Source organism: Klebsiella sp. CN_Kp091 (genome assembly GCF_040065095.1).
Taxonomy (GTDB): Bacteria; Pseudomonadota; Gammaproteobacteria; order Enterobacterales; family Enterobacteriaceae; genus Klebsiella; species Klebsiella aerogenes.
This window is the reverse complement of the sequence record NZ_JBEAIO010000003.1, coordinates 57552-113122: the sequence shown is the minus strand read 5'-3', so window position 1 is coordinate 113122 and position 55571 is coordinate 57552. Positions and strand designations below refer to the sequence as shown.

The window sequence follows — 55571 nt, the reverse complement described above, 5'->3', positions numbered from 1 at the left end:
TGTGTTGGGGATCGCCATCCGTAAGACCGGACTGGCGGATAGAGCGGCGCAGGCGCTATCGGCGCGGCTCACCGACTCCTGGCCGCGGATGGTCGGCAGCGTCGTATTACTGAGTTATGCGTTGGCGTTCGTGATGCCGTCAAACATGGGGCGCATCGCGCTGTTGATGCCGATCGTGGCGGCGATGGCCCGGCGCGCGGGGATCGCCGACGGCACGCGCGGCTGGTACGGCCTGGCGCTGGCGGTGGGCTTTGGCACCTTCCAGCTTTCTGCGACCATTTTGCCCGCTAACGTGCCGAATCTGGTGATGAGCGGGGCGGCGGAAGGCTCTTACGGGATCCATCTGAATTACGTTCCCTATTTACTGCTGCATACGCCGGTGCTTGGCTGGCTGAAAGGGGCGGTGCTGGTGGCGTTGATCTGCTGGCTGTTTCCCGGCAAGCCGCATCCGCCGCGCGAGCTGGCGCCGCAGGCACCAATGAGCCGCGATGAAAAGCGTCTGGCGTGGCTACTGGCGGTGGTACTGACGTTATGGGTGACAGAGAGCTGGCACGGCGTCGGCCCGGCGTGGACCGGCCTGGCGGCAGCGGTGGTCACGCTGCTGCCGCGAGTGGGATTTATCAGCGGCGAGGAGTTTGCCAGCGGGGTGAATATGCGCACCTGCATTTATGTTGCCGGCATTTTGGGACTGGCGATTACCGTGACCCAAACCGGGATTGGCGGCGCGGTGGGTAACGCGCTGCTGCAGGTGATGCCGCTGGATAAAGATAATCCGTTCACCAGCTTCCTGGCGCTGACCGGAATTACCAGCGCGCTGAACTTTATTATGACCGCTAACGGCGTCCCGGCGCTGTATACGACTTTTGCGCAGAGCTTTGCCGACGCGACCGGCTTTCCGCTGCTGAGCGTGATTATGATTCAGGTGCTGGGTTATTCCACGCCGCTGCTGCCGTACCAAGCGTCGCCGATCGTGGTGGCGATGGGATTAGGTAAAGTCCCGGCGAGAGCGGGGATGTTGCTATGTCTGGCGCTGGCGGCGGTGAGCTATTTGATTTTGCTGCCGTTGGATTACGCGTGGTATCAGCTATTGGGGAAATTGTAGCGATAATATAAAACCCGGCTCGCGCTGCGCTAAGCCGGGTTATTACTCGTGCGAATTTGTCAGCAACCCCGGCGGCGTTTCACCACCGGGAAAGCGAATTACGCTTTTTTCGCCGCTTCTGCAGCTTTAACGATCACCGCGAAAGCGTCTGCTTTCAGGGATGCGCCGCCAACCAGCGCGCCGTCGATGTCCGGCTGGGTGAACAGCTCTGCGGCGTTGCCGGCGTTAACGGAACCGCCGTACTGGATGATGACCTGCTCAGCGATTTTAGCGTCAGCTTTAGCAATGTGGTCACGGATAAATTTGTGCACCGCCTGAGCCTGCGCTGGGGTAGCGGATTTACCGGTACCGATGGCCCATACGGGTTCGTAAGCGATAACCACGCCTTCAAAAGCGGCTGCGCCCTGAGTTTTCAGCACGGCGTCGATCTGACGCGCGCAAACTTCTTCAGTTTTGCCCGCTTCGTTTTCAGCTTCGGTTTCACCGATGCACAGAACCGGCGTCAGACCCTGCTCTTTCAGTACAGCGAATTTCTTCGCGATCAGCTCGTCGGATTCTTTGTGGTAGGTACGGCGTTCGGAGTGGCCGATAATGATGTACTGCGCGCCGATATCTTTCAGCATTTCAGCGGAGGTTTCACCGGTGAATGCGCCGGACAGGTTCACGTCAACGTTCTGCGCGCCCAGGTGGATGTGGCTGCCTTCTGCCGCACGCTTAGCCAGGTCGAGATACATTTCCGGCGGCGCGATTGCCACTGCACAGCCGCTTACGCCGGCCAGTTCAGTACGCAGGTTAGCAACCAGTTCGTTTACCATGTGGCGGCTGCCGTTCAGTTTCCAGTTACCCATCACTAAAGGATGTCGCATTTTAATTCTCCACGCTACTAAGCGAATTAAGGAATATAGCCGCCCCAGAGGGCAGCATGGTCTGTGAAACAGTATAGAGACTCGTCACTGGAAAGGCTTTGCTTTTTGTCATTTATTGTTGTCTTCCAGCGTTTCAGATAGCGCCAGCTTAATCGGTTCAATGGCGAAAGTTAGCCCCTTTTCCCCGTGATCTGCCACCACATAGCGCACCGCGCCTTCGGTTTCGGTGTAGTAGCGTTTGCCTTTGCCGGCGGTCAGCAGTTTTTGCAACTTTTGCTGGCTCTGCAGTGGGCTTAGGGTCGGCACAAAGGCGCGAAGAATGGCGCTCATATACTCCTGCGCTTTCGCTTTCGCCGCCTTTTGTTCCGGCCCCTGAATCGGCAGCCAGGTTATCTGCATTGATTTAATCTTTAGCGTGCCGCGCTCCAGCGCGGTAGAGGCATACAGATTCTCGTTAATCTTGGTGGCGGCGCGGGTCAGGTTAGCTTTATCGCGGCTGGAGGCGATAGAACGAAACTCGTTTAGCGGCAGTTTCGGATTATCGGCATTAAATTTCTCGCGGAACTCGCTGATGCTGACATCAAAAATCGGCGCGCTGGGTAGCAAATAGGGGGCGGTGGCGGCGGATTCCGTTTCTGCGGACAACGCCATCGGGCCGACAGATAACGCTGTCAGCCCAATTAAACTTAAGATTGCCCACTTCTTCATGCCCATCTTTCCTTTTTTTGCCTGCCGACGATTAAAACGGGAACCGTCACGCTTGTCAAAAAGTGACGCCTTCAGGGTAAACTACGCGAATGATGATGATAAGGAATAAAACATGACCCTACAGCAGTGGTTATTCTCAATTAAAGGCCGTATTGGCCGCCGGGATTTCTGGATTTGGATCGTTATCTGGGTGTTGACCATGAGCGCGCTGTTTACCCTCGCGGGCAGCAATTTGCTGAGTTTACAGACCGCGGCGTTTATTCTCGTCTGCCTGCTCTGGCCGACGGCGGCAGTCGTGGTGAAGCGTCTGCACGATCGCGGGAGATCCGGCCTCTGGGCGCTGCTGATGATTCTGGCGTGGATGCTGCTGGCGGGCAACTGGGCGATGTTGCCGCAGGTCTGGCAGTGGGGCGTTGGGCGCTTTGTACCGACGCTGATTATCGTCATGATGTTGATCGACCTGGGCGCGTTCGTCGGCACCCAGGGCGAAAATAAGTTTGGCAAAGAGACGCAGGATGTCCGCTGGAAAGCGGACGCCTGATTACCAGTAGTGCTCTGCCGTCATATGGCCCGGTCGGCGACGCAGATGTTTGGTCATCTGCCGGGTCTCTTTCAGCAACTGCTGGGTATCACGCACCATCTGCGGGTTACCGCACAGCATCACGTGGCTGGTATCGGCGGTCATCGGCAGGCCGACCGCCTCTTCCAGCGCGCCGGTTTCAATCAGGAACGGCACCCGGCCCGTCAGCGAACCTTCCGCTGTCTCTCGGCTGACCACGGTCTGGATACGCAATTTGCCGGCGTAGCGCTGCTCCAGCTCGCGCATTTGCGGTAAATAGCTGAGGTCGGCGGCATAGCGCGCCGCATGCACCAGCACCAGATTCTTGAAGCGATCCAGGTCTTTCCCTTCTTCCAGAATCGACAGATAGGGGCCGATCGCCGTACCGGTGGCGAGCATCCACAACGTGTCGCAGTCCGGCACCTCTTCCAGCACGAAGAAACCGGCGGCTTCGCTGACAATCTGAACGTCGTCGCCGGGTTTCAGCGCGGCCAGTCGCGGGCTGAGTTTACCCTCCGGAACGGTGACCAGGTAGAACTCGAGATCGGGATTGCTGGGGGCGTTGACATAGGAGTAGGCGCGCTGCACGCGCTCGCCGTCAACATCCAGGCCCAGTTTAGCAAACTGCCCTGCGGTGAACGGCTCAACGGGCGCGTGAATGGTGAGGCTAAACAGTGCATCGGTCCAGTTTTGCACTTTTACAACTTTACCTGTAACCCAGTTTGCCATTGCGTCTCTCCTTTCAATCTCGTCAGTCTATCTTCACCGCGACGGGAGAAGATTTCCAGCCCGAAAAGGCTGGAAAGCTCGATTGATCAAATGTTTTACAGGATGTGTTGCTGGACGTCCGGGTCTTTTCGGTCGAGGTAATGAATCGACTGAATACGGCGGATAGTCCGCGATTTACCGCGGATTAGCAGCGTTTCGGTGGTCGCCATGTTGCCCTTGCGGGTGATGCCGTCCAGCAGATCGCCTTTGGTAATCCCGGTGGCGGAGAAGATGACGTTATCACTGCGCGCCATCTCATCAAGACGCAGTACTTTACCCGCTTCGATACCCATGGTTTTGCAGCGCGCCAGTTCGTTTTCACCGATACGGCGGTTCTCTTCGCTATCGCCCTTCACGTGGTGACGAGCCAGCAGGCGGCCCTGCATATCGCCGTCCAGCGCGCGGATCACTGCCGCCGAAACCACACCTTCCGGCGCGCCTCCGATGCCGTACAGCACGTCGACTTCGCTATCCGGCATGCAGGTAAGGATAGAGGCCGCCACGTCGCCATCGGGGATCGCGAACACGCGCACGCCCAACTGCTGCAGTTGCGCAATGACCGCGTCGTGGCGGGGTTTTGCCAGCACGGTGACGGTCAGCTCGTCGAGCGGTTTATTCAACGCGCGGGCGATGTTGCGCAGGTTCTCTTCCAGCGGCAGATTGAGATCGATGGCGCCTTTAGCGCCGGGGCCGACAATCAGCTTTTCCATATACATATCCGGCGCGTTGAGGAAGCAGCCTTTATCGCCAACCGCCATCACCGCCAGCGCGTTGGCCTGGCCCATGGCCGTCATGCGGGTACCTTCAATCGGATCGACGGCGATATCTACCGCGTCGCCTTTGCCGGTACCCACTTTTTCGCCGATATAGAGCATCGGCGCTTCATCGATTTCGCCCTCGCCGATGACGATGGTGCCGTCGATATTGACGAGGTTGAGCATAATGCGCATGGCGTTAACCGCTGCGCCGTCGGCGGTATTTTTATCGCCGCGGCCCAGCCATTTATAACCCGCCAGCGCGGCGGCTTCGGTGACACGCGAAAATTCGATGGCCAGTTCTCGTTTCATAATCCACTCGTTGTGTAGAAAAGTTGCCCGTAGCGCGGCAAGAAGGACGCGCTACGCGTTGGAATAGCGTTCGGTTTCCGGCATCCAGCGCTCAATCAGCGCCTGTGCCTGCAGCGGATAGCGTTCGTGAATATGGCGAGCAATGCGCTGAACCTCGGGGATCATGGCCTGATCGCGCAGCAAGTCCGCTACTTTAAATTCGGCGTTGCCGGTCTGGCGGGTGCCGAGAAGCTCGCCGGGGCCGCGGATTTCAAGGTCTTTCTGGGCGATGACGAAACCGTCGTTGCTGTCGCGCAGCACCTGCAGGCGCTTCTGCGCCGTTTTGGAGAGCGGCGATTTATAGAGTAGCACGCAGTGGGAGGCGACGGCGCCGCGCCCGACGCGCCCGCGTAGCTGGTGCAGCTGCGCCAGACCCAGACGCTCCGGGTTTTCGATAATCATCAGGCTTGAGTTAGGGACGTCAACGCCGACTTCAATCACCGTGGTGGCGACCAGCAGGTGCATCTCGCCCTGCTTGAAGGCCTGCATCACTGCCTGCTTTTCCGCTGGTTTCATCCGCCCGTGGACGAGGCCGATATTAAGTTCCGGCAGCGCCAGTTTGAGCTCTTCCCAGGTGGCTTCCGCCGCCTGGGCTTCCAGCAGATCGGACTCTTCAATCAGCGTACAGACCCAATAGGCCTGACGACCTTCCTGGGTGCAGGCGTTGCGCACGCGGTCGATAATGTCGCTGCGGCGGGTATCCGGGATAGCGACGGTCGTTACCGGGGTACGACCCGGCGGCAGCTCGTCGATAACCGAGGTATCGAGATCGGCATAGGCGGTCATCGCCAGGGTGCGTGGAATCGGCGTAGCGGTCATGATCAGCTGATGCGGGTGGAAGCCCTGCTGCTGGCCCTTTTCCCACAGCGCCAGGCGTTGATGAACGCCAAAACGGTGCTGTTCGTCGATAATCACTAGCGCCAGGCCGTTAAACTGTACCTGCTCCTGGAAAATGGCGTGGGTGCCGACAATCATCTGCACTTCGCCGTTGGCGATGGCCTCCTGCTGCGCCTGGCGCGCTTTGCCTTTCTGCTTGCCCGCCAGCCAGCCGACTTCAATGCCCAGCGGCGCGAACCAGCTGCGGAAATTATTGGCGTGCTGCTCGGCGAGCAGTTCGGTCGGCGCCATCAGCGCCACCTGTTTGCCATGGGCGATAGCGCGCAGGGCGGCCAGCGCGGCGACCAGCGTTTTGCCGGATCCGACGTCGCCCTGCACCAGGCGCATCATCGGCACGTCCAGCGCCATATCGCGCTCGATCTCAGCGGTGACGCGCGCCTGCGCGCCCGTTGGTTTAAAGGGCAGGGAAGCCAGAAGCTGGGTTTTCAGCGTGTCGTTGGCGCTGAGCGGCAGAGCATGATAGCGCTGGGCGCCGGCGCGGAGCGCCAGCATGCTGAGATTATGCGCTAACAACTCTTCCAGGATAAGACGCTGCTGTGCCGGATGTTTACCGCTCTCCAGCTCGCTGAGCTGTAGCGACGGCGGCGGGCGATGCAGCGTGCGTAGCGCCTCCGGCAGGCTCATCATCCCCTGCGCCAGCTCCGGCGGCAGCAGTTCGCTAATCGCGCAGGTGTCCAGCAGCTCAAGCGCCTGATCGGTGAGTTTGCGCAGCGTCGCCTGCTTAATGCCTTCAGTGGTCGGGTAGACCGGAGTCAGGGTTTCCTGCAGCTCCGGGGTACTCATATCGCCCTGCACGCGATATTCCGGGTGGATCATCTCGGCGCCAAACTTGCCGCGTTTAGCTTCGCCGTAGGCCAGCACCCGACGACCGGTCGCCAGGCTGTTTTTCATCGCCGCGTTGAAGTTGAAAAAACGCATGGTCAGGATGCCGGAACCGTCACTTATCTGACAGGTCATCATCCGGCGGCCGCCGAAGGTGATATTGCTGTTGAGCACTTCTCCCTCTACGGTTGCGTAGACGCCCGGCAGCAGTTCGCCGATTTGGTACAGGTGAGTCCGGTCTTCATAGCGCAGTGGCAGATGAAGTAGCAGGTCCTGAACCGTATGCAGACCGATTTTCGCCAGTTTGCTGCTCTGTGCGGCGCCAACGCCGGTCAGCGAGTTGAGCGGGACGGCATCTAACAGGCGGCCTGACATCGGATTTACCTCGCCGCCTGCATCGTTGCCCACCACGAGGCATCGGCTTCTACTTCGCCCTGCTCGTTGACGTGGGGATAAGGCAGCCCTTTTTGTTTGGCGACGCGCGCCAGCACCGGGTAACCGCCTTCAAATAGCAGCCGCTGCTGCTCTTCTGGCGGCAGCATGCTATTGGCGCGTTGGTACATTCCGGCGTTCTGCCGCTGACGCTGCGCTTCGTAAAGGATCAGCGCGGAGGCGACGGAGACGTTCAGCGACTGCACCATACCGACCATTGGGATAATGATGTCCTGGTCTGCCAGCGCCAGCGCTTCCTGGGTGATGCCGGTTTTCTCCTGGCCCATCAGGATGCAGGTCGGGCGCGTATAGTCGATTTCGCGAAAATCGATGGCTTTGTCGGAAAGGTGCGTCGCGAGGATTTGCATGCCCCGGCCTTTTAAGTGGCTGACGGCATCGCCGATCGTGCGGTGCGTTTTTACCTGCACCCAGCTATTGCTGCCGGCGGCGGCAGAGGCCATGGTGCGCATGCGGCTGCCAGGCCAGATGGCGTGTACTTCATGTACGCCGATGGCGTCTGCGGTGCGGATGACCGCAGAGACGTTATGGGGTTTATGGACCTGCTCCATGCAGACCGTCAGATCAGGCTGACGCCTGGCGAGCATCTCGCAGATACGCGCATAACGCTGTGAATTCATTCTACTTAATCCTTCGAACTGCCTCGGCGTTAGCTGCACTCACTCACCCCAGTCACGTACTTCAGTACCTTCCTGGGGATTCGATTTTTGTAAAAGCTAATTTCGGTTACGAGTGACTTTAATCACGTCCGGCATGACGCGAATTTTGCGCATGATATTCGCCAGATGCACGCGATCGCGCGCGGTCAGGCGGATAAAGGCGCTGTAAACGCGGCCATCTTTTTCTTCCGTATTCAGGCTCTGAATATTGGAAGACGCGGTGTTGATTGCGGCCGTCAGGTTAGCCAGCGCGCCCTGGTGGTTGAACATATCCACCTTAATTTCGGCGATAAATTCCTGCGCAGTTTCTTTATCCCATTCGACCGCCATAAACTTCTCAGGCTCTTTCTGGTAGCCGCGGATGTTACGACAGGATTCATGGTGGATAACCAACCCTTTGCCTGGGCTGACGTGGGCGATGATCGGATCGCCTGGAATCGGACGACAGCACTTGGCGAAAGTAATCAGTACGCCGTCGGCGCCTTTAATCGGCAGATGGCCGTGATTCGACGCGTTGGCCGGCACCGGTGCGGCAGAGGCTTCGCCCTGCTGCAGATTTTTAGCTACCACGACGCTCATTGCGTTACCGAGACCGATTTCCGCCAGCAGATCGTCAAGCGTGGCCAGCTTCATGCGGTCAAGTTCGCGCTGGATGTTCTCCTGCGGGATCTCTGCCAGCTTGCGGCTGCCGCCTAACGCGTGGTTGAGCAATCGGCGGCCAAGGCTGACCGAATCGTCGCGCTTAAGGTTCTTCAGCAGTTGGCGGATTTTGGCGCGCGCTTTCGAGCTAACGACAAAGTTCAGCCATGCGGCATTCGGGCGTGCGCCCGGCGCGGTAATGATTTCGACAGTCTGACCGCTGGAGAGCGGCTGCGACAGCGGATAGGGCTGGCGGTCGACGCGCGCGCCGACGCAGGCATGGCCGATATCGGTATGCACCGCGTAGGCGAAGTCCACCGGCGTGGCACCGGCAGGCAGTTCGACAATGCGCCCTTCCGGGGTGAAAACGTAAATCTCATCCGGGAACAGATCGGATTTAACGCTCTCGATAAATTCAAACGAACTACCGGCGCTCTGCTGCAGTTCCAGCAGGCTTTGCATCCAGCGCTGGGCGCGGATTTGCGCGGTCGTGCTGCTTTCGCCGCCGTGCTCTTTATAAGCCCAGTGCGCCGCTACCCCCATCTCCGCCATCTGGTCCATATCTTCGGTACGGATTTGCACCTCGACCGGGACGCCGTGGGGGCCAATCATCGAGGTGTGCAAAGATTGATAGCCGTTCGCTTTTGGAATGGCGATATAATCTTTGAAACGACCTGGACGCGGCTTGTAGAGGCTGTGCATTTGGCCCAGCACGCGATAGCAAATATCAGGATCGTGAACAATAACGCGGAAGGCGTAGATGTCCATGATCGAGTGAAAACGCTGCTCTTTGAGCACCATTTTGCAATAAATGGAGTACAGATGCTTTTCGCGACCGCTAACGCGGCAGGGGATCCCCGCTTCCTGTAAACGCCCTTCGATCTCAGAGAGGATCTTCTGAATCATCTCTTTTCGGTTGCCGCGCGCCGCTTTGACCACTTCTTTAATGACGCGGTAGCGGTTAGGGTACAGCGCTTCAAAGCCCAGCTCTTCGAGCTCGGTTTTGATGTGATGGATACCTAAACGGTGCGCCAGAGGGCTATAAATTTCCAGCGTTTCGCGGGCGATGCGGCGGCGTTTATCCGGGCGTAGTGAGCCCAGGGTGCGCATGTTGTGGGTGCGGTCGGCAAGCTTGATGAGGATGACGCGGATATCCTGCACCATCGCCATGATCATTTTGCGGAAGTTTTCGGCTTGCGCCTCTTTCTTATCGCGGAACTTGAGCTTATCAAGTTTCGACACCCCCTCTACCAGTTCGGCGACGCTTTTACCAAAAAGCTGTTCCATGTCCTGGTAGGTGGCAGGGGTATCTTCAATCACATCATGCAGCAGCGCGGCCATCAGCGTTTCGTAGTCGAGTTTCATCTCGGCCAGAATGCAGGCCACCGCTACCGGGTGCGTGATATAGGGTTCACCGCTTGAACGTGTCTGACCCTCGTGAGCGTCACGTGCAACGAGATACGCCTGCCGAAGGCGCTTGATTTGCTCTTCCGGCAGGTAGTTTTGAATCAGCTGATTCAGGCTTTCAAACAGATACAAGGGCGACCCGCTGTGTGATTAACGACGACCTTCAGCAATCGCGGTAACGGCTTGTAATTCAGCGGCTTCCTGCTCTTGCTGTTCCTGGCGCTCACGTACGTCGAGGATCTGGTTGTTGATCAGACCTTCTTCGATTTCGCGCAGTGCGATAACGGTGGTTTTATCGTTTTCTTCCGGTACCAGCGGATCCTTTCCGCCTACCTGCATCTGACGAGCGCGACGCGCGGCGACCAGTACCAGGTCAAAACGGTTACCAATTTTCTCTACAGCGTCCTGAACAGTTACGCGTGCCATACTTAAAATGCTCCACAGGTGAAGAAATGACTGGGCATGATACTGAATGTGGGTTCAGTCTGCCAATAGTTTGGTGATTAAAGCGCCATGTCGCTGCTTTTGGCGGCTCATGCGCAGACGTTCAGCGCGGATAATGTTTTTCAGATCGCCTAAAGCGGTATCAAAATCATCATTCACAATAAGGTAATCATATTCCGCGTAATGGCTCATTTCTGCAACTGCCTGCGCCATACGTTTTGCGATGACTTCTTCGCTGTCCTGACCGCGGCCGCGCAGGCGGCGGTCAAGCTCGTCTTTTGACGGCGGCAGAATAAAGATACTGCGCGCGCCGGGCATTTTATTACGAATTTGCTGGGCGCCCTGCCAGTCGATATCGAGGAAAACATCGACGCCAGTCGCCAGAACCTGCTCGATAGCTTCACGAGAGGTGCCGTAATAGTTGCCGAAAACCTCTGCATGCTCAAGGAAAGCGTCTTCGCTAATCATCGATCTGAATTTATCGTGATCCACAAAGAAATAGTGTTCACCGTGAACTTCACCCGGGCGCGGATCGCGCGTGGTATGCGAAACAGAAACCTGGGAATCGTACAACGGTTGGGTTTTCAATAAAGCCTGAATCAGGCTGGATTTACCCGCGCCGCTAGGGGCGGAAACAATATAAAGCGTGCCTTGAGCCATGAGTGTCTTTTGTATGTGATTGTCGAAAGAGATGCTACATACGAGCCTATTATACACGCCGCCGCTGCGTGACGCAGTCATTGTCACACTTTTTGCCGCTGTTTCTTTCATTTTGCCTGCCGCTTTCCTGATTTCTTAAGCAGTTGCAGCAACGATGCGTAAATCCTGGAAAGCCGCTCGCAGCGTAATGATTTGCCTGTCGCCGCGGCTTCGGTCTTTAGCGCACGATGCCGCAAGGTAAAACAAGGAGGTAAAGGCATGTGCAAATGGCTGATAGCGGCAGCGTTATGGATGGCGGCGGCACTGGCAACGGCGGCCTGCCCGGCGTGGTCTTCGCAACGAGCCGGGCAGGAGATAGACCGCCTGAGCCTGCAGATTGCCGACTGGAAAGCGGCCTACTGGCAGCAGGGCAGTAGCGGAGTCAGCGACGAAGTCTACGACATGCTTTCGGCCCGGTTGGCGCAGTGGCGGCGCTGCTTCGGTGAGGAGACGCCGACTGAAGACGATCTGCCGCCGCCGCGCGGCGAAGTCAAGCACCCCATCGCGCATACCGGCGTGCGCAAGCTGCCTGACGCCATGAGCGTCGGGCGCTGGATGCGCGATAAAGCAGACCTGTGGCTACAACCAAAAGTCGACGGTGTAGCGGTGACGCTGGTATATCGCGGCGGCAGGTTAATACGGGCGATTAGCCGCGGTGACGGTCTGGCAGGGGAAGACTGGCCGGCAAAAGTGCGCCAGATCCCCGGCGTACCGCAAACTACCGCAGGAGCGCTGGCAAACAGTGTATTACAGGGAGAAATTTTTCAGCTGCAAGAGGGGCATATACAAAAACAGGCGGGCGGTATGAATTCACGGGCGAAAGTGGCCGGGATACTGATGCGCAAAGCGTCGTCGGCTGAGCTGAAAACGCTGGGGCTGTTTATCTGGGCCTGGCCCGATGGCCCGGCCCAGATGCCTTCTCGTCTGGCGCTGCTTGCCGCTGGCGGGTTTCCTCTGGCGCAGCGCTATTCCCATCCGGTTAAAGATTGGCAGCAGGCTGCCGCCTGGCGGGAGCGCTGGTTTAGCTCGCCGCTGCCCTTTGTCACCGACGGCATTGTGATCCGTGCGGAAAAAGAACCCGCCGGGGGCAGTTGGCTTCCAGGACAGGGGTTCTGGGTGGCGGCCTGGAAATATCTACCGTTTTCGCAGGTGGCGGAAGTGACCACTATCCAGTTTGCCATCGGGCGTAGCGGTAAAATAGCCGTTGTGGCGCATCTCGAACCGGTAAAACTGGACGACAAGCTGGTGCGGCGGGTCAATATTGGTTCGGTGTCCCGCTGGCGGCAGTTAGACATCGTCGCCGGAGACCAGGTGTTAATAAGCCTGGCCGGACAGGGGATCCCGCGTCTGGATAGCGTGGTCTGGCGGGCCAGCCAACGCGATGCGCCACAACCGCCTTCGCCTCGCTTTCATTCCTTAACTTGTTATTTTGCGACGCCCGAGTGCGCCGGGCAGTTTCTCTCCCGCCTTGTTTGGCTATCGTCTAAGCCAGTTCTGGATATTGCAGGCGCAGGAGAGGCGCTTTGGCGCACATTAATGGAAGATCGCCACATGACACATCTTTTCTCATGGTTGGCTTTGACGCCTGAACAACTACAGAGCATGCCAGGAATTAGCGGCGAGCGCGGCCTGCGTCTGTGGCATCAGTTCAATTTGACCCGTGAGCAGCCGTTTATTCGTTGGGTGTTGGCGCTGGGGGTACCGATACCTCAGGCCGCGCAGGCAAGCGTTGCGGCAGAAAACTGGCGGCAGCTGCGGGAGCGCAATGAGTCTCAGTGGCGACGATTACCGGGAGTGGGGCAGGAAAGGGCACGCCAGCTGGTCGTCTTTTTGCAAAACCCGGATATTGCCGTGCTGGCGCAGTGGCTCAGCGGGCAACGTATCCCGGGTTTCTGAGGAATTAATGAGCGTCGTGCTTGTAGTAGAAGACCGGCAGGCCGAGCTTCCAGCGCAGGGCGAGCATACGCGCGGTAAAGCCGAAGAGCAGCGTGGCGATGACCACTACGTCGTGGCTGCTGACGTAGTGCTGTAATGCGATATAGAGCACCGCGGCGGCAAAAGAGATACCAGCGTACAGTTCTTTCTGAAACACCAGCGGGATACGCTTACAGAACATATCGCGTAGCACGCCGCCAAAGACGCCGGTGATCACCGCGGCAATAGACGCGATTATTGGCCCTTCGCCCATATCCAGCGCGATTTGCGCGCCGATAATCGAGAACACGATCAGGCCCAGGGCATCCAGCACCAGGAACAGGCGGCGCAGGTGCGGCATCACCGGCGCGGCGATGGTAGTGAGAACGGCGGCAACCGCCACAATGATGACGTATTCCGGATGCTTCACCCAACCGAGCGGATAATGGCCGAGCAGGATGTCCCGCACGGAGCCCCCGCCGAGCGCGGTGGCGGTAGCGATAATAATTACCCCAAAAGTGTCCATCCGGCGACGCCCGGCCGCTAAGGCGCCGGTCATCGCTTCCGCCGTAATACCAATCAGATAAAGAACATGAAGCAGCATAAATCCCCCACAATGATGGGCAAAGGGTAGCGATTTGTGCGGCAGATCACGATTGAGTTTTTCTAAAGTGAGCTGATTTTCATGAAAAAAGCTAATGATGAATGATTGATATGGTCAATCACTGTGGGGAGTTTGGCTTTTGCTTTTCAAAAATGAATAAGAAAAAGTAATGCTGGCCCGCGGAGCAGGCCAGCCGGGGAAGAGATTACTCGATGTTTTGGATCTGCTCGCGCATCTGCTCGATCAGCACCTTCAGCTCAATCGCTGAATTGGTCACTTCGGCATTGATGGATTTGGAGGCCAGAGTGTTCGACTCGCGGTTGAATTCCTGCATCATGAAGTCGAGGCGGCGACCGACGGCTTCTTTCTTCTTCAGAATGTTGTAGGTCTCTTTAACGTGCGCTTCCAGGCGATCGAGCTCTTCGGCGACGTCGATACGCTGCGCCATCAACACCAGCTCTTGCTCGAGGCGGTTGTTTTCCAGCTGCACTTCGGCGTCTTCAAGCTTGGCGACCAGGCGCTCGCGCTGCCACTGCAGGATTTCCGGCATATGGGCGCGGACTTTGCTGACTTCGGCGCTGACGCCTTCCAGACGCTGTTCGATCAGCGTTTTCAATGCCTGGCCTTCGGTCTCGCGAGCGACAATAAAATCATCCAGCGCGCCATTCAGGGCGTTGAGGATTTCAGCGGCGATGGCATCAAGGTCTTGCTCCTGAGCGGCCATCACGCCAGGCCAGCGCAGGATATCAACCGGGTTGATTTCGCCTTCATCGCTCTGCATTTTTACCCAGTTAGCGGCGTTAACCAGCTGCTTGGCCAGGTTTTCGTTAAGAATCAGCTCACCCTGGGCGCTGGGATCCTGCTCAAAACGCAGGGTACATTCGATTTTGCCGCGAGTCAGGCGAGAGCGGATGCGCTCGCGAACCACGGGTTCCAGGCTCCGGAACTGTTCCGGCAGGCGGAAGTAGGTTTCCAGATAGCGTTGGTTTACCGAGCGCAGTTCCCACGCGGCGCTACCCCAGTCACCCTTGATTTCACGCCGGGCATAGGCGGTCATACTGCGGATCATAGACGTTCCTGTTTTTTAAGGAGAGTGGGGAGGATTATAGCTTTCGAGGCCCTTTCAGGATAGGAATAAGCGCGCATTATCCACATTGTCAGGCGCGCGTCGTCGCGATGCAACTTGGCCGAATTTGTGTATAATGCGCAGCCACATTCGTTTCAAGCCGGAGAGTAATCATGCGTCCAGCAGGCCGTAGCGCTAATCAGGTGCGTCCAGTAACCCTGACCCGTAACTATACAAAACACGCTGAAGGCTCCGTGCTGGTCGAATTTGGCGACACCAAAGTGCTGTGCACCGCCTCCATCGACGAAGGCGTGCCGCGCTTCCTGAAAGGTCAGGGCCAGGGCTGGATCACCGCCGAATATGGCATGCTGCCGCGTTCCACCCATACCCGTAACGCTCGCGAAGCCGCAAAAGGCAAGCAGGGCGGCCGCACTATGGAAATCCAGCGTCTGATCGCTCGCGCGTTGCGCGCCGCGGTGGATCTGAAAGCGCTGGGCGAGTTCACCATTACGCTCGATTGCGACGTGCTGCAGGCCGATGGCGGTACCCGTACCGCATCCATTACCGGTGCCTGCGTTGCGCTGGCCGATGCGCTGAACAAGCTGGTGGCTGCCGGTAAACTGAAAACCAACCCGATGAAGGGCATGGTGGCTGCCGTTTCCGTTGGTATCGTTAATGGCGAAGCCATTTGCGATCTGGAGTACGTGGAAGATTCCGCCGCGGAAACCGATATGAATGTGGTCATGACCGAAGACGGCCGCATTATTGAGGTGCAGGGCACGGCGGAAGGCGAGCCGTTCACCCATGAAGAGCTCCTCACTCTCCTGGCGTTAGCGCGAGGGGGAATCGAATCCATTATTGCGACGCAGAAAGCGGCGTTAGAAAATTAATGATTAAGGCGACTGAGAAGTCGCCTTTTTTTTGCGCTTTATCCCTCATGACACCTGCGAAGGATAGGGCGCGTAGTCCGACAATGATGACAGTACTAAAAGGAGCGAATCCATGAAGCCGTATCAGCGCCAGTTTATTGAGTTTGCGCTTAGCAAGCAGGTTCTTAAATTTGGCGAATTTACGCTGAAATCCGGGCGTAAGAGCCCTTATTTCTTCAACGCCGGCCTGTTTAATACCGGGCGCGATCTGGCTCTGCTGGGCCGTTTCTACGCCGAGGCGCTGATGGATTCCGGGATCGAGTTCGACCTGCTGTTCGGCCCGGCTTATAAAGGTATCCCTATCGCCACCACCACCGCCGTCGCGCTGGCTGAACATCATGACCGTGACCTGCCGTACTGCTTCAACCGTAAAGAAGCGAAGACCCACGGTGAAGGCGGCAACCTGGTCGGTAGCCCGCTACAGGGCCGCGTGATGCTGGTGGACGACGTGATTACCGCCGGTACCGCAATTCGTGAATCAATGGAAATTATTCAGGCTAATGGCGCGGAGCTGGCTGGCGTACTCATTTCGCTTGATCGCCAGGAACGCGGCCGCGGCGAGATCTCTGCGATTCAGGAAGTGGAACGTGATTATGGCTGCAAAGTGATTTCTATTGTCACTCTGAAAGATCTTATCGCCTATCTGGAAGAAAAGCCTGAGATGGCTGAGCATTTGGCATCGGTACGCGCTTACCGCGAAGCCTACGGCGTCTGATGATGAGCCCGGCAGCCAGCGGCTGCCGGTATAGCCAGAGCACGCTGAGAATGTGAATGATGAGTCATGCAGCCTTGCGGCTGCATATAAAGCTTTACTGCAGTTGCGCCGCGACCAGCGGCCAGCGGGCATCGAAATCATCCGTTGGGCGGTACTTGAACTCGCTACGCACAAAACGCGACAGCATGCCTTCGCAAAATGCCAGCAGCTGGCTTGCCAGTAGCGTCTCGTCGAGGGTGTAGCCCTCTCCCTCACGCATTTTCTTTTCACGCATCACCTGACGTAATTGAACTTCGATGCGTTCAAATAGCTGGTTAATACGGCCCTGCAGACGGTCCTGTTCGAACATTAAGGCGTGGCCGGTGAGGATACGCGTCAGCCCAGGATTACGCTCGCCAAACCCAAGAATCAGCAGAACAATCAGGCGCAGACGAGCCGTGGTGTCCTTTTCATCTTTCAAAATCAAATTGATGCGCGTAATCAGACTGTCTTCAATGAACTCGATCAGGCTGTCAAACATGCGGGTTTTACTGGGAAAATGACGGTATAACGCCGCTTCGGAAACACCGACGGAGGCCGCCAGCTTCGCCGTGGTAATACGTTGGCTACCATCGCTGGATTCAAGCATCAGCGCCAGAGACTGAAGTATTTCTTCGCGACGATTCCTTTTCGCAGTTTGTTTTTCTGCCATGTTTTAAAATACCCCTGAAAATAAGCACTTGTCAGGCAGGCATCCACAAAGCGACCGCAAACCTTAGTTTGCGGTGATGTTATTGCATTATGCGCTTTGGGACGCGGGTTCCGTATAGCCGGGCTTATTTGCGCCCTGAGTGGCCGAAGCCGCCTTCGCCGCGGTCGGTGGCGTCAAACTCTTCCACCAGATTAAATTCCGCCTGTACCACCGGCACAAAGACCATCTGCGCGATGCGCTCGCCTGGTTCGATAGTAAAGCTCTGTTGGCCGCGGTTCCACACGGAAACCATCAGCTGCCCCTGGTAGTCGGAGTCGATAAGGCCGACCAGGTTGCCCAGCACCACGCCATGTTTATGGCCCAGACCAGAACGCGGCAGAATCACCGCCGCCAGAGACGGATCGGCGATATGAATCGCAAGGCCTGTTGGCAACAGGGTAGTTGCGCCCGGCGCCAGCTCTACGGCGTCGTCAAGACAGGCGCGCAGGTCAAGTCCGGCCGAGCCGGAGGTGGCATAAGTCGGCAATGGGAACTGCTTGCCAACACGCGGGTCCAGAATCTTAACGTCGATTTTTTTCATCATAACGGGTAACGATCTCGTCGAGTAATAATTGGCCCAGGAATTCCTTGCGCTCAAGTGGTAAGCGCTTATCCCCATCCTGCCAGAAAAGGTGTAATGCGTTGTTATCGCTATTAAAACCTTGATTTGGCTGAGAAACATCATTGGCGCAAATCAGGTCGAGATTTTTGCGGGCACGTTTTTGCCGGGCGTATTCTTCCACATTATTCGTTTCGGCGGCAAATCCAACAACGTACGGGCGGTGATTTTTTAGTGCGGCCACCCCGGCGACGATATCCGGATTTTTGACCATTTTTATTGTTAATTCATCACCTTGTTTTTTGATTTTCTCGTCGGCGATAATCGCTGCGCGGTAGTCGGCAACGGCGGCGCAGCCGATGAAAATATGCTGCTGTTGCACGCCATTCTGCACTGCAGCTTCCATTTCCAGCGCGGTACCCACATCTATACGTTGCACAAACGGCGGCGTCGGCAGCGACACCGGGCCGCTAACCAGCGTGACGTTCGCACCGCGTTGTGCGGCGGCGGCGGCAATCGCGAAGCCCATTTTGCCGGAGCTATGGTTGGTGATGTAGCGCACTGGGTCCAGCGGCTCGCGGGTTGGGCCCGCGGTAATCATGATGTTGAGATGTTGCAAATCTTTGACAGGCGAGAAATGCTGCGCCGCCATCTCCACGATAGTCAGCGGATCGAGCATGCGGCCCGGGCCAACGTCACCGCAGGCCTGGCTGCCGCTATCCGGGCCCCATACCAATAGGCCGCGTGAGGCAATAGTGGCAAGGTTGTGCTGGGTGGCGGCGGCGCGATACATCTGTTGGTTCATCGCCGGGACGACGGCCACCGGCGAGGGCGTAGCCAGGCAAATCGTGGAGACCAGATCGTTCGCCATACCGGCGGCGACGCGGGCGATTAAATCGGCGGTTGCCGGGGCAAGGATAACCAGATCGGCCCACTTGCCCAGTTCAATATGGCCCATTGCCGCTTCGGCAGCCGGATCCAGCAGGCTATCGGAGACCGGATAACCGGAAACCGCCTGCAGGCTCAACGGGGTAATAAAGGCCTTGGCGGCTTCCGTCATGGCGACGCGAACATCCGCGCCGCGTTCTCGCAGTCGGCGCACCAGTTCCGGCGTTTTATAGGCGGCGATGCCGCCGCTCACGCCAAGAACGATTTTTTTACCAGCCAGACTCATCATGATTTTGTCCTGTTGAAATACACCAGAATCCGCGCATCTTATCACAATCCCTGTGGCATCGTGCGTATGCCGGGCACTCACTTTGCGAGCGGCTACGCAGGCCCTGAAATCACCGGTCGGCAGCGCGGAAAGGGTATGCCAGGATGGGCGAGGAACGGATAAGGAGACAGGGTAATGGATATACAGGAATCATTGATGCCGCGGGAAAAAATGCTGCGCGACGGCATTGAAACGTTGAGTGATGTTGAGCTGCTGGCGTTGTTTCTGCGTACCGGTACACGTACTCAGGATGTGCTGGCTTTTTCACACAGCTTGCTACAGCGCTTCGGTTCGCTGTACGGACTGTTATCGGCTGAGATAGAACAATTTGCAGATATCGACGGTATCGGTATAGCAAAATATGCGCAACTTAAAGGTATTGCCGAGCTGGCGCGGCGCTATTTTAGCCTGCGGATGAGAGAAGAACCGTCGCTGGTGACGCCGCTCATGACGCGAGAATTTTTACAAAGCCAGCTCGCCGATGAAGAGCGGGAGATCTTTATGGCGATCTTTTTAGATAATCAGAACCGGGTATTGAAACATAGCCGCCTTTTTTCTGGTACTCTTAGCCACGTAGAGGTGCATCCGCGAGAAATTGTACGCGAAGCAATCAAAGTGAACGCCGCCGCGGTGATCCTTGCCCATAATCATCCTTCAGGTAGTCCTGAACCGAGTAAGTCGGATAAGTTGATGACCGACAGGGTGGTTAAGTGTTGTAGATTCATGGAGATACGCGTGCTTGATCATCTGATTATTGGCCGCGGCGCGTACGTCTCTTTTGCCGAACGTGGCTGGATTTAGCCCCGATCATGCGATCTATCGGGATCTTTGTCTGTTCGGGACTTGAGCACACCGCCGAGTCAGCGTATACTACGCCACCTTTGAGAATCTCGGGTTTGGCATTTGGGCCTGGCAATCGAGAGTTCAATAGAACTATGCGATGACCGGGCTGTAAAGCCTGACGAGGCGCCAATACCCCATACGAAGCTCGAGCTAATTTGATTTTTGGAGAATAGACATGTCCCGAGTCTGCCAAGTTACTGGCAAGCGTCCGGTGACCGGTAACAACCGTTCCCACGCACTGAACGCGACTAAACGCCGTTTCCTGCCGAACCTGCACTCTCACCGTTTCTGGGTTGAGAGCGAGAAGCGTTTTGTCACCCTGCGCGTATCTGCTAAAGGTATGCGTGTAATCGATAAGAAAGGCATCGATACAGTTCTGTCTGAACTGCGTGCCCGTGGCGAAAAGTACTAAGTACTTAGAGGAAATAAATCATGGCTAAAGGTATTCGTGAGAAAATCAAGCTGGTTTCTTCCGCTGGTACTGGTCACTTCTATACCACCACGAAGAACAAGCGTACCAAACCGGAAAAAATGGAACTGAAAAAGTACGATCCGGTTGTACGTCAGCACGTTATCTACAAAGAAGCTAAAATCAAATAATTTTAGTCTCCTTGTACTAAAACCCCGCCCCGGCGGGGTTTTTTGTTTTATGCTTCATCCTTCGAGCTACAGGTGCGTTGGCTGCATGCGTACAGCCTGGCCGCTTGCTTCGTTAAGCCTCCCGGCCACTCTTCCCGTCGCCTCCCTGTCACCCGAAACTGTGTGGTTAAGAGGAAAAAAATGCCTGAATTACCTGAAGTCGAAACCAGCCGTCGCGGCATTGAGCCACATCTGGTAGGCGCTAACATCCTGCATGCCGTGGTACGCAACGGGCGTCTGCGTTGGCCGGTATCCGAAGAGATTTACCGCCTGAGCGACGAACCGGTGCTGAGCGTGCGCCGACGCGCCAAATACCTGCTCCTGGAGCTGCGCCACGGCTGGATCATTATTCATCTTGGCATGTCCGGTAGCCTGCGCATCCTCAGTGAAGAGCAGCCGGCTGAAAAACACGACCACGTCGACCTGGTGCTGAGTAACGGTAAAGTGCTGCGCTATACCGATCCCCGCCGCTTTGGCGCCTGGCTATGGACCAAAGAGCTGGATGGTCATCCGGTGCTGGCGCATCTCGGCCCGGAGCCGCTAAGCGATGAATTCAACGCCGACTATCTTCAGCAGCGTTGCGCGAAGAAGAAAACCGCCATCAAACCCTGGCTGATGGATAACAAGCTGGTGGTGGGCGTGGGGAATATCTACGCCAGCGAATCGCTGTTTTCCGCCGGGATCCATCCCGATCGGCTGGCCTCGTCGCTCTCGCATCAAGAATGCGAGTGGTTAGTGAAGATGATTAAGCTGGTGCTGCTACGCTCAATTGAGCAAGGTGGAACGACGCTGAAGGATTTCCTGCAAAGCGACGGCAAACCGGGATATTTCGCCCAGGAGCTACAGGTTTATGGCCGCAAAGGCGAGCCGTGCCGGATCTGCGGTACGCCGATTATCGCCAGCAAACACGCTCAGCGAGCGACCTTTTATTGCCGCCAGTGTCAGAAGTAGTGGAGAGGGTTGGGGATTATGCCAGGCCGGGTAAGCTGGTAGCCCCGCTACGTGCAGCGCGAGCGGGGCAGGAAATGCCTACTTCAGCTTATTTAACAACGCCTGATGTACGTTAGGCGGCAGGAAGTGGGAGACGTCGCCCTGGTGGCGCGCCACTTCCTTAACCAGCGATGAAGAGATAAACGACCACTCTTTGCACGGCATCAGGAACACGCTTTCCAGCGTGGGCATCAGATGGCGGTTCATGTGCGCCAGCTGCATTTCATATTCGAAATCCGCCACTGCCCGCAGGCCGCGGATTAAAATATTCGCCTGCTGCGCGCGGGCGAAATTGGCCATCAAATCGCTAAAGCCAATCACCTCAACGTTGACCAGATGCGCCGTTGCCTGCTCCGCCAGCGCAATTCGTTCATCGAGGCTGAACATCGGTTTTTTGCTCGGGCTGGCGGCGATAGCCAGCAAAACTTTATCAAACATGCCTGCGGCACGGGTGACGATATCGATATGGCCGTTGGTGATAGGGTCAAAGGTGCCCGGATAGATCGCTTTTGTGCCCATAATTACACTTTCTCCGAGTAGCCGCGGCTCAGTGCCCACAGCTCGGTGTATTTATTAAACGTGTATTGCGCATTGACTACCGCCAGCAGCCAACCCTGTTTTCCATCCAGCACGCCGCCGCGCAGCAGCAGCGTTTTGACGAAGGCGCCCAGCGTATGGCTGAAAATCCCCGCCATCGAGGTCTTCTTGCCCTTCTGATGGCGCTCAAGCGCCCAGGCCGCGGCATAAGCGAGCTGTTTCTGCTGGAAGCCGGAGAAATCGCGGCAGGTCAGGTGCAGCAGATCGCCGCTGAGCGGCACCACTTCGGCCCCAAGGCTATCCAAAGATTCATGCACCAGATTATCGTTATAGCGGTAACGCGCGCGTTCGTACAGGCGCATCACCCGATCGGGATACCAGCCGCTGTGGCGCATAAAGCGTCCGAGGAAGTAGTTACGCCGGGCGATACTGTAGATAACGCCGCGCTGCGGCGCGTCCAGTACCTTGAGGATAGCCTCTTTTAGTTCCGGCGTAACGCGCTCGTCGGTATCAATCATCAGCACCCAGTCGTGGGTGGCGTAGTCTTGCGCGCGCTGGCGCTGAATGCCGTAGCCTTGCCAGTCGGTATTGCTATAGACCTGGGCGCCGAGGCTACGGGCCAGTTCGACGGTATTGTCGGTACTGCCGGAGTCCAGTACCACCACTTCATCCGCCCAGCTTACCGATGCCAGGCAATCGGCGAGCAGGTCGGCGGCGTTTTTGGCGATCATCACGACGGAGAGTCGGGTCGACATTAGTGGCTCCGCTGCGGCAGGTAGGGTTGCAGTAACTGTAGCAGACGCGACAGCGCGCCCTGGTTTTGATGCAGCACTTCCACCGCGTGGCGGCCGTACCACAGTCGATAATCTTCGTCGGTCAGCAGGGTAGAAACCTCTCTGACCAGCGAGTCGGCGTCCGTGACGGTGATCAGGCCATCGTCCTGCTGCAGCTTGGCGCAGATATCTTTAAAGTTGAAGGTGTGCGGGCCCATCAGCACCGGAATAGCATGGGCGGCGGGTTCGAGCGGATTATGCCCGCCGCGTTCTACCAGGCTGCCGCCGACGAATGCCAGGTCGGCAATGCCGTAGAGCAGCATCAGTTCGCCCATGGTATCGCCAATCACCACCTGGGTGCTGTTAGACGGAATTTCACCGGTGCTGCGCATGGTGAAGCTCATACCGGCCTTTTGCACCATATCGCGAGCGTCGCCGAAGCGTTCCGGATGGCGCGGTACGAGGATTAATAGCAGGTCGGGGAAGGTTTCCAGCAGTTTTTTATGCGCCTGCAGGATGATTTGTTCTTCGCCATCGTGGGTACTGGTGGCTATCCACACTTTACGGTGCGGCGCCCACTGGCGACGCAGGGTAACGGCGCGGGCCGCCAGTTCAGGGGTGACGGAGATATCGAATTTCAAGCTGCCGGTGACCGCCAGTTGGTTACGTTTAAGGCCGAGCGCGAGGAAGCGGTTGCCGTCTTCTTCATTCTGCGCGGCGATAAGCGTGATACGGCTGAGCAGGCGGCGCATGAAGCCGCCGAGTTTGGCATAGCCTTTCGCGGAACGTTCTGACAGGCGCGCGTTGGCGATCACCAGCGGAATTTTACGCTTATGTAGCGCGCTGACCATATTCGGCCACAGCTCGGTTTCCATCACGATGACCAGTTTCGGCTGCACGCTGTTGAGGAAACGGTTCATGGCGCAGGGGAGGTCATACGGCAGATAGACGTGGTGAACATCTTTGCCAAAAGCGGACATGGCGCGTTCAGAACCGGTCGGCGTCATGGTCGTGACGGTGATCGGCAGTGACGGATAACGATGGCGTAGCGCGCGCACCAGCGGGATAGCCGCCAGCGTTTCACCGACGGAAACGGAGTGCAGCAGAATGCCATCCGGCACTACCTTGTTTTGACAGAAGCCATAACGTTCAGCCCAGCGTTTACGGTAGGCCGGCGCCTTACGGCTGCGCAGCAGCAGTCGCAGCCATACCAGCGGCTGAATGAGGTAGAGTAGGGTGGTATAAAGCAATTCCAAACTATTTATCCGTTTTAGGTTTTTTGCGGGCAAATTCTAAGCATTTAACCCGCGTAAAGCTATCTCTTTGGCGGAAACCGAGGGATTTCGGCCTATGCGGCATTGAGATAGCGCTTAATGCGCAAATAGCGGCGTCCCAGACGCCAGCGTAAACGGAACGTGCAGGCGTTAGTCCAGATCAGGCGCCAGATGCCGCGTTCGAAGAATTCTTTGATGATAATATGCTTTTTCGACTCATCTTTCATGCAGTCGAAGGTATGAATAATCCCCAACCCCTCTTTGGCTATCTGCCAGCGGCAGGCGGAAATGTGCCGTACCTTGTCCGGATAGCGTTGGTTGATGGCGCTGAGCATCTCGAGGATCTTCATATAATGGCGTGCTGAGCGCATCAGCGTATCGTCGTTGTCTGGCTTATGCGACACCGATTCCGAGTGAATGTAATAGTCGTAAAATTGCTCGCTGGTGTACTGCACGCGTTCGGCGGCCAGCAATGCTTCCGTCGTCCAGGGAATATCCTGATGGCGCAGGCCCGGCTCAAAGTGGAAATGGTGCTGGTTAATAAAATCACGGCGATAGATGTTCAGCCAGGTGACGTGCAGGAACTTACGCGAGTCGAGCGCCTGCTTTAGCCAGACGTAACCCGGCAGGACGCCAGTGGACTGCAGGCGTTCCGGCGGGAAAATTGGGTGGATATCGTCGCGGCTTTCGTACACATAGCGGCCATTACAGGTCGCGACATCGAGATTGCCCTTCTCGGCCATTTCCAGCAGCGTGCGGTACATGCCGGGATAGAACTTATCGTCAATATCCGGGAAGGCGAGGTATTTACCCCTTGCCGCCGCCATACCGGTATTACGCGCTACCGAGACGCCCTGATTCTCCTGCTCCAGCACGGTCACGTTCTGCAGCCTGTCTTTCCATTGGTCGATAACCGCCAGGCTACCGTCGGTAGAACCGTCGTTCACCAGGATCAGCTCATAGCTTGCCAACTGCTGTTGTTCGAGGCATTCAAAGAATTGCGCAAGGAATTTTTCACCGTTATACACGGCGGCCACGATGCTCAATAAAGGCGTTTGACTCATAACTCATTCGATCCTGGTTAAAAAACGACGTCAGGCGCTGCGCAGCTGACGGTACTGTTGGCAAATCGACTCTACGCTGAATTTTTCCAGCGCGGCGGAATCAATGGCCGGCGGGCTATGGTAAATGCTTTGCATCGTCTGGGCTAGCGCAGAACTGTTGAGATCGGCCAGACCGCGGGACAGCTCGCCGCTGAGGATCTCGCTGACCCCGCCAGGACAGCGGGTGCTGGCAACCGGCGTATTCAGCAGTAGCGCTTCAACAATGACGTTGCCAAACCCTTCGCTGTCGGAGCTGAGCGTTAGCATTCTCGCATGTTTAATCCACGGCAGCGGGTTGGGCTGAAAGCCTTTAAACAGCACCCGATCGCCGACCTGCAGCTGCTGGGCCAGTTGACGAAGCCGCTGTTCCTGCTCCGGTTTTCCCTGACCGAGCAGGACCAGCGGCGCGTCGATACCGCTTTGGGCGTAGGCTTCAATCAGCCGGTCATGGCGTTTACCCGGATGGAAGCGGCCGACGTGGATAATATAGTCCCCTTGAGGAATATCGGCCGGCGCCTCTGCCGCCGCGCGAATGGCGGCGATATCGAACGGGTTATAGATGGTTTTAAGCTGTGCCGGGCGAAGCGCGAACTGCTCAACTAAATCCTTTCCAACCGCATCGGAAACGGCCACCACGTTGCGTCCCTGGTATACCCGCTTGATTTTCTGCTGCTTCATCCAGCGATCAAAACCGCTGCGATGGCCAAGATAAGAGGTAGAGAAAACGCCGTGCAGACAGAACCAGACGTTTCGCCCCTGCAATGCCCGGCTGCGGGCGACGATGCGATCGGTTTTGTGCAGATTTGACAGTACCAGATCGAAGCGACCATGCTGTTCTGCTTGTTCAATCGCGCGATCAAGCTGGCGCGCGCGGCGGGAGAGTTCCGTTAGCTTGCGCCATGGTTTGCGGCAGCGGTCGGCGATAATCTGATAATCGAGCCCTTCCGGCAGCGGATAATCGCAGACGTCGCGCAGCGAAAACAGCGATACCTGTTCGCCCTGGCTAAGAAAATGTTCCGCCAGCGTGAGCACGACTTTTTCCGCGCCGCCGCCCGGCAGACCGTCGATAACAAACAATATACGCATCGTTATTTCACCAGATCCTGATAGAGGGAAAGCAGCTGCGTCGACAGTCGCTCGCTAGTGCAATCCGTAATACGTTCGCGGGCGCGTGCGCCTTCAGCGGAGCCCAGCGCGCGCGCGGGCAGCGCCATAACAGCCTGCTGTAACGCGGCAATATCCAGCGCGTCGCAAACGTAGCCGTTATCGCCCTCGGTGATGAACTCCGCACCGCCGCAGCCGGTGGTGGTGATAACCGGCAGACCGCAGGCCATCGCCTCAAGGATCACATTCGGGAACGGGTCGTATAGCGTTGGCAGCAGTAGACCATCGGCCATCTGATAGAACGGTAGCGTTTCGGACTGCATGCCGAAGAAGCGCACGCGATCTTCGCAGTTCAGCGATTTTGCTAGCTGTTGATAGCGGTTCTGTTCTTTATCTTTGCCGACCACCAACAGATAACGGTCGGTGGGGGCGATGGCGCGGATTGCCGCATCCAGCCCTTTTCGTTCAAATCCGGAACCGACATAAATCAGGCAGCTTGCCTGCAGCGGTAGCTGCCATTTGGCGCGTAAAGCGGCAAAGGTTTCTTCGCCTGGCGGCAGAAACCGCTGGTTATCAATAGCGTTGTAGATGACGTGGATTTTGTCAGCCGGCAGGCCGAAGTCTTCAATGATTTCCTGCTTAATCATCTCCGCATTGCAAATCACCCCGCGCAGGTGCGCGTCCTGATACATCTCGCGTTCCGCCTGCATCACATAACGGTGGTAGCGGTCGGCGAACAGCAGGCGGCTTTTCCAGGCCGGTAAAATGCGCGAGCGCTGCTGCAGCCAGCGGCGATGGACGCCGTCGCCGGCGCGGTAGAGATCGCAACCCGGAATACGCTCATGGCTTTGCACCAGGTCGAATGATTCACTCTGCCAGAGCGCGCGCGCGGCGTTGGCGAAACCGCGTTCCCGGCTGATGCGCCCCCATTTGCGCGGGTTGCAGATGTGAATATGCCAGTCCGGTTTGACAGGCCCTTGCCACTCGCGGGTGATGACGTTCAGTTCCAGATTACTGCTGTCGAGGGCTTCCAGCGCGCGGGAGACAAAGCGCTCCGCGCCGCCGTCAGGGCGATACTTTTGCCGTACCAGAGCCAGCCGGAATTTACTCATGCCAGTACCTTTTTCGCCGCCGCGATGACCGCGTCGGTAGGGATTAAATCAAGATAGCGTTCTTCGGTGTTGGTGTTGATGTCGTCAGGGTCGGGCAGCGGGCCGAAGTCGCCTGCCCAAATAACCTCGCCTTTCGCCTGCCACGGCCGCCAGAAGGTCAGCTTTGATGGGCCAAATAACGCGACGAGCGGCGTACCCAGGGCTGCCGCCATATGCATCGGCACCGAATCTACGCCGATAAACAGGCGGGCGTGATCGATAACCGCGGCCAGCTGGCGGAGCGTCAACTGGCCGGCTAACGAGTGCAGTCGCGCCTGCGGGCAGCCGCTGATGATGTTCTCTACCATCTGCTTTTCTTTGGCGTCAGGGCCAGAGGTAAGCACCACCGCGTAGCCTTCTGCTGACAGCGCATTAATCAGCGCGCTCATGCGCTCTTCGCGCCAGCATTTAAAGAACCAGCGCGAAGTCGGCTGAATCACGATGTAATTTTCCTGGAAGCCATCCGGCAGCAGCGCGCGGCTGTAGGCCCAGTCAGATTCGCTGTAGCCCATCCGCGCCGGCGCATCGTTTATCTCAAGCCCCAGCGGCGCCAGAATAGAGAGGTTTTGCTGCACCGTATGCAGCTGATTGTGCTGCTGGGTAGAAGCAAGCGCGGTGTGGCAGTATCGCCAGAACGGATGACGGCGCTTAGGGAAATCGAAACCGATGCGCGTCGGCGCGCCGGTTAATTTGCTAATGATCGCGCTGGGCCATTGATCGGCAAGGTTGAGCACCATGTCGTAGCGCTGCTGGCGCAGGCTGCGAATGAGCTGCCATTCCATCTTAAGCTGATGCCGCTTGCCCTGCTTTTTCCAGCTGCGATCGATCGCGTAAATCTGGTTAATCTCCGGGTTTGCCGCCAGCATATCCCTGGTCTCAGCATACAGCAGTACATCGACGCGAGCGGCGGGATACTGCTGTTTTAACGCGTTTACAAGCGGGGTGATCAGCAACATGTCGCCGTGGTGGCGCAGCTTAATGACCAGGATCCGCGCCGGATTCTGCTGACCGGGGGAGAGGGTTTCAGGCGTCATACTCTGTTCTTCATCCAGGATAAGGGTTCCGATTCTAGGGGATCGTGCAGATTGAGAGAAGCGTTGTATTGCTCTACCATGGACCGATACGTATGGCCTGAGGACGTTTTCGTGCATAATCCCGCATTTCTCATCACGATTGATACAGAGGGTGACAACCTCTGGCAAAAACATGACAGCATCACCACGGAGAATGCGCGCTATCTTCCGCGTTTTCAGCAGCTTTGCGAAAAGTATGGCTTCAAACCGGTCTATTTGACCAATTATGAAATGGCCATCGACCCTTTTTATATCGAGTTTGCTAAAGATGTCATCGCGCGCGGCACGGCGGAAATCGGTATGCATCTGCATGCCTGGAACAGTCCGCCGACCGAGCCGCTGACCGCGGATGACTGGCGTCATAAGCCTTATCTCATCGAGTACAGCGATGCCGCCATGCGTGAAAAGGTCGACTATATGACCCATCTACTGGAAGATACCTTCCAGACCAAAATGGTGAGCCATCGCGCCGGGCGCTGGGCGTTTGACGAGCGCTACGCGCGCCTGCTGGTGGAGTACGGTTATCAGGTGGATTGCTCGGTGACGCCGCGGGTGAACTGGAAAACCGCTAAGGGCGCGCCGCAGGGCGATGGCGGCACGGATTATCGCCGCTTCCCGCAACATGCTTATTTTCTCGATGAAAATGATATCAGCCGCGAAGGGCATTCCCCGCTGCTGGAAGTGCCGATGAGCATTCAGTATAAGCACTCGGCGTGGATGAATAGCGTGAAGCAGGGCTACGATAGACTACGCGGTAAAGTTCGTTCGCCGTCCGTGCACTGGCTGCGTCCAATGGGCGGCAACGTCGAAACCATGAAAAAAGTAGTTCAGCAGACGCTGGCGCAGGGTAATGATTATGTTGAGTATATGCTGCATTCATCGGAGTATATGCCAGGCGGTAGCCCGACCTTTAAGAATGAACAAGATATTGAACGTTTATATGCCGATCTGGAAGCGTTCTTTAGCTGGCTTGCGCCGCAGGTCCGCGGAATGTCTTTAGCAGAATATTATAATTTCAAGAGAAATCTTACATAAAACAATCATTACTGATAGAGGTGCGGCGTTAATCTGGTGTAATATCATCAGTCTAATGAATAATTAACGCCTGAATTATTAAGATACTGAGGTTTTATGAAGATAGCAACCGTACTACGCTCTGGCGGTGATTATAACCAAAGCCATGTGCAGTGGTTATACAAACAATTGCCAGCAGACATCGAGAAAGTGTGCTTTACCGATTTAACTATTCCTGGCGTTAACACCATTAAACTAACTGAAGATTTGCCAGGTTGGTGGTCAAAAATCGAGATGTTTAATCCGGATTCGGTTGCCGAAGATATTTTTTATCTTGATTTAGATGTCGTCGTTGTCGGTGATATTAGCGATATTCTGGCAAATAAACAGCTGACCATGCTGAGTGATTTTTTCTTTCCTCAGAAAACGAAAAACTCCGCCATCATGCGCGTTCCGCATGAGGAAAAGTACAAGGTCTGGGAAGCGTTTAAGCGCTATCCTGAGCTATTCATGACGCGCTATCAGAGCGGTGGCGACCAGGAGTTTATCAGCAAAATCTATCCACACGCCGCTATCTGGCAGGACATTTTACCCGGACAGATCGTTAGCTATAAAAAGCATGTCATTCATAAGAAGAAGAATGAACATGCCACCGGTGATGGCACCGTGCCTGCGGGGACGCGAATTGTCTGTTTCCATGGAAAACCACGTCCTTGGGACTGCGGTGAAGCCTGGGTGCCACCATTTGAGAAAGCTTAATTATTTATGAGTAAAGTGATGTCGCCTGTGACAATATTGCTTCTGGCAATATTGTCATGTGTTTTTGTGATGCCGGAGAAAATCATGGGTAGGAATCTTTTTTACCTGTCTTCGGTGATTACCTTAATTTATGCCGTAATTAACAGAAAGCGTCTTACTTTTAAAAAAGAGGAGATATTTCTGTCTCTGACGTTATTGATGTTAGGGGCCTCACAGCTTATTTGGTCATATCGCTTTCCGGGTAATCCGTCTGAAATTTATATGGCTGATGTTAGCTATCCTCGCTCAGGCGCTTATTTGATGATCGGCTCGGTGATGATGCTACTCTTGCCAGCGGTATTACGGACAACAGCAATACAATATGGCAAAAGCTTGAGTTACGCATTAGTCGCGGGCTTTTCAGTATTGACGCTATACGCTTTACATTATCATTTTTTTGTTTCCGGCGATCGCCTGAGAATCGATAACTCCGCAACCTTAAGCGCCTATCTTTATACGATATACTCGTTATTGACGCTGTATGCTTTAGCTTGCGTCAATATCCGCTATCGCAACTATATTGCCAGCGGTGTGATATTTTTCTCGCTGTGGATTATTTTTCTGACCGAAACTCGCTCGGCGCTGCTTATTTATCCGGCGGTACTGCTCTATGCCTTACTGACCGGTAACGTGATGTCGAAGAAAAAATCAGCGCTGGCGTGCCTGATGCTGTTGGTTGCTGGCCTGGCAGTGATTGAGTTGGCGTTTCCCTCGCTGAAAGATCGGGCGAGTGAAGCGGTCACCGAGATCTCGGATTATCAAAGCGATAACAATACCTCGATGGGTTCCCGGCTCAGTATGTGGCATACCGGGATCTATGAAATTATTGCTCATCCCGGTGGCGTAAGCTCGCAGCAGCGTTTCCAGATCCTCTCGCAATTGATGTATGAGAAAGAGCAGGGGAATCCCGAGGGGCTGCGCAACATTGTTTATCATCTTCATAATGATTTGATCGAAACCATGTCGCTACAGGGCGTTATTGGCGGCCTCTTCCTGCTGGCGTTGTATGGCGCGATGCTGCTCTATGTTTTCAGAAAGGCGACGCTGAAATGCGCATTGGCGTTTATTGGCGCGCCGGTGATTCTTTTTGGCTGCGTCGATACTCTGTTTATCCACGACAGATTTATCATTATGTTTATTGTGGCGTTAGCCGTTTTCACGGCGTTATCGCCGGAAAAGTCTGCGGAAGAATCGTGATGGAATGATGAAGTGGCCGTTCAGGCCACTTCATGTAGCGCTTGAGATAACGGCATTTTAGGAAATACCTGTTCAGGAATTGCGCTATTAAGGGAAAGATTAATTACCGTAATACCCTTTGCCTGTAAATGACGGCTGGCGAGTTCAAAGGCGGGGAAAACCATACCATCTACTTTATCTGCGAGATAGGATGGGAGCTTATTGTCGCCGTTTTCATAAAATCGCGGTTGCTCAAAATTATTCATATCCAGACCGGCAATAATAATTCTGTTGAATCCCAGCCAGGCGATAATCTGCAGCGCCCAGTAAGCCACCGTTCCTGCATCAAATATCCCTTTGCGAATATCGGTTGAGAAACCAATATGGCTTAAGTGCTGGTGCAAAAGCGCACTTGGGGAGCGGCTAAAGGCCGTTGCGATATCGTTTCCGGGGATCTTCGGCTGGTAAATCTTATAACAGGCATCTTCAATCAGGGCGAGTCGACACTGAATATTGTTGAGCCCGATGCGCTCAATGATTTTGGCAATACCGTGGGTAGTGGTAAAAAAGAGGATTCGCGGATTACTGACAATACCGGCGATAACCTCGGGTTTACGATCAAAAAACTCCATATCAACGATCAGATACAGAGAAAACCCTAGCTTTCCTTCGAGAAAGTAAGCGCCGTTGACGCCCATTACCGGCAACGATGACGGGATAATCGAAAAATCGACATCGTTGATCGATGGGCCGGTCGCGGTGAGCAGCATTGGCCCGGAGAAAGCGTTTTTTAATTCACTTAGGCTACACAGCGGTACCGATTCGCCCTTGTATTGTAAGGCACAAATTTCACCGCTTTCCGCCCGGCGGATCTTTACCCACGGCCACAGGTTTTCATTGTGGCGATAGGCGCGCGGGCGGGTATAGCGATAAATTTGCTTGAATAGCGATCCCATTAAACCAATCCCTGTGCTTGCAACAGTTGCTGAACATGCTCAGCGGTAATATCGCCGGTGCTGCTACCGTGCGGCGGGCGGACAATATGCTGGTTTTTACCATATCCGCCAATCAGTCCCGGATCGGTTGGGCCGTAGAGCGTGAAATTGGGTTTATCGAGCGCCGCGGTCAGATGGCTCAACCCGGTGTCGACGGAAACCACGCCGCGTGCGCCAGCCAGAATCTGCGCAACCTGCTCAAGGCTCATGCGCGGCAGTACATCGACGTTATCGCGTCCTTCCGCCAGCCGTTTTGCCCGCGCCTCTTCGTGCGGCGCGCCCCACGGCAGCTTAATACGTACGCCGCTACCTGCCAGTAGATCGAGAAGCGCTTGCCAGCATGCTTCCGGCCAGTGTTTATCATCGCGGGTGGTGGCATGCAGGAAGACCAGATACGGCTCTGTTGCCGGTGCGTCAGGGCGAATAAAGTGGCGCGCGATGGCGTAATCACCCTGCGTTTGCGGCCTGGCATAGCCCAGGCTTTTGGCGAACAGTTCGCGCGTACGCTCTACTGCGTGCTGCTCGACAGCAATATGGTGGCGACGGTTATAAAACAGGCTTGCCAGCGGCTCGCGGGCGGACTGCCAGTCCATGCCATGTTTGACGCCGTGCGCCAGACGCGTTACCAGCGCGGCGCTTTTCACCAGCCCCTGCGCATCAATAATGGCATCGTAGTTGACGGCCTTTACGGCATCGCGAAAAGCCTTTCTTTCCGCTTTGATAGGCGCGGAAAACCAGGCTTTGCGCCAGCGGCGAATCGCCACCGGAATCACCCGCTCGACGGCGGCATGCCATGAAGGGATCTGCGCGAAGCCTTCTTCAACCACCCAGTCAAAGCGGATACCGGGGATGGCCTGCGCGGCGTCGGTTAGCGCGGGCAGCGTGTGTAGCACGTCGCCCATGGACGAGGTTTTTACGATCAATACCCGCATCCGCTACGCTTCCTCGTGCTCGGTTTTTTCCGCTAACAGTTCGTTCAGCTCTTGCAGGACGCGTTCTGGAGTGATGTCGATCAGGCTTTGATGATAGCCCTCAGCGGCATCGCCTTTGCGCACCTTGTGGTAGCCGCTAATCAGGCGAATAACCCGCGCTTTATGCGACAGGGGCGGGGTAAAGTCCGGGCTACTTGGGCCGTAAAGCGCCACCAACGGGCGGTCCAGCGCGGCGGCGACGTGCATCAACCCCGAATCGTTGCTGACCACGGCCTGACAGGCGGCAATCAGAATCACGGCCTGTTCCAGCTGGGTTTCGCCAGCCAGGTTACGACACCAGGCCTGCTGCTCGCTGCTAAGCGCGGCGATGATCTCTTTGCCGGCATCGTTATCTTTCGCCGAGCCGAAGAGCGCAATCTGATAACCATCGTCAATGAGCTTTTTCGCCAGCGCGGCGTAGTGGTAATGCGGCCAGCGTTTGGCAGGGCCGAACTCTGCGCCGGGGCAGAAGCCGATAATGAGCCGATCGTTTGAAAGATTAAAGGCGTTGCAGGCCTGTGATTTTTCGCCGTCGTTGACCTGCAGCTGCGGCCATAGCAGCGGCTGCGGAAGGTCTTTAGCGCAGCGCATGACGCCGTTGTCGTAGGCCAGCGCCACGTAGCGCTCCACCATCAGCGGCCAGGCGTCTTTATCCAGCACGCGGGCGTCGTTAAGCAGGCCATAGCGCATCTCGCCGCGCCAGCCGGTGCGCAGCGGGATGTTGGCAAAGAATGGCACCAATGCCGATTTAAACGAGTTCGGCAGCACGTAAGCGCGATCGTAGCGACGATCGCGCAGACTGTGGCCGAGTTTGCGGCGTTCGCCGATAGCCAGCGCGCCGTGGCCGAGCGGCATGGCGATCGCTTCGTTGACTTCCGGCATGCGCGATAACAACGGACGGCACCATGCCGGCGCCATCACGTCGATAATCGCCTGGGGATAGCGCGCCCTGAGCGTACGATAAAGACTTTGCGACATCATCATGTCGCCCACCCAAGACGGGCCTATCACCAATATTTTCATGCTTGTTTCTTACGCGTCGCGGTTGAGCCAGGCCATATATTCCGTTACGCCTTCGGCAACGGTTTTGAACGGTTTGTCATAGCCCGCTTTACGCAGGTTAGTCAGGTCGGCCTGCGTGAATGCCTGATAGCGGCCTTTCAGTTTGTCCGGGAACGGGATGTATTCAATGCTGCCTTTCTTATGGTACGCCAGGGTCGCATCGGCGACGGCCTGGAAAGATTCCGCGCGGCCGGTACCGAGGTTGAAGATACCGGAAACGCCATTTTCCCAGAACCACAGGTTCACCGCGGCGACGTCGCCGACATAGACGAAGTCGCGTTTGAAGCCGTCGCTGCCTTCGAACAGTTTCGGACTTTCGCCATTATTCAGCTGGGTATTGAGGTGGAAGGCCACGCTCGCCATGCTGCCTTTGTGCCCTTCGCGCGGCCCGTAGACGTTGAAATAACGGAACCCGACGATCTGCGAATCCGCTTCCGGCAGGATCTGACGGACGTATTCGTCGAACAGGAATTTAGAGTAGCCGTAGACGTTCAGCGGTTTTTCAAATTCGCGGGACTCGATAAAGTCGCTGGTGCGCCCGCCGTAGGTGGCGGCGGAAGAGGCGTACAGGAACGGGATTTCGCGCTCCAGGCAGTAGTGCAGCACCTCTTTGGAGTATTGATAGTTGTTATCCATCACATACTTGCCGTCCCACTCGGTAGTGGAAGAGCAGGCGCCTTCGTGAAATACCGCTTCAATCTCGCCAAACTCTTCGCCGGCCATAATCTGGATCAGAAAATCTTCTTTATCCATGTAGTCAGCGATGTCCAGATCCACCAGGTTTACGAATTTGGTGCCGTCTTTCAGATTGTCTACAACCAGAATATCGGTGATGCCTTTGTCATTCAGGGCTTTAACGATGTTGCTGCCGATAAAGCCTGCGCCGCCGGTTACGATGATCATAACTGTACCTTTGAAGTAGAAAGCCCGGAAACAATCCGGACATGAATACTCCTATCATATCACTACATCCGAAAGGCTTCAGCCATTCGCCGAAAAGGTGCTGGCCGTGCGTGATTTATGCTGCAAATTATTCATTCAGGCATGCATCATCTCGTATCAACGTATAGCTTTGGGTAATATGTGCCAAATTTTGCCGAATCTGGAGAGTTGCAATGCGTGGTGATTTCTACAAACAGTTAACCAATGACCTGGATACCGCGCGCGCGGAAGGGTTGTTTAAAGAAGAGCGTATCATTACTTCGGCTCAGCAGGCGGACATCACCGTCGGCGACAGCCACGTCATTAACTTCTGCGCCAACAACTATCTGGGCCTGGCGAACCACCCGGAACTGATTGCCGCGGCGAAATCCGGCATGGACAGCCACGGCTTCGGGATGGCCTCGGTGCGCTTCATCTGCGGTACCCAGGACACACATAAGCAGCTCGAGAAGAAGCTGGCGGATTTCCTCGGTATGGAAGACGCGATTCTCTACTCCTCTTGCTTTGATGCCAACGGCGGCCTGTTTGAAACGCTGCTGGGGCCGGAAGATGCCATTATCTCTGATGCCCTGAACCACGCGTCGATCATCGACGGCGTGCGCCTGTGTAAAGCTAAGCGTTTCCGCTATGCCAACAACGATATGCAGGAGCTGGAAGCGCGTCTGAAAGAAGCGCGCGAAGCCGGCGCTCGCCACGTGCTGATCGCTACCGATGGCGTTTTCTCGATGGACGGCGTGATCGCCAACCTGAAAGGCGTCTGCGACCTGGCGGATAAATATGATGCGCTGGTGATGGTCGATGATTCTCACGCCGTGGGCTTTGTCGGCGAAAACGGCCGCGGTTCCCATGAATATTGCGACGTGATGGGCCGCGTCGACATCATCACCGGCACGTTGGGTAAAGCGCTGGGCGGCGCGTCAGGCGGTTACACCGCCGCGCGCAAAGAAGTCGTTGAGTGGCTGCGCCAGCGTTCTCGTCCCTATCTGTTCTCCAACTCCCTGGCGCCGGCCATTGTCGCCGCTTCCATCAAGGTGCTGGAGATGGTGGAAGCGGGCAGCGAACTGCGCGATCGCCTGTGGGCTAACGCGCGCCTGTTCCGCGAAAAAATGACCGCAGCAGGCTTTACCCTGGCAGGCGCCGACCACGCGATTATCCCGGTGATGCTCGGTGAAGCTACCGTCGCCCAGGAGTTCGCGCGCGAATTGCAAAAAGAAGGTATTTACGTCACCGGTTTCTTCTATCCGGTGGTTCCAAAAGGCCAGGCGCGTATTCGCACCCAGATGTCGGCGGCGCATACCCCTGAACAAATTGAACGTGCGGTGGAAGCCTTTACCCGCATCGGCAAACAACTGGGCGTCATCGCCTAATAAGGGTGTGAGATGAAAGCGTTATCCAAACTGAAAGCGGAAGAAGGCATCTGGATGACCGACGTACCGGAACCGGAAGTCGGCCATAACGATCTGCTGATTAAAATCCGTAAGACCGCGATTTGCGGTACCGACGTACACATCTATAACTGGGACGAATGGTCGCAGAAAACCATCCCGGTACCAATGGTGGTGGGGCATGAGTATGTCGGCGAAGTCGTGGGTATCGGTCAGGAAGTTCGCGGCTTTAAGCTTGGCGATCGCGTTTCCGGCGAAGGGCATATCACCTGCGGACACTGCCGTAACTGTCGCGGCGGTCGCACGCATCTGTGCCGTAATACCATCGGCGTGGGGGTAAACCGCCCGGGCTGTTTCGCTGAATATCTGGTGATCCCGGCCTTCAACGCTTTCAAAATCCCGGACAATATCTCTGACGATCTGGCATCCATCTTCGACCCGTTCGGCAACGCTGTGCATACCGCGCTCTCCTTCGACCTGGTCGGTGAAGATGTTCTGGTTTCCGGCGCTGGCCCGATTGGCGTGATGGCCGCGGCGGTGGCGAAACATGTCGGCGCGCGTAACGTGGTGATTACCGATGTTAACGAATATCGCCTGGAGCTGGCGCGTAAAATGGGCGTCACCCGTGCGGTTAACGTCGCCAAAGAGAATCTGAACGATGTGATGGCGGAGCTGGGGATGACCGAAGGCTTCGACGTGGGTCTGGAGATGTCCGGCGCGCCGCCGGCGTTCCGCACCATGCTTGATACCATGAACCACGGCGGACGTATTGCGATGCTGGGTATTCCTCCGTCGGATATGTCTATCGACTGGACCAAGGTCATCTTCAAGGGGCTGTTTATCAAAGGGATTTACGGCCGCGAAATGTTTGAAACCTGGTATAAGATGGCGGCGCTGATCCAGTCTGGCCTCGATCTTTCGCCAATTATCACCCACCGTTTCGGTATTGATGACTTCCAGAAAGGCTTTGACGCGATGCGCTCCGGCCAGTCTGGCAAAGTGGTACTGAGCTGGGATTAAACTTATTATCGTCAGGATGACGCTAATAAGCATTCTTGCTGCCCATAGTTTATGGGCAGCATATTCTTCACATATATATTGATAATAAAGTTTTTGTTATTACCACAGCCACTATTGAACTGAACCCAGTTTTATTTATATTCTGCCATATCTTCATTTAACAAGGATGGTATATATGGCGCACCCTATTTTTATCAACCGTCTTTGGCAATTGAAGAGTATTGTTTTACCGGCATTACTGTTTTTTATGAGTTTCAGCATCCTGGCTGAGCAAAGGCTTGAACATGGCGTGCTGCAAGCCTACTGGAAGGCGCAATGGAGCGATAATGCGACCATTAATGTTCCGGCCCTCGGATTTCGCTATTATTGGCTGGATGATCAGGGGAAATTTAAAAAAGTCATCAATATATATGTTAAGGGAACGCTGAAAGAACAGTTGCTGTTTATTCGGCAGAACTTTAGTGATATCCCGGAAAATTTTATCAGATTTCGCGAGTGGTACGTTAACCAGCAGGGCAGTCTGCTGGTTAACAATATCGCGCAGTATACTGAATGCAGCAGTGAGAATTATAGCGCCGTATTGCTTTCTTTTGTTCCTGCGCAAAATAAACCTGTATCCAATATCGACGATATGCATGCTCAGGTCCCCTGCGGCGGGGACGGACGCTATCCTTGGTTAACGACATATCATTTACAGCATGAATGGAATCAGCATTCATTCAAAGAATGGCCAGATGATAATGCGAATAATACATATTCCGTTATGGCTGATGACGTGGTGGTTAAAATACGCACTATTAACAAATACTGGATCTATGCCGCTCTTTACGATGACAGCAAAGCGGACCGTATGAGTGATAAACGGGGGTACATCAGGAGGGAGCATCTCAAACCCGATAACTGACACCTGGCGGTATCGGGCAAGGTGATGAAATTTATCTCAAGGTAGATTTATTTAGATTTGGATAACATTTCTAAAATAATACGTATCTACCGCACTATTTCCGCATCGATCTTTTGCCTATTCGTTTATACAGTTGGTTTACTCTTCGTTTAATCGCATAAACCCTATGTTTAAGCTCTCAGTATGCTTGCTTACCTGTAATTCGGCCCGCTTATTACGGGAAGTCTTGCCGCCGCTGTTGCGGGTGGCGGATGAGTTTATTGTCGTTGATTCAGGCAGTACGGATGAAACGCTGCAGATATGTCAGCAGTTTGGCATAACGGTTCATCACCACCCCTATGCCGCCCACGGCCTGCAGATGAACTATGCGACCTCGCTGGCGACCCATGACTGGGTGCTATGTATGGATAGCGATGAAATTCTGGATGAACAAGTGGTTGCGGCGATTCTGGCGCTTAAGGCGGGAGAGGAGCCGGACCCCAGTTGTGCATGGCGCCTGCCGCGCTACTGGTTCGTGCTTGGCGAACAGGTGCGGACTATTTATCCCATCTCATCGCCGGATTACCCGGTACGCCTGTTCAACCGCCAGCGGGCCAGTTTTAACCAGCGGCCGGTAGACGATCAGGTGGTCGGCCATCTGACCTCGATAAGGCTGCCGGGCTTTGTCCGCCACGACACCTTCTATTCACTGCATGAGGTGTTTAACAAGCTCAACAGCTATACCACCCGGCTGGTGAAGGCGCAGAAGGTCAGGCCGTCGCTCAGTCGCGGGATCATCAGCGCTATCGGCGCATTTTTTAAGTGGTATCTGTTCAGCGGCGCGTGGCGCAGCGGCAAAGTGGGGGCAGTAACCGGCTTGTACGCCACCTTGTACAGCTTCATGAAGTATTTTAAAGCCTGGTATGCTCACGACGGTAAGCGGCAGGGAACCGTGACGGAGAAGCGCACGGATCCCTGATGAAGATTAGTTGGTGGGGCTATCCCAGCCCTGCCATTTAAGCTGGTAATACTGGACCAGTGCGCTCTGGCTGATGCTTTCGCTCAGAATGCTAAAGAAGCGGCTGGCGTTCACCGGCTCCAGCGGACGCTTCGGTTTGCAGTACTTCACGCCGTGGAACGGGTTACGCGGCTTCTGCTGCTGCGGCACGTTTGGCTGGGCAGGCGTGTTCGGCGTCGAGTTGTCGACCTGCGGTTCGTTTAGCAGGCTGCTCGGGCGCACCAGCGTGATATCTGGCGGCAGGTTATAAACCATTTGCTGTAGTACCCGCACCGTTGAAGGATGGGGATGACCAATGGCGATAGCCGAACCGTTACGCCGCGCCAGCGCGATGGCGCGATTGAACTGAGTGCGGATGTCCGCCTCGTTCTGGGTGTCGTCGAGAAACACTTTGCGTTTAATTACCTTCACGCCGGTTCCCTGAGCGGCACGCATGGCCTGGGTGTTGCCGATAGTCACACTATCGAGAAAATAGAGATTGTAGCGTTCCAGCGCCTGCATCACCTTCTGCATGCCGAACAGGTTAGAAGTCATGGCGCTACCCATGTGGTTGTTCAACCCGACCGCGTAAGGCACTTTACCGTAAGCCTCACGAATAATACGTTCGATCTCATCGCTGCTCATATCCGGGCGCAGGGTGTCTTTTTCCAGCGGTTGCTTGCTGAGCGGCGCCATCGGCAGGTGGATCAATACTTCATGGCCCAGATTATGTGCTTTGGTGGCCATTTCCCGGGCGTGGGGGGCATTCGGCAGCACGGCAACGGAGATGGTGGGCGGCAGCGCCAGCACCTTATTTTCCGTCTGCGGACGGTAGCCGAAATCATCGATAACGATAGAGAGTTTACCGGCGAAAACCGGCGCAGCAATAGCCAGTGAACCGGCTACAGCAAGTGCAATCATGCGAAATTGAAGCAAAACTTATCTTCCCAACCACGGCTGTGGATTGACCGCCTGACCCTGGCGGCGAATTTCGAAATAGAGCGACGGACGACCCTGACCGCCGCTACTGCCTACCAGCGCGATAGCCTGGCCCGCGCGGACCTGGGTACCGACGCTGACCAGCGCGCTTTGGTTATAGCCGTAAAGACTCATGTCGCCTTTGCCGTGTTCAACGACGACCACCAGGCCGTAGCCCTGTAGCCAGTCGGCGAGGATCACCCGACCGTCGGCAATGGCTTTGACTTCGGTGCCCTCAGACGCAGCGATAACCATCCCTTTCCAACGTAGTTCACCTTGCAGCTGTTCGCCATAACGATGAAGAATTGTTCCGCGAACCGGCCAGAAGGCCTGACCGCGCGGCGCGCCGAGGCCGCCGGTTCGCGACATCAATGAACGTTCGCTTTCGGTTGGTTTATAGGTGGTGCCTTTGCGCGAGGCTTCCTGCTGACGGTCGCGTACCGCCTGAGCATCACGAGCCTCGCGATCGGCGCGGGCTTTGGCTGCCGCTTCCGCCTGGGCGATGCGGCCGCGCAGGCGCGATTCGTTAGCGCGCAGTTCGCTGAGCTGCTGTTGGCCTTTCTGAATGGAGGATTCGAGGCTGGAGAGCGTCTTTTTACGCTCGTTGCGCGCCTGCTCAAGCTTGGCCTGCTGCGCTTTTTGCTCGTAAACCAGCGTTTGCTGCTGGCTTTGTTTTTCTTCCAGCATCGATTTCTGTACCGCGACTTCTTCGCGCGTCTGCTTGAGCTGGGCGATGGTCTCCTGACGGGCCTGGTTAAAGTAACCAAAATAGGCCTGCAGGCGCTGGTTGCGCTGCCCCTCTTCGCCGCTGAGGATCATCTGCATGCCGGTATGCGGCCCCTGGCGGAAGGCGGCGTCAAGCTGCGCGGCGAGGTTACGTTCCTGGGAGGCACGCTGGCGCTCCAGCTTAGCGATAGACGCGTTCATCTCGTCGATCTGCTTATTGAGCTGGTTGAGGGTATCCTGAGTTTCACGCAGCTTACGCGCGGCGGCGGAGATCGCCTCTTCCTGCGCTTTTAGCTGGGCGAGCAGAGAGGAACGTTGCTGCTGCTGTTGCTGAATCGCGCGCTGTTTGGCGGCGATATCGGCCTGAATGGATTTCAGCTGGTCGCGGTCATCGGCGTGAGCGGATGCGGCGCACAGCAATACGCCAGCGCTAAGCGCGCTGGCGTAAAGAACGGATCGAACAGCCGTTGCGATCCATGTATTTGAATAAGTCGCCTTTCCCCTCATGGGGAAGGATTATTCCACGATGAACAGCGGCTTGCCAGTCATCTCTTGCGGGATTTCCATTCCCATCAGCGATAGCATGGTTGGCGCGATGTCGGAAAGCTTGCCGCCTTCGGCTACTTTCACGGTTTTGTCGCCAACGTAGATCAGCGGAACCGGCAGGTTAGTATGCGCGGTGTGCGCCTGTCCGGTCGCCGGATCGCGCATTTGCTCGGCGTTGCCGTGGTCGGCGGTGATCAGCAGCTGACCGCCGACGGATTCAACGGCCGCGGCCACTTGTTCGATACAGTGATCCAGCGCTTCAACCGCTTTCACCGCCGCTTCCATCACCCCGGTATGGCCAACCATATCGCCATTCGGGTAGTTACAGATGATGGTGTCATACTGGCCGCCTTTGATGGCCGCAACCAGTTTTTCGGTCAGCTCGGCAGAGCTCATTTCCGGCTGCAGATCGTAAGTGGCAACCTTCGGCGAGTTAATCAGAATACGGTCTTCGCCTTTGAACGGATCTTCTACGCCGCCGTTAAAGAAGAAGGTCACGTGCGCATATTTCTCGGTTTCGGAGATGCGCAGCTGGGTTTTGTCGTGCTTCGCCATCCACTCGCCGAAAGTGTTAACCAGTGAAGCTGGCGGATAAGCGCAAGCGACTTTGATGTCGGCGGCGTATTCGGTCAGCATCACGAAATCGAGGTTAACGACTTTCTTACGCGCGAAGCCGTCGAAGTCGGCGTTAACGAAGGCGCGGGTGATTTCGCGCGCGCGGTCAGCGCGGAAGTTCATGAAGATCAGCGCGTCGCCGTCTTCCATCGCGGCATCGGCCTGGCCCACGGCGCGGATAACGGTCGCTTTGACGAACTCGTCGTTTTCATCACGGGCGTAGGCTGCCTGCAGGCCCGCCACCGCGGTGTCGGCCTGGAATTCGCCTTTGGCCAGCGTCATCAGGTCATAGGCTTGTTCTACGCGATCCCAGCGGTTGTCGCGGTCCATGGCGTAGTAGCGGCCGATGATAGAGGCGATACGGCCTTTGCCCAGCGCGGTGAATTTAGCTTCGAATTTAGCCAGCGTGGCTTCAGCGCTGCGCGGCGGCGTGTCGCGGCCATCGAGGAAAGCGTGCAGATAGATTTTCTCTGCGCCGCGTTCGGCTGCCAGTTCTACCATCGCCATGATGTGGTCTTCGTGGCTGTGAACGCCGCCTGGCGACATCAGGCCCATGATGTGTACCGCTTTACCGGCGGCGACGGCTTTGTCGACCGCGCCGGTCAGCACCGGATTGGCGAAGAAGGTGCGTTCTTTGATTTCAACGTCCAGACGGGTCAGATCCTGATACACGATACGACCCGCGCCGAGGTTTACGTGGCCCACTTCGGAGTTACCCATCTGGCGGTCAGGCAGGCCGACTTCCAGACCGGATGCGTCAATCAGGGTGTGCGGACGTTTTGCCCACAGCGCGTCCATTACCGGCGTTTTCGCGCTATAAATGGCGTTATCCTGTTGGTCTTCACGGTAGCCGTAGCCATCCAGAATCACCAGTACCATAGGTTTTTTAGTAACCGACATTGCGACAACCTCATGCTCAAAGACAGAAAATTTGCGTAATTTTACTACAGCTGAATCGATCAAATCACCGTAAAAGATCAAAGAAAGGGAAGGGGCGGCGCCAGAGCCGATGGCGAAGTCGGCTTTTTTTTCGTGACGGGCCGCAGAAAATACATTACATCGCGCTCACTGGCTGTATTTGCCGCAATGCACAGGTATACTCCTTCCCTGGTTTTTTTTATCACTTAGTCGGGAGTTGTAACCCCCCATGCAAGAAATTATGCAATTCATCGGCCGTCACCCGGTCCTGAGCATCGCGTGGATCGCGCTGCTGGGTGCGGTACTGTTCACCACCTTTAAGGGCTTGATGTCGAAAGTTAAAGTCATCACCCGTGGTGAAGCGACGCGTCTTATCAACAAAGAAGAAGCCGTTGTTGTCGACCTGCGTCAGCGTGACGACTTCCGTAAAGGCCATATCGCCGGCGCTATCAACCTGCTGCCTGCCGATATCAAAGCAAATAACGTCGGCGAGTTGGAAAAACACAAAGCACAACCCATTATTGTTGTGGATGGGTCCGGCATGCAGGCGCAAGAACCTGCCAGCCTGCTGAATAAAGCCGGATTCGAAAAAGTCTTTGTACTGAAAGAAGGCATCGCAGGCTGGAGCGGCGAGAACCTTCCGCTGGTACGCGGCAAATAATTTACCCCCGCGTCGTTATGGCGCAGCGGTTCCCCCGATAACCTCTCAGGCGGCGGGGAGCCTCTGCGGCGTAAAATCCCTCGGGGTAAAAACAGGAGTGAGTCATGGCCAATATTGAGATCTATACCAAAGCGACCTGCCCGTTCTGCATCCGTGCCAAAGCGCTGCTGAACAGCAAGGGCGTGACGTTCAACGAACTGCCTATCGATGGCGATGCCGCGAAGCGCGAAGAGATGATCCAGCGCAGCGGCCGGACGACGGTTCCGCAGATTTTTATTGATGCGCAGCACATTGGCGGCTGTGACGACTTGTATGCGCTTGATTCACGTGGTGGACTTGATCCCCTCTTGCGCTAATTTTTACGCTTTCCCCATTCAGGGGCGCGTATTTAAGGACAACACGAAAGGGTTTTACTATGTCAGAACAAAACAGCACCGAAATGACTTTCCAGATTCAGCGCATCTACACCAAAGACGTTTCCTTCGAAGCGCCAAATGCGCCGCAAGTTTTCCAGAAAGATTGGCAGCCTGAAGTTAAACTTGATCTGGATACCGCTTCCAGCCAGCTGGCTGAAGGCGTTTATGAAGTGGTGCTGCGTGTCACCGTAACTGCTTCGCTGGGCGAAGAAACCGCATTCCTGTGCGAAGTACAGCAGGGCGGCATCTTCTCCATCGACGGCATCGATGGCAACCAGATGGCGCACTGCCTCGGCGCGTACTGCCCGAACATTCTGTTCCCGTACGCTCGCGAGACCGTTACCAGCCTGGTTTCCCGCGGCACCTTCCCGCAACTGAACCTTGCGCCGGTGAACTTTGACGCGCTGTTTATGAACTATCTGCAACAGCAGGCTGGCGAAGGTGCTGAACAACATCAGGATGCCTGATGAACGCGCTTAATGCTGCAATGACTGTGATCGGTGCCGGCTCTTACGGCACCGCTCTTGCCATCACCCTGGCAAGAAATGGCCACGAGGTCGTCCTCTGGGGTCATGACCCGAAACATATCGCGACGCTGCAACACGATCGCTGCAACGCCGCGTTCCTTCCCGATGTGTCCTTCCCGGACACGCTGCGCCTTGAGAGCGATTTAGCGACGGCGCTGGCCGCCAGCCGCGATATCCTCGTGGTGGTGCCGAGCCATGTCTTCGGCCAGGTTCTGCGCCAGATTAAACCGCTGATGCGTTCCGATGCGCGTCTGGTGTGGGCGACGAAAGGTCTGGAGGCCGAAACCGGCCGTCTGCTGCAGGACGTGGCGCGTGAAGCGCTGGGCGATGACATCCCATTAGCGGTCATCTCCGGTCCGACTTTCGCCAAAGAGCTGGCCGCCGGCCTGCCGACGGCGATTTCGCTGGCGGCGACGGATCCGCAGTTTGCGGAAGACCTTCAGCGCCTGTTGCACTGCGGTAAAAGCTTCCGCGTCTACATCAACCCGGACTTTATCGGCGTACAGCTGGGCGGCGCGGTGAAAAACGTTATCGCCATCGGCGCCGGAATGTCTGACGGTATCGGCTTTGGCGCGAATGCCCGTACGGCGTTGATCACCCGTGGGCTGGTGGAAATGTCCCGTCTCGGCGCGGCGCTGGGCGCCGATCCGGAAACCTTCATGGGCATGGCCGGGTTGGGCGACCTGGTACTGACCTGTACCGATAACCAATCGCGAAACCGCCGTTTTGGCATGATGCTCGGACAGGGCATGGACGTGCAAAGCGCGCAGGACAAGATTGGCCAGGTGGTTGAAGGCTATCGCAATACCAAAGAGGTTCGCGTTCTGGCGCAGCGTTTAGGCGTCGAAATGCCAATAACCGAGGAAATTTATCAGGTATTGTATTGCGGAAAAATTGCGCGCGAGGCAGCATTGACCTTATTAGGTCGCGCACGCAAGGACGAACGCAGCGCCAACTAGCCGCAGGGAAAGTCTGTTACCTGTATGACCCGGTCAGCGAAGAACTGACCGGTCATAATTCTTACCGTCTGGAGTATGCAATGCCGTGTGAAGAACTGGATATCGTCTGGAACAATATTAAAGCCGAAGCCCGGGCTTTGGCCGACTGTGAGCCGATGCTCGCCAGTTTTTACCACGCAACGCTACTCAAGCACGAAAATCTGGGCAGCGCCCTGAGCTATATGCTGGCGAATAAGCTGGCCTCGCCGATTATGCCCGCTATCGCCATTCGCGAAGTGGTGGAAGAGGCCTATGCCGCTGACCCGGAGATGATCGCTTCCGCCGCCTGCGATATCCAGGCGGTACGTACCCGTGACCCTGCGGTCGATAAATACTCAACGCCTTTGCTCTACCTGAAAGGCTTCCATGCGCTGCAGGCCTACCGCATTGGCCACTGGCTGTGGAATCAGGGGCGTCGCGCGCTGGCTATTTTCCTGCAAAACCAGGTCTCCGTCTCTTTCCAGGTCGATATCCATCCGGCGGCGAAGATTGGCCGTGGGATCATGCTCGACCACGCCACCGGTATCGTGGTCGGTGAAACGGCGGTGATTGAAGACGACGTATCCATTCTGCAGTCCGTCACCCTCGGCGGTACCGGCAAAACTAGCGGCGACCGTCACCCGAAAATTCGCGAAGGCGTGATGATTGGCGCCGGGGCGAAGATCCTCGGCAATATCGAAGTCGGGCGCGGGGCGAAGATTGGCGCCGGTTCCGTGGTGCTGCAACCTGTGCCGCCGCATACCACCGCCGCAGGCGTACCGGCGCGCATCGTCGGCAAGCCGGAGAGCGACAAGCCGGCGATGGATATGGATCAGCATTTTAATGGGATTCACCATACTTTCGAGTACGGCGACGGGATTTGATGTATTGCCATTTGCCGCCGCGAAGCTCAAAAATGTAGATATCAGCTATCACTTTGCAACTGTTTCGCTCCTGGATAAACGGTTGTTCTGTGCTGTTTCCGAGCACATTGCGCTCCCGATATTTCTTCTGCGTTATGTCTTTCATGGCGCAGGGAGCGCACAGAGGGCGGCCAGTCGCCGCCGCCCTCTGTACTCCCGGGCTCTGGCCGCCAAAATCGCCACTTCGTGGTGCCTTCGACTTATCCCTGCAGGCTTCGGGTCGGGCCGAGGTAGCGTCCGTGCAAAACGCGGCCCTCAGCCCGCATCCATGCGGGCTGCCCCGGCCTTCCGGGAACGTCTCAGCGATTTTGAGGCCACCAACACCGGCAGTTTCAGGCAGTATTGATGCGGTTGTAGCGCGAGTAGCCCGGATAAGGCGCAACGCGCCGCAATCCGGGAACCGCTCAGGTTAGCTGCGCAACACGGCTCCAGGGTATCCCAACTGACGCCAGGCTTCATACACCACCACCGACACCGCGTTTGACAGGTTCATGCTGCGGCTGTCCGGCATCATCGGAATACGGATTTTTTGCTCCGCCGGTAGGGCATCGAGAATGCTGGCCGGTAGGCCGCGCGTTTCCGGACCAAACATCAAGAAATCACCATCCTGATAGCTTACCGCGCTGTGGGCGGGCGTGCCTTTGGTGGTGAGGGCGAACAACCGCTGCGGCTTCGCGCTGGCGACAAATGCCGCGTAATCCGCGTGGCGCTGTACGGCGGTGAACTCGTGATAATCCAACCCGGCGCGTCTCAGGCGTTTATCGTCCCAGGTAAAGCCCATCGGCTCAATGATATGTAAATTGAAGCCGGTGTTGGCGCACAGGCGGATGATATTGCCGGTGTTCGGCGGGATTTCTGGTTCGAATAACACGATGTTCAGCATACTGCCCCCTTAATTGCGGGGGGCAGAATAGCAGATATTTGTTGAACCCTCACCCCGACCCTCTCCCAGAGGTGGAGGGAGAAAACCGATTCCAGCAGGGGTGGTGTAAGGGAAAACGTGGGGAATTACGCGGCGTTGCCCTGCTTGAGCGCATCAAAGGTCTGCAGCGCTTCGGCATTTTGCACCAGCGAATCGCGGCTGATTTCGCTGATGGATTTCGCCCCGGTCAGCGTCATCGCCACTTTCATCTCTTTCTCGATAAGAGTGAGCAGATTCGCCACCCCTTGCTTGCCGTGGGTCGCCAGCGCGTACAGATACGCGCGGCCCAGCAGCACGCTGTCAGCGCCCAGGGCGATCATCCGCACCACGTCGAGACCGTTGCGGATGCCGCTGTCGGCGAGAATAGTGATGTCGCCTTTAACCGCATCGGCAATGGCGGGCAGGGCGCGGGCGGAAGAGAGCACGCCGTCAAGCTGACGGCCGCCGTGGTTAGAGACGACAATACCGTCAGCGCCGAAGCGCACCGCATCGCGGGCGTCCTCCGGGTCGAGGATCCCTTTGATCACCATCGGGCCGTCCCAGAAGTCGCGGATCCACTCCAGGTCTTTCCATGAAATCGACGGATCGAAATTATTCGCCAGCCAGCCGATGTAATCCTCAAGCCCGGTCGGTTTGCCGAGGTAGGCGGAGATATTGCCCAGATCGTGCGGGCGACCGTTGAGACCGACGTCCCATGCCCACTGCGGATGAGTGACGGCCTGCCAGTAGCGGCGCATGGCGGCGTTCGGACCGCTCATGCCAGAATGGGCGTCGCGATAGCGCGCGCCGGGGGTCGGCATATCCACGGTAAAGACCAGCGTGGAGCAGCCCGCAGCTTTGGCGCGCTCCAGCGCATTGCGCATAAATCCGCGATCGCGCAGGACGTACAGCTGGAACCACATCGGGCGCTTGATGGTCGGGGCGACCTCTTCAATCGGGCAAACGGAAACGGTAGAGAGGGTAAACGGGATGCCTTTGTCGTCCGCCGCGCCCGCCGCCTGCACTTCGCCGCGGCGCGCGTACATGCCGCACAGTCCGACCGGCGCCAGCGCCGTCGGCATCGCTAGCTTCTCGTTGAATAACGTGGTCTCCAGGCTCAGATCCGACATATTGCGCAGAATGCGCTGACGGAGCGCCACGTCGGAGAGGTCTTCAACGTTGCGGCGCAGGGTATGTTCGGCGTAGGCGCCGCCGTCGATATAGTGGAACAGAAACGGTGGCAGGATACGCTGTGCGGCGGCGCGATAGTCGCTGGCGGCGGAAATAATCATCACGAGTTCTCCCTGGAATTTTCATTGTGGTCACCGGGCAGGCGGGTAATGCGCGCCTGGCGGGCCTGGTCTTCATCAAAACGTTTAATGGTGGCGTGGACAAAACCGAGGTGGGCCATCATCGCCTGGCGGGCGCCTTCCGCGTCGCCGGCGAATATCGCTTCCATCACCGCCTGATGTTGTTCGGTCAGACGCGCGAACACCGGCGGCACCAGATACATGCGCTGACGGCTCTGCTTCACCGAGGATTGCAGAAGCTCGAAGAAACCGCGCATGGTTTGCAGCAGCACCACGTTATGCGAGGCTTCAGCGATCGCCAGGTGGAAGCGAACATCTGCCTGTGAGGCGAGATCCGGGTCATCGCTGAGGGTGGCTTCAAAACAGAGGCGGATTTTTTCTTTTTCGGCGTCGGTGGCCCGCATCGCCGCGTGCCAGGCGGTGCTGGCTTCAATGGCGTGGCGGGCTTCGAGAATATCAAAACTGTAGTCGGGGTCGTCGGCGAGCAGCGTTTTCAGCGGCTGGACGATGTTTTGCTCCGACCAGGGTTCATGCTGCCAGCGCACGAAGGTGCCGCCGCCGCGACGGCTAAGTAGCACCCCTTCGTTGACCAGCATCGCCAGCGCTTCACGTAGCGAATTGCGTGAAACACCGAGCTGGACGGCAAGCTGGCGCTCGGCGGGCAAACGCATGCCCGCCTCCAGCTGTTGTTCTTCTATCAGCGCCCGGACGCGGTTTGCGACGTCGTCAGCCAGGCGTTTTGGCATCACTTTCACGGAATCATCCAGGTTAAGACATAAGCCTGCAGGGTGGTAATCAGACCCACCATGCAGGTGAATATCAGGCTGTGCTTGACGGTAAAGCGGAACAGGTCCGACTCTTTACCCACCAGGCCTACCGCAGCGCAGGCAATGGCGATCGACTGTGGCGAAATCATCTTGCCCGTCACCCCACCGGTGGTATTCGCGGCGACCAGCAGAATATCGGAAACGCCGATTTGCTGGGCTGCCGTCGCCTGCAGCGCGGCGAATAGCGCGTTAGACGAGGTATCTGAGCCGGTCAGGAAGACCCCCAGCCAGCCGAGGAACGGCGAGAAGAAGGTAAACGCGTGGCCGGTATGCGCCAGCGCCAACGCCAGCGTCGATGACAGCCCGGAGTAGTTCGAGATAAAGGCGAACGCCAGCACCATACCGATGGAGTAAATCGGCAGCGCCAGCTCTTTCAACGTCCCGGCGAAGGTGGTCAGCGCATCCTTTGGCTTCATACGCAGCCAGACGATAGACAGTATAGCGGCGAACAGAATGGCGGTGCCGGTCGCCGACAGCCAGTCGAATTTATACACCGCGGCGTACGGTGTCGCGGCGCTCACCACCGGCGGCATACGGGCGACCATTTTGTCGAGGAACGGTACCGGGATGTTAACCACGAAGTCATACATCGCCCCGCCCGGAGCAAACAGCGCTTTGAACGGCGGTACGCTCCACAGGGTGACGGTGGCGGTGAGGAACAGGAACGGCGACCAGGCGCGAATGACCTGACCGGCGGTGTAATGCGTACGCGCCAGGGTTTGATCAACCTGCGCGGCGCCCATATCGCCAAAGCGGAAGATACGTACCGGCTGCCAGCGCTTGAGGAACAGCGTCAGGCATACCAGCGACACCAGCGAAGAGATGATGTCCGGCAGTTCCGGGCCGAGGAAGTTAGAGCTGAGGTACTGCGCGATAGCGAACGAGCCGCCTGCGACCATCACCGCAGGCCACGTCTCTTTCACCCCGCGCCAGCCGTCCATAATCGCCATGATCCAGAACAGCACGATAATGGTCAGGAACGGCAGCTGGCGGCCAACCATCTGGCCGATGGCGAAACTATCGATGCCGGTCACCTGACCAGCGACCAGAATCGGGATCCCCATGGCGCCGAAGGCCACCGGCGCGGTGTTAACAATCAGGCACAGCCCGGCGGCGTACAGCGGATTGAAACCAAGCCCGACCAGCAGCGCGGCGGTGATCGCCACCGGCGCGCCGAAACCGGCGGCCCCTTCGAGGAAGGCGCCAAAGGAGAAGCCCACAATCAGCATCTGCAGGCGCTGGTCCGGCGTAATTGAAAGAATCGACGAGCGGATAATGTCGAACTGCCCGGTCTTCACCGAGATTTTATAGACGAAGACCGCGGCGATAATAATCCACGCGATAGGCCACAGGCCGTAGAAGAAGCCGTATACCACCGACGATAAGGCGCGGTCGACCGGCATTTTGTAGAACAGCAGGGCGACAAGCAGCGCGATGGCTACGGTCCAGGTGGCGGCGACATAGCCTTTAAGCTTGAGCTTAATCAGGGCGAAAAAGAAAAACAGAATCGGTAGTGAGGCGATAAGGCTCGATAGCCAGATATTACCAGCCGGATCGTAATTTTGTTGCCAGAGGTTCATGCAGGTCTCCATCGGGCCACATCCAGTGCGTCAGGTTGGGTCTGCGCCCATTGCCGATCACACTGTTTGTAAAATTGGCCCAGCCAAATTGCGATTGTAGGGTTAACGACAATTGATGGTTAACCAAATGTTATGGCATGGCAACGCGTTTGTGATGCAAAGTGATGGATATGTGAACCGATTGACGGTTTAAGAAATAATTGGTTGGGCCAATTTGGCGAGGAAGGGGGAATTGGCTGTGAGTTCACGGCCCGGTAGGGCTACCGGGTAATAGACGACGAACTCACAGCGGGCAAAAGATTAAAACTCGCTCTTCGCGAAGCCGGTCATCTCTTTAAGGCCCATTTCACGGCCCAGCGCGGTCATCGGGTGGACGACAACCAGTCCGCGCACGCTTTTCTTCAGCTTGCCCATATCGGCCTGCTCTTTCTTGGTAATGGCGCGACGATGCGGCATGCTCATCAGCTTCTGCGCTTCTTTGCTCAGCTTCTGCGACTGAACGGAACGCAGACGTTCGATTTCCGTTTCCAGGGTCGCTTTTTCTTTTTCCAGCTCCGCGTATTTATCGGCGGCTTCGACCAGCGACAGGTCGGCCTGCTGGTGGCGGATGGCGTCGAGACGGTCGCTCAAACGCTTGATTTCATTCTTTTCGACTTCTTTCATGGTAATTTTATCTGTGAATAAAAGGGCTTCGACGTTACATAGTATGGGCCGGGCGGGCCTTTGTTGATAGTTTTTTATCGAAATACTCGCGGCGACACGGCCATAAGCATAAGAATCAATATATTATAATTGACTGAATAATAATGATATTGTCGTTTTAACTCAGCTGTTTGTCATTTTTGTGAAGCCTGACGGCCATTCCGCACGTTTTCCTCAACTTGCTCCCTTTTTTTCGCCAATCCTTAATCAGATCCCCCTGAACAGAGGAGAGCGTGATGGCGAAAATCGGCGACGGCATCCCACGTATCATCGATAAAACGGTAGATTTCATGGCCTCGAGCCAGGCGTTTATGGAATATCTGAAAAAATGCCCGCGTTTACAGCGGATACCGCGCGATATTCCTGAGGATAAAAAAGCGCTATTTCTGAGTCGTCTGGAGTATTACCGGCAGCTGTACCGGCCGACGTGCGACCAGCAAGAAACGGAGTCAGAGCGTTGATTTCTGGAAGGCTTTTTTTAAGCTGATTCGGGAAATCAGCTCAGTCAGAGACAACACCATCGTAGAACGTACCATCTGCTGGTAGCGCAGTTTCTGCATTGCCAGCAGTTCCTTATCGCTCTCATCAAACAGCGGCGTCGGCGGAAGCGCGGCGACGCAGTGCAGCTCGCCTAACGGCCCGAGAATTTCATCGTCGGTGAAAGCGTACTCATTGCCGTCATGATTGAGCTCTTCACGCAGGGCCATCAATAGCTCGGCATCTTCGTATTCGGCGCGGCTTATCACCCCAAGGCCGTAGATAAGCTTCAGGCGTACGGAAAGGTCGCCCAGCGGCCCACTGCCGTCCAGCAATGGCTCCACTGCGTATTTCACCGCGTAATCGTCTTTGCGGAATACCTGAAGTACCAGAATATTGACCGCCTCCGTCAGGAGTTCGACGGCGGCTATCAGGAAACTTCTTACGGTCTTACCAGCATTTAAACGCTCAAGTACGCGGTTTTCAAATGCCTGTGTTTCTTCCATTATTGCCTGCATATCGGACAGGAGTGGTATTGGGCGCGGCATCGGCCGCGCCAGGTTGTACATCATTTTACCGCGTTGTAGTCGTTAACGGCTTCCGCCACTACAGCGCTTGCGGCATCCAGACCGGAAATCTGCGCCAGCGCGGCCTGTGGCCCTTTTTCGGCAATCAGCGCCGCCAGCTCCTGCGCCTGCGGATCGTCTTCGCTGCGGAAATGCATGGCCGCGGCAATTCCTTTCACCAGGTTCCGGTTCGGAAGGCCGTATTCCAGCGTGCCAAGCAGCGGCTTGATCAAACGATCGCCCGCGCTCAGTTTACGCAGCGGCTGGCGGCCGACGCGCTCCACATCATCTTTCAGATACGGGTTCTCGAAACGACCAAGGATCTTCTGGATATAAGCCGCGTGTTTCTGCGCATCAAAGCTGTAGCGTTTAATCAGCACCGCGCCGCTCTCTTCCATCGCGCCTTTTACGACGGCGCGAATGTTCTCATCAAGAATCGCGTCGCGAATCGTTTGATGGCCCGCCAGTTTCCCGAGGTAGGCGGTTATAGCATGCCCGGTGTTTAAGGTGAATAGCTTACGTTCGACAAATGCCATCAGGTTATCGGTTAATTCCATTCCTGGGATGTTCGGCAGCTCGCCTTTAAACTGGGTTTTATCCACAATCCATTCGCTGAAGGTTTCAACGGTGACTTCCAGCGGATCGTGGGTAGCGGAAGCCGATGGCGGCACGATGCGGTCTACGGCGGAATCGACGAAGCCGATATGCGCTTCAACCCATGCTTTATCTTCTTCCGCCAGCGCGTTAAACACATGGCCTTTCAGCTGGGTGGTGCCGCGCACCATGTTTTCGCAGGCGATGATATTCAGCGGGCGTTCAATACCCTGCGCTTTGCGTTTCACCAGGCCTTTGGCGATGGCCGGAGCGATACGCTCCAGAACGACGGGACCGACGGCGGTGGTCACCAGGTCGACAGTGGCGATCAGATCCACCACTTCATCGCCAATGCTGCTGACGGCATTCACGCCGGAGACGGTGTCAACCTGTTCGTTTTCGCCCACCACGTGAACCTGATAGCTATGACGGGCATTCAGGGCGTCAAGGACCACCTGATTAACATCGGCGAACGTGAGGGTGATACCGGCGTCAGCCAGCAGTTTGCCAATGAAGCCACGTCCAATATTACCTGCGCCAAAATGTAATGCTTTCATAGTATTAACCTTCAATTAATGTTTTTACCTGAGAGGGCTGGGGTGAGGCATTTCCCTCACCCCAACCCTCTCCCAGAGGGAGAGGGAATGGACCTCGCGGGTTATTTATTCAGCAGCGACAGGACTTCTTCGACGCTGGTGGTTTTCGCCAGCCGCTCAATCACGGTTTCGTCATCCAGCGCGTTGGTCAGGCTGGTGATAACGTGAATGTGTTCGTTGTTGCGGGCGGCGATACCAATGACCAGACGTGCGACTTCATCTTCTTCTTCACCGAAGCGCACGCCTTCCGGATACTGGCAGAAGACGACGCCGGTTTTCAGCACCCGGTCTTTCGCTTCGATGGTACCGTGCGGTACCGCGATGGATTCGCCAAGATAGGTCGAGGTCAGCTTCTCGCGGTCGAGCATCGCCTGCACATATTCCGGCTCAACGTATCCACCTTTCACCAGTTGTTCACCGGCGAAGCGAATCGCCTCTTCTTTGGTGGCCGCTTTGCGCCCAAGGAAGATGTTATCCGCGCCCAGCTGGAACAGATTTTTGTCGTCATTATCAAAACTATCTTTCAGGCTATCGGTGACTTTCACTTCGTTGTCGATGTGGCGCTGGGCCGCCACCAGACGCTCGGTCAGGCTGGTGTACAGGCCGCTGTCGAGGAAGTTGGTCAGCGAAATATGCTGCGCCTGTGGTACCTGGCGCATGGCGCGCTCGGTCAGATCGCGGTGGGTGATCACCAGGTCGACATCCGGCGGCAGGTTGTTAATCGCGCTGTTGGTAACCGAAATGTTGCTCAGTCCGGCATCCTGCACCTTCTTACGCAGTACCCCGGCGCCCATGGCGCTGGAACCCATACCGGCGTCGCAGGCAACGATGATTTTACGCACGTGGCTCAGGTCGTTAGCCACGTCGCCCGCCGCCAGCGGCGTCGCCGCGCCTTTGGACTCGGCCTTCATGTCGTGCATGCGACGAGTCGCCGCTTCGATATCGTCTTCTTCTTTCACTTTGCTGGTTTTCAGCAGGATGGCAGAGACAATAAAGGAGACCGCCATCGCCGCAATAATGGCCGCGATGTTAGCGAAGTAGGCGCCTTTTGGCGTCATCGCCAGTACCGCCAGAATGGAACCCGGGGAAGCAGGGGAAACCAGGCCGCCGTTGAGGATAGTCAGGGTGAAGACGCCGGTCAT

Annotated in this window: 58 protein-coding genes (2 of these 58 cut by a window edge); 22 read left to right on the top strand and 36 right to left on the bottom strand. The window is 56.3% G+C overall.

Features of this window, described 5'->3' with window-relative positions; all coding sequences use genetic code 11:
• On the top strand, window positions 1-1102 hold the 3' portion of the coding sequence (locus ABLV17_RS02675; RefSeq protein WP_032709408.1) for an SLC13 family permease. It extends 203 nt beyond the left edge of the window; only the last 1102 of its 1305 coding nucleotides appear in the window; the start codon falls outside the window, past its left edge; the stop codon is at window positions 1100-1102.
• 98 nt (window positions 1103-1200) lie between these two features.
• On the opposite strand, the gene tpiA is transcribed toward ABLV17_RS02675, so the two are convergent.
• The gene (tpiA, locus tag ABLV17_RS02670) at window positions 1201-1968 is read right to left on the bottom strand and encodes a triose-phosphate isomerase (RefSeq protein WP_002922909.1); all 768 of its coding nucleotides are present in this window, start codon (window positions 1966-1968) and stop codon (window positions 1201-1203) included.
• 108 nt (window positions 1969-2076) lie between these two features.
• Window positions 2077-2676: a DUF1454 family protein gene (locus ABLV17_RS02665; RefSeq protein ID WP_015369137.1), complete on the bottom strand. Its 600-nt coding sequence runs from the start codon at window positions 2674-2676 to the stop codon at window positions 2077-2079.
• 112 nt (window positions 2677-2788) lie between these two features.
• Between ABLV17_RS02665 and ABLV17_RS02660 the strand changes: the two genes are divergently transcribed.
• Window positions 2789-3217 carry a DUF805 domain-containing protein gene (locus tag ABLV17_RS02660; RefSeq protein WP_015369138.1) on the top strand — a complete coding sequence of 143 codons (429 nt, stop codon included), beginning with the start codon at window positions 2789-2791 and terminating at the stop codon, window positions 3215-3217.
• Here ABLV17_RS02660 and fpr read toward each other — a convergent pair whose 3' ends face one another.
• From fpr to gmk, 7 genes are all read right to left on the bottom strand, one after another.
• A complete protein-coding gene (gene fpr / locus ABLV17_RS02655) occupies window positions 3218-3964 on the bottom strand; it encodes a ferredoxin--NADP(+) reductase (protein WP_032709404.1) in 747 nt (248 codons plus the stop codon).
• 95 nt (window positions 3965-4059) lie between these two features.
• Window positions 4060-5070: a class II fructose-bisphosphatase gene (glpX, locus tag ABLV17_RS02650; protein ID WP_308957643.1), complete on the bottom strand. Its 1011-nt coding sequence runs from the start codon at window positions 5068-5070 to the stop codon at window positions 4060-4062.
• Window positions 5071-5121: 51 nt separating this feature from the next.
• Window positions 5122-7203 carry an ATP-dependent DNA helicase RecG gene (gene recG, locus ABLV17_RS02645; protein ID WP_087858925.1) on the bottom strand — a complete coding sequence of 694 codons (2082 nt, stop codon included), beginning with the start codon at window positions 7201-7203 and terminating at the stop codon, window positions 5122-5124.
• Between the two features lie 5 nt (window positions 7204-7208).
• Window positions 7209-7898, bottom strand: a complete 690-nt coding sequence (gene trmH / locus ABLV17_RS02640; protein WP_015369142.1) for a tRNA (guanosine(18)-2'-O)-methyltransferase TrmH — start codon at window positions 7896-7898, stop codon at window positions 7209-7211.
• Between the two features lie 96 nt (window positions 7899-7994).
• A complete protein-coding gene (gene spoT / locus ABLV17_RS02635; RefSeq protein ID WP_087858926.1) occupies window positions 7995-10115 on the bottom strand; it encodes a bifunctional GTP diphosphokinase/guanosine-3',5'-bis pyrophosphate 3'-pyrophosphohydrolase in 2121 nt (706 codons plus the stop codon).
• 18 nt (window positions 10116-10133) lie between these two features.
• Window positions 10134-10409: a DNA-directed RNA polymerase subunit omega gene (gene rpoZ / locus ABLV17_RS02630; RefSeq protein WP_000135058.1), complete on the bottom strand. Its 276-nt coding sequence runs from the start codon at window positions 10407-10409 to the stop codon at window positions 10134-10136.
• Between the two features lie 54 nt (window positions 10410-10463).
• Window positions 10464-11087 carry a guanylate kinase gene (gmk, locus tag ABLV17_RS02625; protein ID WP_045375273.1) on the bottom strand — a complete coding sequence of 208 codons (624 nt, stop codon included), beginning with the start codon at window positions 11085-11087 and terminating at the stop codon, window positions 10464-10466.
• Between the two features lie 258 nt (window positions 11088-11345).
• On the opposite strand from gmk, the gene ligB reads away from it, so the two are divergent.
• The gene (ligB, locus tag ABLV17_RS02620) at window positions 11346-13022 is read left to right on the top strand and encodes an NAD-dependent DNA ligase LigB (RefSeq protein WP_348854072.1); all 1677 of its coding nucleotides are present in this window, start codon (window positions 11346-11348) and stop codon (window positions 13020-13022) included.
• 4 nt (window positions 13023-13026) lie between these two features.
• Here the strand turns inward: ligB and ABLV17_RS02615 are convergent, their stop codons facing one another.
• Together ABLV17_RS02615 and ABLV17_RS02610 are read right to left on the bottom strand one after the other, a co-directional pair.
• Entirely contained in the window at window positions 13027-13644 is a 618-nt protein-coding gene (locus tag ABLV17_RS02615) for a trimeric intracellular cation channel family protein (protein WP_015703812.1), read from the bottom strand.
• 205 nt (window positions 13645-13849) lie between these two features.
• Entirely contained in the window at window positions 13850-14713 is an 864-nt protein-coding gene (locus ABLV17_RS02610; RefSeq protein WP_045390591.1) for a YicC/YloC family endoribonuclease, read from the bottom strand.
• 170 nt (window positions 14714-14883) lie between these two features.
• Between ABLV17_RS02610 and rph the strand changes: the two genes are divergently transcribed.
• Both rph and pyrE read left to right on the top strand, forming a co-directional pair.
• Window positions 14884-15600 carry a ribonuclease PH gene (gene rph / locus ABLV17_RS02605; RefSeq protein WP_015369149.1) on the top strand — a complete coding sequence of 239 codons (717 nt, stop codon included), beginning with the start codon at window positions 14884-14886 and terminating at the stop codon, window positions 15598-15600.
• A gap of 112 nt (window positions 15601-15712) precedes the next feature.
• On the top strand, window positions 15713-16354 hold the full coding sequence (gene pyrE / locus ABLV17_RS02600; RefSeq protein ID WP_308957645.1) for an orotate phosphoribosyltransferase: 642 nt from the start codon (window positions 15713-15715) through the stop codon (window positions 16352-16354).
• A gap of 94 nt (window positions 16355-16448) precedes the next feature.
• On the opposite strand, the gene slmA is transcribed toward pyrE, so the two are convergent.
• The 3 genes from slmA to coaBC all read right to left on the bottom strand — a co-directional run bounded on the left by slmA (window position 16449) and on the right by coaBC (window position 18817).
• Window positions 16449-17045, bottom strand: a complete 597-nt coding sequence (gene slmA, locus ABLV17_RS02595) for a nucleoid occlusion factor SlmA (RefSeq protein ID WP_015369151.1) — start codon at window positions 17043-17045, stop codon at window positions 16449-16451.
• 124 nt (window positions 17046-17169) lie between these two features.
• The gene (gene dut / locus ABLV17_RS02590) at window positions 17170-17628 is read right to left on the bottom strand and encodes a dUTP diphosphatase (protein ID WP_020077682.1); all 459 of its coding nucleotides are present in this window, start codon (window positions 17626-17628) and stop codon (window positions 17170-17172) included.
• On the bottom strand, window positions 17606-18817 hold the full coding sequence (gene coaBC, locus ABLV17_RS02585) for a bifunctional phosphopantothenoylcysteine decarboxylase/phosphopantothenate--cysteine ligase CoaBC (RefSeq protein WP_308957704.1): 1212 nt from the start codon (window positions 18815-18817) through the stop codon (window positions 17606-17608). Before coaBC ends, dut begins: the two co-directional genes overlap by 23 nt.
• Before the next feature lie 177 nt (window positions 18818-18994).
• On the opposite strand from coaBC, the gene radC reads away from it, so the two are divergent.
• The 4 genes from radC (at window position 18995) to mutM (ending at window position 21292) form a co-directional block, all read left to right on the top strand.
• The gene (gene radC / locus ABLV17_RS02580; protein ID WP_045390599.1) at window positions 18995-19660 is read left to right on the top strand and encodes a DNA repair protein RadC; all 666 of its coding nucleotides are present in this window, start codon (window positions 18995-18997) and stop codon (window positions 19658-19660) included.
• A gap of 217 nt (window positions 19661-19877) precedes the next feature.
• The gene (rpmB, locus tag ABLV17_RS02575) at window positions 19878-20114 is read left to right on the top strand and encodes a 50S ribosomal protein L28 (RefSeq protein ID WP_002436699.1); all 237 of its coding nucleotides are present in this window, start codon (window positions 19878-19880) and stop codon (window positions 20112-20114) included.
• A 20-nt stretch (window positions 20115-20134) separates the two neighbouring features.
• Entirely contained in the window at window positions 20135-20302 is a 168-nt protein-coding gene (gene rpmG, locus ABLV17_RS02570) for a 50S ribosomal protein L33 (protein WP_002922510.1), read from the top strand.
• Window positions 20303-20482: 180 nt separating this feature from the next.
• Window positions 20483-21292 carry a bifunctional DNA-formamidopyrimidine glycosylase/DNA-(apurinic or apyrimidinic site) lyase gene (gene mutM / locus ABLV17_RS02565; protein ID WP_015369156.1) on the top strand — a complete coding sequence of 270 codons (810 nt, stop codon included), beginning with the start codon at window positions 20483-20485 and terminating at the stop codon, window positions 21290-21292.
• A 78-nt stretch (window positions 21293-21370) separates the two neighbouring features.
• On the opposite strand, the gene coaD is transcribed toward mutM, so the two are convergent.
• From coaD to rfaQ, 7 genes are all read right to left on the bottom strand, one after another.
• Window positions 21371-21850, bottom strand: coding sequence for a pantetheine-phosphate adenylyltransferase (gene coaD, locus ABLV17_RS02560; protein WP_015703808.1), 480 nt, complete (start codon window positions 21848-21850; stop codon window positions 21371-21373).
• A gap of 2 nt (window positions 21851-21852) precedes the next feature.
• A complete protein-coding gene (locus tag ABLV17_RS02555; RefSeq protein ID WP_213317606.1) occupies window positions 21853-22623 on the bottom strand; it encodes a glycosyltransferase family 2 protein in 771 nt (256 codons plus the stop codon).
• Window positions 22623-23897 carry a lipid IV(A) 3-deoxy-D-manno-octulosonic acid transferase gene (gene waaA, locus ABLV17_RS02550; RefSeq protein WP_087858931.1) on the bottom strand — a complete coding sequence of 425 codons (1275 nt, stop codon included), beginning with the start codon at window positions 23895-23897 and terminating at the stop codon, window positions 22623-22625. Before waaA ends, ABLV17_RS02555 begins: the two co-directional genes overlap by 1 nt.
• A gap of 92 nt (window positions 23898-23989) precedes the next feature.
• On the bottom strand, window positions 23990-24979 hold the full coding sequence (locus ABLV17_RS02545) for a glycosyltransferase (protein WP_087858932.1): 990 nt from the start codon (window positions 24977-24979) through the stop codon (window positions 23990-23992).
• A 30-nt stretch (window positions 24980-25009) separates the two neighbouring features.
• On the bottom strand, window positions 25010-26104 hold the full coding sequence (locus tag ABLV17_RS02540; RefSeq protein ID WP_113374046.1) for a glycosyltransferase: 1095 nt from the start codon (window positions 26102-26104) through the stop codon (window positions 25010-25012).
• A 2-nt stretch (window positions 26105-26106) separates the two neighbouring features.
• Window positions 26107-27234, bottom strand: a complete 1128-nt coding sequence (locus ABLV17_RS02535) for a glycosyltransferase family 4 protein (protein ID WP_308957646.1) — start codon at window positions 27232-27234, stop codon at window positions 26107-26109.
• The gene (gene rfaQ / locus ABLV17_RS02530) at window positions 27231-28307 is read right to left on the bottom strand and encodes a putative lipopolysaccharide heptosyltransferase III (protein ID WP_087858935.1); all 1077 of its coding nucleotides are present in this window, start codon (window positions 28305-28307) and stop codon (window positions 27231-27233) included. The genes ABLV17_RS02535 and rfaQ overlap by 4 nt, the downstream gene beginning before the upstream one ends.
• Before the next feature lie 111 nt (window positions 28308-28418).
• On the opposite strand from rfaQ, the gene ABLV17_RS02525 reads away from it, so the two are divergent.
• The 3 genes from ABLV17_RS02525 to ABLV17_RS02515 all read left to right on the top strand — a co-directional run bounded on the left by ABLV17_RS02525 (window position 28419) and on the right by ABLV17_RS02515 (window position 31355).
• A complete protein-coding gene (locus tag ABLV17_RS02525; RefSeq protein WP_045390617.1) occupies window positions 28419-29381 on the top strand; it encodes a polysaccharide deacetylase family protein in 963 nt (320 codons plus the stop codon).
• Window positions 29382-29477: 96 nt separating this feature from the next.
• Window positions 29478-30119, top strand: coding sequence for a hypothetical protein (locus ABLV17_RS02520; protein WP_045386549.1), 642 nt, complete (start codon window positions 29478-29480; stop codon window positions 30117-30119).
• Window positions 30120-30491: 372 nt separating this feature from the next.
• On the top strand, window positions 30492-31355 hold the full coding sequence (locus ABLV17_RS02515; protein ID WP_348854071.1) for an O-antigen ligase family protein: 864 nt from the start codon (window positions 30492-30494) through the stop codon (window positions 31353-31355).
• 20 nt (window positions 31356-31375) lie between these two features.
• On the opposite strand, the gene ABLV17_RS02510 is transcribed toward ABLV17_RS02515, so the two are convergent.
• Genes ABLV17_RS02510 through rfaD form a run of 4 tightly spaced genes read right to left on the bottom strand, consistent with a single transcriptional unit; the run spans window position 31376 to window position 35265 of the window.
• Window positions 31376-32290, bottom strand: a complete 915-nt coding sequence (locus ABLV17_RS02510) for a sugar glycosyltransferase (protein ID WP_087858937.1) — start codon at window positions 32288-32290, stop codon at window positions 31376-31378.
• Window positions 32290-33261: a lipopolysaccharide heptosyltransferase RfaC gene (gene rfaC, locus ABLV17_RS02505; RefSeq protein WP_087858938.1), complete on the bottom strand. Its 972-nt coding sequence runs from the start codon at window positions 33259-33261 to the stop codon at window positions 32290-32292. The genes ABLV17_RS02510 and rfaC overlap by 1 nt, the downstream gene beginning before the upstream one ends.
• A 3-nt stretch (window positions 33262-33264) precedes the next feature.
• Window positions 33265-34323, bottom strand: coding sequence for an ADP-heptose--LPS heptosyltransferase RfaF (rfaF, locus tag ABLV17_RS02500; protein WP_308957648.1), 1059 nt, complete (start codon window positions 34321-34323; stop codon window positions 33265-33267).
• A 9-nt stretch (window positions 34324-34332) separates the two neighbouring features.
• On the bottom strand, window positions 34333-35265 hold the full coding sequence (gene rfaD / locus ABLV17_RS02495) for an ADP-glyceromanno-heptose 6-epimerase (protein ID WP_045390625.1): 933 nt from the start codon (window positions 35263-35265) through the stop codon (window positions 34333-34335).
• Between the two features lie 212 nt (window positions 35266-35477).
• Here rfaD and kbl point away from each other — a divergent pair, with 212 nt between their 5' ends.
• The 4 genes from kbl to ABLV17_RS02475 all read left to right on the top strand — a co-directional run bounded on the left by kbl (window position 35478) and on the right by ABLV17_RS02475 (window position 39571).
• Complete coding sequence (kbl, locus tag ABLV17_RS02490; protein ID WP_113374040.1) at window positions 35478-36671, top strand: glycine C-acetyltransferase; 1194 nt, start codon at window positions 35478-35480, stop codon at window positions 36669-36671.
• 12 nt (window positions 36672-36683) lie between these two features.
• On the top strand, window positions 36684-37709 hold the full coding sequence (tdh, locus tag ABLV17_RS02485) for an L-threonine 3-dehydrogenase (RefSeq protein ID WP_015369171.1): 1026 nt from the start codon (window positions 36684-36686) through the stop codon (window positions 37707-37709).
• Between the two features lie 175 nt (window positions 37710-37884).
• Window positions 37885-38613, top strand: coding sequence for a hypothetical protein (locus ABLV17_RS02480; RefSeq protein ID WP_213317601.1), 729 nt, complete (start codon window positions 37885-37887; stop codon window positions 38611-38613).
• 166 nt (window positions 38614-38779) lie between these two features.
• Window positions 38780-39571, top strand: a complete 792-nt coding sequence (locus tag ABLV17_RS02475; protein ID WP_087858941.1) for a glycosyltransferase family 2 protein — start codon at window positions 38780-38782, stop codon at window positions 39569-39571.
• Between the two features lie 6 nt (window positions 39572-39577).
• Here ABLV17_RS02475 and ABLV17_RS02470 read toward each other — a convergent pair whose 3' ends face one another.
• The 3 genes from ABLV17_RS02470 to gpmM are packed head-to-tail and all read right to left on the bottom strand — an operon-like array spanning window position 39578 to window position 43354.
• The gene (locus tag ABLV17_RS02470; protein WP_045390634.1) at window positions 39578-40525 is read right to left on the bottom strand and encodes a divergent polysaccharide deacetylase family protein; all 948 of its coding nucleotides are present in this window, start codon (window positions 40523-40525) and stop codon (window positions 39578-39580) included.
• Between the two features lie 3 nt (window positions 40526-40528).
• On the bottom strand, window positions 40529-41800 hold the full coding sequence (gene envC / locus ABLV17_RS02465; RefSeq protein ID WP_045390637.1) for a murein hydrolase activator EnvC: 1272 nt from the start codon (window positions 41798-41800) through the stop codon (window positions 40529-40531).
• A gap of 9 nt (window positions 41801-41809) precedes the next feature.
• Window positions 41810-43354 (bottom strand): 2,3-bisphosphoglycerate-independent phosphoglycerate mutase, encoded by a 1545-nt coding sequence (gpmM, locus tag ABLV17_RS02460; RefSeq protein WP_308957649.1) that lies wholly within the window; start codon window positions 43352-43354, stop codon window positions 41810-41812.
• 247 nt (window positions 43355-43601) lie between these two features.
• On the opposite strand from gpmM, the gene ABLV17_RS02455 reads away from it, so the two are divergent.
• The 5 genes from ABLV17_RS02455 to cysE all read left to right on the top strand — a co-directional run bounded on the left by ABLV17_RS02455 (window position 43602) and on the right by cysE (window position 46837).
• Window positions 43602-44033 (top strand): rhodanese-like domain-containing protein, encoded by a 432-nt coding sequence (locus ABLV17_RS02455; RefSeq protein WP_015369178.1) that lies wholly within the window; start codon window positions 43602-43604, stop codon window positions 44031-44033.
• Between the two features lie 104 nt (window positions 44034-44137).
• Window positions 44138-44389, top strand: coding sequence for a glutaredoxin 3 (gene grxC / locus ABLV17_RS02450; RefSeq protein ID WP_015369179.1), 252 nt, complete (start codon window positions 44138-44140; stop codon window positions 44387-44389).
• 59 nt (window positions 44390-44448) lie between these two features.
• A complete protein-coding gene (gene secB, locus ABLV17_RS02445) occupies window positions 44449-44916 on the top strand; it encodes a protein-export chaperone SecB (protein ID WP_015369180.1) in 468 nt (155 codons plus the stop codon).
• Window positions 44916-45935: an NAD(P)H-dependent glycerol-3-phosphate dehydrogenase gene (gene gpsA / locus ABLV17_RS02440; RefSeq protein WP_308957650.1), complete on the top strand. Its 1020-nt coding sequence runs from the start codon at window positions 44916-44918 to the stop codon at window positions 45933-45935. Before secB ends, gpsA begins: the two co-directional genes overlap by 1 nt.
• Window positions 45936-46015: 80 nt before the next feature.
• Window positions 46016-46837, top strand: a complete 822-nt coding sequence (gene cysE / locus ABLV17_RS02435) for a serine O-acetyltransferase (protein WP_004106845.1) — start codon at window positions 46016-46018, stop codon at window positions 46835-46837.
• Between the two features lie 448 nt (window positions 46838-47285).
• Here cysE and trmL read toward each other — a convergent pair whose 3' ends face one another.
• The 5 genes from trmL to ABLV17_RS02410 all read right to left on the bottom strand — a co-directional run bounded on the left by trmL (window position 47286) and on the right by ABLV17_RS02410 (window position 52157).
• Window positions 47286-47759 carry a tRNA (uridine(34)/cytosine(34)/5-carboxymethylaminomethyluridine(34)-2'-O)-methyltransferase TrmL gene (gene trmL, locus ABLV17_RS02430; RefSeq protein WP_015369182.1) on the bottom strand — a complete coding sequence of 158 codons (474 nt, stop codon included), beginning with the start codon at window positions 47757-47759 and terminating at the stop codon, window positions 47286-47288.
• Between the two features lie 125 nt (window positions 47760-47884).
• Window positions 47885-49069, bottom strand: coding sequence for an FMN-dependent L-lactate dehydrogenase LldD (gene lldD, locus ABLV17_RS02425; protein ID WP_113374036.1), 1185 nt, complete (start codon window positions 49067-49069; stop codon window positions 47885-47887).
• Window positions 49069-49842 carry a transcriptional regulator LldR gene (gene lldR, locus ABLV17_RS02420; RefSeq protein WP_015369184.1) on the bottom strand — a complete coding sequence of 258 codons (774 nt, stop codon included), beginning with the start codon at window positions 49840-49842 and terminating at the stop codon, window positions 49069-49071. The genes lldD and lldR overlap by 1 nt, the downstream gene beginning before the upstream one ends.
• Entirely contained in the window at window positions 49839-51494 is a 1656-nt protein-coding gene (gene lldP / locus ABLV17_RS02415; RefSeq protein ID WP_047053583.1) for an L-lactate permease, read from the bottom strand. The genes lldR and lldP overlap by 4 nt, the downstream gene beginning before the upstream one ends.
• A gap of 300 nt (window positions 51495-51794) precedes the next feature.
• Window positions 51795-52157, bottom strand: a complete 363-nt coding sequence (locus tag ABLV17_RS02410) for a YibL family ribosome-associated protein (RefSeq protein WP_015369186.1) — start codon at window positions 52155-52157, stop codon at window positions 51795-51797.
• A gap of 275 nt (window positions 52158-52432) precedes the next feature.
• On the opposite strand from ABLV17_RS02410, the gene ABLV17_RS02405 reads away from it, so the two are divergent.
• Window positions 52433-52657, top strand: coding sequence for a hypothetical protein (locus ABLV17_RS02405; RefSeq protein ID WP_087858945.1), 225 nt, complete (start codon window positions 52433-52435; stop codon window positions 52655-52657).
• Here the strand turns inward: ABLV17_RS02405 and mtlR are convergent.
• The 3 genes from mtlR to mtlA form a co-directional block, all read right to left on the bottom strand.
• Window positions 52646-53242, bottom strand: coding sequence for a mannitol operon repressor MtlR (gene mtlR / locus ABLV17_RS02400; protein ID WP_020077694.1), 597 nt, complete (start codon window positions 53240-53242; stop codon window positions 52646-52648). The genes ABLV17_RS02405 and mtlR overlap by 12 nt on opposite strands.
• Window positions 53242-54390: a mannitol-1-phosphate 5-dehydrogenase gene (gene mtlD, locus ABLV17_RS02395; RefSeq protein ID WP_348854070.1), complete on the bottom strand. Its 1149-nt coding sequence runs from the start codon at window positions 54388-54390 to the stop codon at window positions 53242-53244. The genes mtlR and mtlD overlap by 1 nt, the downstream gene beginning before the upstream one ends.
• 101 nt (window positions 54391-54491) lie before the next feature.
• Window positions 54492-55571, bottom strand: the 3' portion of a protein-coding gene (gene mtlA / locus ABLV17_RS02390; RefSeq protein ID WP_047047680.1) for a PTS mannitol transporter subunit IICBA. Its footprint extends 831 nt past the window's final position; the window shows 1080 of its 1911 coding nt (coding positions 832-1911); its start codon lies beyond the right edge, outside the window; its stop codon occupies window positions 54492-54494.

Bases quoted from the DNA above. Each gene is read 5' to 3' on its own strand.
- tpiA (WP_002922909.1), bottom strand. From the start codon at position 1,968: ATGCGACATCCTTTAGTGATGGGTAACTGGAAACTGAACGGCAGCCGC.
- ABLV17_RS02665 (WP_015369137.1), bottom strand. From the start codon at position 2,676: ATGAAGAAGTGGGCAATCTTAAGTTTAATTGGGCTGACAGCGTTATCT.
- ABLV17_RS02660 (WP_015369138.1), top strand. From the start codon at position 2,789: ATGACCCTACAGCAGTGGTTATTCTCAATTAAAGGCCGTATTGGCCGC.
- fpr (WP_032709404.1), bottom strand. From the start codon at position 3,964: ATGGCAAACTGGGTTACAGGTAAAGTTGTAAAAGTGCAAAACTGGACC.
- glpX (WP_308957643.1), bottom strand. From the start codon at position 5,070: ATGAAACGAGAACTGGCCATCGAATTTTCGCGTGTCACCGAAGCCGCC.
- recG (WP_087858925.1), bottom strand. From the start codon at position 7,203: ATGTCAGGCCGCCTGTTAGATGCCGTCCCGCTCAACTCGCTGACCGGC.
- trmH (WP_015369142.1), bottom strand. From the start codon at position 7,898: ATGAATTCACAGCGTTATGCGCGTATCTGCGAGATGCTCGCCAGGCGT.
- rpoZ (WP_000135058.1), bottom strand. From the start codon at position 10,409: ATGGCACGCGTAACTGTTCAGGACGCTGTAGAGAAAATTGGTAACCGT.
- gmk (WP_045375273.1), bottom strand. From the start codon at position 11,087: ATGGCTCAAGGCACGCTTTATATTGTTTCCGCCCCTAGCGGCGCGGGT.
- ligB (WP_348854072.1), top strand. From the start codon at position 11,346: ATGTGCAAATGGCTGATAGCGGCAGCGTTATGGATGGCGGCGGCACTG.
- ABLV17_RS02615 (WP_015703812.1), bottom strand. From the start codon at position 13,644: ATGCTGCTTCATGTTCTTTATCTGATTGGTATTACGGCGGAAGCGATG.
- ABLV17_RS02610 (WP_045390591.1), bottom strand. From the start codon at position 14,713: ATGATCCGCAGTATGACCGCCTATGCCCGGCGTGAAATCAAGGGTGAC.
- rph (WP_015369149.1), top strand. From the start codon at position 14,884: ATGCGTCCAGCAGGCCGTAGCGCTAATCAGGTGCGTCCAGTAACCCTG.
- pyrE (WP_308957645.1), top strand. From the start codon at position 15,713: ATGAAGCCGTATCAGCGCCAGTTTATTGAGTTTGCGCTTAGCAAGCAG.
- slmA (WP_015369151.1), bottom strand. From the start codon at position 17,045: ATGGCAGAAAAACAAACTGCGAAAAGGAATCGTCGCGAAGAAATACTT.
- dut (WP_020077682.1), bottom strand. From the start codon at position 17,628: ATGATGAAAAAAATCGACGTTAAGATTCTGGACCCGCGTGTTGGCAAG.
- coaBC (WP_308957704.1), bottom strand. From the start codon at position 18,817: ATGAGTCTGGCTGGTAAAAAAATCGTTCTTGGCGTGAGCGGCGGCATC.
- radC (WP_045390599.1), top strand. From the start codon at position 18,995: ATGGATATACAGGAATCATTGATGCCGCGGGAAAAAATGCTGCGCGAC.
- rpmB (WP_002436699.1), top strand. From the start codon at position 19,878: ATGTCCCGAGTCTGCCAAGTTACTGGCAAGCGTCCGGTGACCGGTAAC.
- rpmG (WP_002922510.1), top strand. From the start codon at position 20,135: ATGGCTAAAGGTATTCGTGAGAAAATCAAGCTGGTTTCTTCCGCTGGT.
- mutM (WP_015369156.1), top strand. From the start codon at position 20,483: ATGCCTGAATTACCTGAAGTCGAAACCAGCCGTCGCGGCATTGAGCCA.
- coaD (WP_015703808.1), bottom strand. From the start codon at position 21,850: ATGGGCACAAAAGCGATCTATCCGGGCACCTTTGACCCTATCACCAAC.
- ABLV17_RS02555 (WP_213317606.1), bottom strand. From the start codon at position 22,623: ATGTCGACCCGACTCTCCGTCGTGATGATCGCCAAAAACGCCGCCGAC.
- ABLV17_RS02545 (WP_087858932.1), bottom strand. From the start codon at position 24,979: ATGAGTCAAACGCCTTTATTGAGCATCGTGGCCGCCGTGTATAACGGT.
- ABLV17_RS02540 (WP_113374046.1), bottom strand. From the start codon at position 26,104: ATGCGTATATTGTTTGTTATCGACGGTCTGCCGGGCGGCGGCGCGGAA.
- ABLV17_RS02535 (WP_308957646.1), bottom strand. From the start codon at position 27,234: ATGAGTAAATTCCGGCTGGCTCTGGTACGGCAAAAGTATCGCCCTGAC.
- rfaQ (WP_087858935.1), bottom strand. From the start codon at position 28,307: ATGACGCCTGAAACCCTCTCCCCCGGTCAGCAGAATCCGGCGCGGATC.
- ABLV17_RS02520 (WP_045386549.1), top strand. From the start codon at position 29,478: ATGAAGATAGCAACCGTACTACGCTCTGGCGGTGATTATAACCAAAGC.
- ABLV17_RS02510 (WP_087858937.1), bottom strand. From the start codon at position 32,290: ATGGGATCGCTATTCAAGCAAATTTATCGCTATACCCGCCCGCGCGCC.
- rfaC (WP_087858938.1), bottom strand. From the start codon at position 33,261: ATGCGGGTATTGATCGTAAAAACCTCGTCCATGGGCGACGTGCTACAC.
- rfaF (WP_308957648.1), bottom strand. From the start codon at position 34,323: ATGAAAATATTGGTGATAGGCCCGTCTTGGGTGGGCGACATGATGATG.
- rfaD (WP_045390625.1), bottom strand. From the start codon at position 35,265: ATGATCATCGTAACCGGCGGCGCAGGCTTTATCGGCAGCAACATCGTT.
- kbl (WP_113374040.1), top strand. From the start codon at position 35,478: ATGCGTGGTGATTTCTACAAACAGTTAACCAATGACCTGGATACCGCG.
- tdh (WP_015369171.1), top strand. From the start codon at position 36,684: ATGAAAGCGTTATCCAAACTGAAAGCGGAAGAAGGCATCTGGATGACC.
- ABLV17_RS02480 (WP_213317601.1), top strand. From the start codon at position 37,885: ATGGCGCACCCTATTTTTATCAACCGTCTTTGGCAATTGAAGAGTATT.
- ABLV17_RS02475 (WP_087858941.1), top strand. From the start codon at position 38,780: ATGTTTAAGCTCTCAGTATGCTTGCTTACCTGTAATTCGGCCCGCTTA.
- envC (WP_045390637.1), bottom strand. From the start codon at position 41,800: ATGAGGGGAAAGGCGACTTATTCAAATACATGGATCGCAACGGCTGTT.
- gpmM (WP_308957649.1), bottom strand. From the start codon at position 43,354: ATGTCGGTTACTAAAAAACCTATGGTACTGGTGATTCTGGATGGCTAC.
- ABLV17_RS02455 (WP_015369178.1), top strand. From the start codon at position 43,602: ATGCAAGAAATTATGCAATTCATCGGCCGTCACCCGGTCCTGAGCATC.
- grxC (WP_015369179.1), top strand. From the start codon at position 44,138: ATGGCCAATATTGAGATCTATACCAAAGCGACCTGCCCGTTCTGCATC.
- secB (WP_015369180.1), top strand. From the start codon at position 44,449: ATGTCAGAACAAAACAGCACCGAAATGACTTTCCAGATTCAGCGCATC.
- gpsA (WP_308957650.1), top strand. From the start codon at position 44,916: ATGAACGCGCTTAATGCTGCAATGACTGTGATCGGTGCCGGCTCTTAC.
- cysE (WP_004106845.1), top strand. From the start codon at position 46,016: ATGCCGTGTGAAGAACTGGATATCGTCTGGAACAATATTAAAGCCGAA.
- trmL (WP_015369182.1), bottom strand. From the start codon at position 47,759: ATGCTGAACATCGTGTTATTCGAACCAGAAATCCCGCCGAACACCGGC.
- lldD (WP_113374036.1), bottom strand. From the start codon at position 49,069: ATGATTATTTCCGCCGCCAGCGACTATCGCGCCGCCGCACAGCGTATC.
- lldP (WP_047053583.1), bottom strand. From the start codon at position 51,494: ATGAACCTCTGGCAACAAAATTACGATCCGGCTGGTAATATCTGGCTA.
- ABLV17_RS02410 (WP_015369186.1), bottom strand. From the start codon at position 52,157: ATGAAAGAAGTCGAAAAGAATGAAATCAAGCGTTTGAGCGACCGTCTC.
- ABLV17_RS02405 (WP_087858945.1), top strand. From the start codon at position 52,433: ATGGCGAAAATCGGCGACGGCATCCCACGTATCATCGATAAAACGGTA.
- mtlR (WP_020077694.1), bottom strand. From the start codon at position 53,242: ATGTACAACCTGGCGCGGCCGATGCCGCGCCCAATACCACTCCTGTCC.
- mtlD (WP_348854070.1), bottom strand. From the start codon at position 54,390: ATGAAAGCATTACATTTTGGCGCAGGTAATATTGGACGTGGCTTCATT.